Origin of the sequence: Xanthomonas sp. NCPPB 3583 (genome assembly GCF_041475715.2) — a bacterium.
In the GTDB taxonomy this organism is placed as follows: domain Bacteria; phylum Pseudomonadota; class Gammaproteobacteria; order Xanthomonadales; family Xanthomonadaceae; genus Xanthomonas; species Xanthomonas euvesicatoria.
The window spans coordinates 1,251,469-1,309,139 of sequence record NZ_CM191263.1; the positions used below are offsets into that span (position 1 = coordinate 1,251,469).

The 57,671-nt window shown below is 64.7% G+C and carries 44 protein-coding genes, 2 tRNA genes and 2 pseudogenes (1 of these 48 running past the window's edge); 38 read left to right on the forward strand and 10 right to left on the reverse strand.

What is annotated here, in order from left to right:
* On the reverse strand, positions 1–11 hold the 5' end (the start) of the coding sequence (locus ACCQ07_RS05700; RefSeq protein WP_071118309.1) for a site-specific integrase. The gene continues 1,510 nt to the left of window position 1, outside the view; only the first 11 of its 1,521 coding nucleotides appear in the window; the start codon lies at positions 9–11; its stop codon lies off the left edge, out of view.
* Between the two features lie 85 nt (positions 12–96).
* Positions 97–189: transfer RNA gene (locus ACCQ07_RS05705), tRNA-Ser, on the reverse strand.
* A 135-nt stretch (positions 190–324) separates the two neighbouring features.
* Between ACCQ07_RS05705 and dnaX the strand changes: the two genes are divergently transcribed.
* From dnaX to ACCQ07_RS05725, 4 genes are all read left to right on the forward strand, one after another.
* Positions 325–2,376, forward strand: a complete 2,052-nt coding sequence (gene dnaX, locus ACCQ07_RS05710) for a DNA polymerase III subunit gamma/tau (protein ID WP_372363881.1) — start codon at positions 325–327, stop codon at positions 2,374–2,376.
* A gap of 6 nt (positions 2,377–2,382) precedes the next feature.
* Entirely contained in the window at positions 2,383–2,703 is a 321-nt protein-coding gene (locus tag ACCQ07_RS05715; RefSeq protein ID WP_005913896.1) for a YbaB/EbfC family nucleoid-associated protein, read from the forward strand.
* A gap of 97 nt (positions 2,704–2,800) precedes the next feature.
* Positions 2,801–3,394: a recombination mediator RecR gene (recR, locus tag ACCQ07_RS05720; RefSeq protein ID WP_011346623.1), complete on the forward strand. Its 594-nt coding sequence runs from the start codon at positions 2,801–2,803 to the stop codon at positions 3,392–3,394.
* A 100-nt stretch (positions 3,395–3,494) separates the two neighbouring features.
* On the forward strand, positions 3,495–3,845 hold the full coding sequence (locus tag ACCQ07_RS05725; RefSeq protein ID WP_008571618.1) for a histidine triad nucleotide-binding protein: 351 nt from the start codon (positions 3,495–3,497) through the stop codon (positions 3,843–3,845).
* A gap of 117 nt (positions 3,846–3,962) precedes the next feature.
* On the opposite strand, the gene ACCQ07_RS05730 is transcribed toward ACCQ07_RS05725, so the two are convergent.
* From ACCQ07_RS05730 to ACCQ07_RS05745, 4 genes are read right to left on the reverse strand one after another with little or no spacing between them, the layout of a single operon-like run.
* Positions 3,963–4,496 carry a Slp family lipoprotein gene (locus tag ACCQ07_RS05730; protein ID WP_007968994.1) on the reverse strand — a complete coding sequence of 178 codons (534 nt, stop codon included), beginning with the start codon at positions 4,494–4,496 and terminating at the stop codon, positions 3,963–3,965.
* Positions 4,493–6,445, reverse strand: a complete 1,953-nt coding sequence (locus ACCQ07_RS05735) for a transglutaminase TgpA family protein (RefSeq protein WP_071118304.1) — start codon at positions 6,443–6,445, stop codon at positions 4,493–4,495. The genes ACCQ07_RS05730 and ACCQ07_RS05735 overlap by 4 nt, the downstream gene beginning before the upstream one ends.
* Entirely contained in the window at positions 6,438–7,394 is a 957-nt protein-coding gene (locus tag ACCQ07_RS05740) for a DUF58 domain-containing protein (protein ID WP_008571614.1), read from the reverse strand. Before ACCQ07_RS05740 ends, ACCQ07_RS05735 begins: the two co-directional genes overlap by 8 nt.
* A gap of 4 nt (positions 7,395–7,398) precedes the next feature.
* A complete protein-coding gene (locus ACCQ07_RS05745) occupies positions 7,399–8,352 on the reverse strand; it encodes an AAA family ATPase (protein WP_031421433.1) in 954 nt (317 codons plus the stop codon).
* A 37-nt stretch (positions 8,353–8,389) separates the two neighbouring features.
* Here ACCQ07_RS05745 and ACCQ07_RS05750 point away from each other — a divergent pair, with 37 nt between their 5' ends.
* Together ACCQ07_RS05750 and ACCQ07_RS05755 are read left to right on the forward strand one after the other, a co-directional pair.
* Positions 8,390–10,228, forward strand: coding sequence for a glycosyltransferase family 39 protein (locus ACCQ07_RS05750; protein WP_071118182.1), 1,839 nt, complete (start codon positions 8,390–8,392; stop codon positions 10,226–10,228).
* A gap of 112 nt (positions 10,229–10,340) precedes the next feature.
* On the forward strand, positions 10,341–11,696 hold the full coding sequence (locus ACCQ07_RS05755; protein ID WP_136733046.1) for a hypothetical protein: 1,356 nt from the start codon (positions 10,341–10,343) through the stop codon (positions 11,694–11,696).
* A gap of 113 nt (positions 11,697–11,809) precedes the next feature.
* On the opposite strand, the gene ACCQ07_RS05760 is transcribed toward ACCQ07_RS05755, so the two are convergent.
* Positions 11,810–12,385: a Maf family protein gene (locus ACCQ07_RS05760; protein WP_372165471.1), complete on the reverse strand. Its 576-nt coding sequence runs from the start codon at positions 12,383–12,385 to the stop codon at positions 11,810–11,812.
* A 111-nt stretch (positions 12,386–12,496) separates the two neighbouring features.
* Here ACCQ07_RS05760 and ACCQ07_RS05765 point away from each other — a divergent pair, with 111 nt between their 5' ends.
* The 15 genes and pseudogenes from ACCQ07_RS05765 (at position 12,497) to ACCQ07_RS05835 (ending at position 24,303) form a co-directional block, all read left to right on the forward strand.
* Positions 12,497–13,006 carry a YceD family protein gene (locus ACCQ07_RS05765; protein WP_029818825.1) on the forward strand — a complete coding sequence of 170 codons (510 nt, stop codon included), beginning with the start codon at positions 12,497–12,499 and terminating at the stop codon, positions 13,004–13,006.
* Positions 13,007–13,103: 97 nt separating this feature from the next.
* Positions 13,104–13,298 (forward strand): 50S ribosomal protein L32, encoded by a 195-nt coding sequence (gene rpmF / locus ACCQ07_RS05770; RefSeq protein ID WP_003483870.1) that lies wholly within the window; start codon positions 13,104–13,106, stop codon positions 13,296–13,298.
* 90 nt (positions 13,299–13,388) lie between these two features.
* Positions 13,389–14,366, forward strand: coding sequence for a beta-ketoacyl-ACP synthase III (locus ACCQ07_RS05775; protein WP_008571607.1), 978 nt, complete (start codon positions 13,389–13,391; stop codon positions 14,364–14,366).
* Between the two features lie 247 nt (positions 14,367–14,613).
* Complete coding sequence (locus tag ACCQ07_RS05780; RefSeq protein WP_008571606.1) at positions 14,614–15,054, forward strand: MEKHLA domain-containing protein; 441 nt, start codon at positions 14,614–14,616, stop codon at positions 15,052–15,054.
* 288 nt (positions 15,055–15,342) lie between these two features.
* Positions 15,343–16,287, forward strand: a complete 945-nt coding sequence (fabD, locus tag ACCQ07_RS05785) for an ACP S-malonyltransferase (protein ID WP_071118178.1) — start codon at positions 15,343–15,345, stop codon at positions 16,285–16,287.
* Between the two features lie 82 nt (positions 16,288–16,369).
* Positions 16,370–17,113, forward strand: a complete 744-nt coding sequence (gene fabG / locus ACCQ07_RS05790; RefSeq protein WP_372363882.1) for a 3-oxoacyl-ACP reductase FabG — start codon at positions 16,370–16,372, stop codon at positions 17,111–17,113.
* 204 nt (positions 17,114–17,317) lie between these two features.
* A complete protein-coding gene (acpP, locus tag ACCQ07_RS05795) occupies positions 17,318–17,557 on the forward strand; it encodes an acyl carrier protein (protein WP_002814322.1) in 240 nt (79 codons plus the stop codon).
* A gap of 141 nt (positions 17,558–17,698) precedes the next feature.
* A complete protein-coding gene (gene fabF / locus ACCQ07_RS05800; RefSeq protein ID WP_011346636.1) occupies positions 17,699–18,934 on the forward strand; it encodes a beta-ketoacyl-ACP synthase II in 1,236 nt (411 codons plus the stop codon).
* A 165-nt stretch (positions 18,935–19,099) separates the two neighbouring features.
* On the forward strand, positions 19,100–20,455 hold the full coding sequence (locus tag ACCQ07_RS05805) for an aminodeoxychorismate synthase component I (RefSeq protein WP_011346637.1): 1,356 nt from the start codon (positions 19,100–19,102) through the stop codon (positions 20,453–20,455).
* A gap of 60 nt (positions 20,456–20,515) precedes the next feature.
* Positions 20,516–21,589, forward strand: a complete 1,074-nt coding sequence (mltG, locus tag ACCQ07_RS05810) for an endolytic transglycosylase MltG (RefSeq protein ID WP_008571600.1) — start codon at positions 20,516–20,518, stop codon at positions 21,587–21,589.
* Positions 21,586–22,545 carry a DNA polymerase III subunit delta' gene (locus tag ACCQ07_RS05815; RefSeq protein WP_008571599.1) on the forward strand — a complete coding sequence of 320 codons (960 nt, stop codon included), beginning with the start codon at positions 21,586–21,588 and terminating at the stop codon, positions 22,543–22,545. The genes mltG and ACCQ07_RS05815 overlap by 4 nt, the downstream gene beginning before the upstream one ends.
* Positions 22,542–22,895: a PilZ domain-containing protein gene (locus tag ACCQ07_RS05820; protein ID WP_003483889.1), complete on the forward strand. Its 354-nt coding sequence runs from the start codon at positions 22,542–22,544 to the stop codon at positions 22,893–22,895. Before ACCQ07_RS05815 ends, ACCQ07_RS05820 begins: the two co-directional genes overlap by 4 nt.
* Before the next feature lie 164 nt (positions 22,896–23,059).
* Positions 23,060–23,134, forward strand: a tRNA-Val gene (locus ACCQ07_RS05825).
* A 77-nt stretch (positions 23,135–23,211) separates the two neighbouring features.
* A pseudogene (locus ACCQ07_RS05830) lies at positions 23,212–23,773 on the forward strand (hypothetical protein).
* 203 nt (positions 23,774–23,976) lie between these two features.
* The gene (locus tag ACCQ07_RS05835) at positions 23,977–24,303 is read left to right on the forward strand and encodes a hypothetical protein (protein WP_008571594.1); all 327 of its coding nucleotides are present in this window, start codon (positions 23,977–23,979) and stop codon (positions 24,301–24,303) included.
* A gap of 196 nt (positions 24,304–24,499) precedes the next feature.
* On the opposite strand, the gene prpR is transcribed toward ACCQ07_RS05835, so the two are convergent.
* The gene (gene prpR / locus ACCQ07_RS05840; protein WP_372363884.1) at positions 24,500–26,110 is read right to left on the reverse strand and encodes a propionate catabolism operon regulatory protein PrpR; all 1,611 of its coding nucleotides are present in this window, start codon (positions 26,108–26,110) and stop codon (positions 24,500–24,502) included.
* Between the two features lie 128 nt (positions 26,111–26,238).
* On the opposite strand from prpR, the gene prpB reads away from it, so the two are divergent.
* The 11 genes from prpB (at position 26,239) to pbpC (ending at position 49,510) form a co-directional block, all read left to right on the forward strand.
* On the forward strand, positions 26,239–27,135 hold the full coding sequence (prpB, locus tag ACCQ07_RS05845) for a methylisocitrate lyase (RefSeq protein ID WP_029818833.1): 897 nt from the start codon (positions 26,239–26,241) through the stop codon (positions 27,133–27,135).
* Positions 27,136–27,209: 74 nt separating this feature from the next.
* Positions 27,210–28,364 (forward strand): bifunctional 2-methylcitrate synthase/citrate synthase, encoded by a 1,155-nt coding sequence (gene prpC / locus ACCQ07_RS05850; RefSeq protein ID WP_014089551.1) that lies wholly within the window; start codon positions 27,210–27,212, stop codon positions 28,362–28,364.
* 160 nt (positions 28,365–28,524) lie between these two features.
* Positions 28,525–31,119: a Fe/S-dependent 2-methylisocitrate dehydratase AcnD gene (acnD, locus tag ACCQ07_RS05855; RefSeq protein WP_372165479.1), complete on the forward strand. Its 2,595-nt coding sequence runs from the start codon at positions 28,525–28,527 to the stop codon at positions 31,117–31,119.
* A gap of 9 nt (positions 31,120–31,128) precedes the next feature.
* Positions 31,129–31,686 (forward strand): hypothetical protein, encoded by a 558-nt coding sequence (locus ACCQ07_RS05860; RefSeq protein ID WP_008571588.1) that lies wholly within the window; start codon positions 31,129–31,131, stop codon positions 31,684–31,686.
* 112 nt (positions 31,687–31,798) lie between these two features.
* On the forward strand, positions 31,799–32,998 hold the full coding sequence (gene prpF, locus ACCQ07_RS05865) for a 2-methylaconitate cis-trans isomerase PrpF (RefSeq protein WP_372165482.1): 1,200 nt from the start codon (positions 31,799–31,801) through the stop codon (positions 32,996–32,998).
* Between the two features lie 514 nt (positions 32,999–33,512).
* Positions 33,513–35,729, forward strand: coding sequence for a TonB-dependent receptor (locus ACCQ07_RS05870; RefSeq protein WP_372363887.1), 2,217 nt, complete (start codon positions 33,513–33,515; stop codon positions 35,727–35,729).
* 77 nt (positions 35,730–35,806) lie between these two features.
* Positions 35,807–36,811 (forward strand): nucleoside hydrolase, encoded by a 1,005-nt coding sequence (locus ACCQ07_RS05875; RefSeq protein WP_338338753.1) that lies wholly within the window; start codon positions 35,807–35,809, stop codon positions 36,809–36,811.
* 547 nt (positions 36,812–37,358) lie between these two features.
* Complete coding sequence (locus ACCQ07_RS05880; RefSeq protein WP_372363888.1) at positions 37,359–42,260, forward strand: alpha-2-macroglobulin family protein; 4,902 nt, start codon at positions 37,359–37,361, stop codon at positions 42,258–42,260.
* 344 nt (positions 42,261–42,604) lie between these two features.
* Positions 42,605–45,607, forward strand: coding sequence for a TonB-dependent receptor (locus ACCQ07_RS05885; RefSeq protein WP_372165808.1), 3,003 nt, complete (start codon positions 42,605–42,607; stop codon positions 45,605–45,607).
* A 142-nt stretch (positions 45,608–45,749) separates the two neighbouring features.
* Positions 45,750–46,697 carry a glycerophosphodiester phosphodiesterase family protein gene (locus ACCQ07_RS05890; protein ID WP_372176382.1) on the forward strand — a complete coding sequence of 316 codons (948 nt, stop codon included), beginning with the start codon at positions 45,750–45,752 and terminating at the stop codon, positions 46,695–46,697.
* A gap of 392 nt (positions 46,698–47,089) precedes the next feature.
* Positions 47,090–49,510 carry a penicillin-binding protein 1C gene (gene pbpC / locus ACCQ07_RS05895; protein WP_372363889.1) on the forward strand — a complete coding sequence of 807 codons (2,421 nt, stop codon included), beginning with the start codon at positions 47,090–47,092 and terminating at the stop codon, positions 49,508–49,510.
* A gap of 348 nt (positions 49,511–49,858) precedes the next feature.
* Here the strand turns inward: pbpC and ACCQ07_RS05900 are convergent, their stop codons facing one another.
* On the reverse strand, positions 49,859–50,419 hold the full coding sequence (locus ACCQ07_RS05900) for a ferritin-like domain-containing protein (RefSeq protein ID WP_008571580.1): 561 nt from the start codon (positions 50,417–50,419) through the stop codon (positions 49,859–49,861).
* Positions 50,420–50,460: 41 nt separating this feature from the next.
* Positions 50,461–50,943, reverse strand: a complete 483-nt coding sequence (locus ACCQ07_RS05905; RefSeq protein ID WP_031421467.1) for a peroxiredoxin — start codon at positions 50,941–50,943, stop codon at positions 50,461–50,463.
* 162 nt (positions 50,944–51,105) lie between these two features.
* On the opposite strand from ACCQ07_RS05905, the gene ACCQ07_RS05910 reads away from it, so the two are divergent.
* The 6 genes and pseudogenes from ACCQ07_RS05910 (at position 51,106) to ACCQ07_RS05935 (ending at position 57,177) form a co-directional block, all read left to right on the forward strand.
* The gene (locus tag ACCQ07_RS05910) at positions 51,106–51,582 is read left to right on the forward strand and encodes an Hsp20/alpha crystallin family protein (protein ID WP_008571577.1); all 477 of its coding nucleotides are present in this window, start codon (positions 51,106–51,108) and stop codon (positions 51,580–51,582) included.
* Between the two features lie 412 nt (positions 51,583–51,994).
* Positions 51,995–52,900 carry a DnaJ C-terminal domain-containing protein gene (locus ACCQ07_RS05915; protein WP_127165237.1) on the forward strand — a complete coding sequence of 302 codons (906 nt, stop codon included), beginning with the start codon at positions 51,995–51,997 and terminating at the stop codon, positions 52,898–52,900.
* A 497-nt stretch (positions 52,901–53,397) separates the two neighbouring features.
* Positions 53,398–53,784 carry a twitching motility response regulator PilH gene (gene pilH / locus ACCQ07_RS05920; RefSeq protein WP_008578169.1) on the forward strand — a complete coding sequence of 129 codons (387 nt, stop codon included), beginning with the start codon at positions 53,398–53,400 and terminating at the stop codon, positions 53,782–53,784.
* A gap of 686 nt (positions 53,785–54,470) precedes the next feature.
* A complete protein-coding gene (gene hflK / locus ACCQ07_RS05925) occupies positions 54,471–55,598 on the forward strand; it encodes an FtsH protease activity modulator HflK (RefSeq protein WP_011346658.1) in 1,128 nt (375 codons plus the stop codon).
* A complete protein-coding gene (gene hflC, locus ACCQ07_RS05930) occupies positions 55,598–56,461 on the forward strand; it encodes a protease modulator HflC (protein WP_008578171.1) in 864 nt (287 codons plus the stop codon). Before hflK ends, hflC begins: the two co-directional genes overlap by 1 nt.
* 250 nt (positions 56,462–56,711) lie before the next feature.
* Positions 56,712–57,177 (forward strand): annotated as a pseudogene (locus ACCQ07_RS05935) (REP-associated tyrosine transposase).
* Positions 57,178–57,671 lie beyond the last annotated feature (494 nt).

Genomic DNA, 57,671 nt, shown 5'->3' on the forward strand with positions numbered 1-57,671 from the left:
GGGATGCGCATGGGCGTCGTGTGTTCCGACTTGCGCAGCTGCAGCCAGTTTTTACGCTAACAAAAAACCCCTGATTTCTCAGGGGTTTGCGTATTCTGGCGGAGAGAGGGGGATTCGAACCCCCGAAGCGCGGTTTAGACGCTTACACACTTTCCAGGCGTGCTCCTTCAACCACTCGGACACCTCTCCGTGCCTGCCCGACCGTGGTCGAACAGGGCCGCAAATTCTAGCGGTCGCCGGCCCGTACCACAAGCTGAATCTTCCAGCCGCAGTCGCTGAGACCGGGCATGGCACAATATCGGCTCAAACAGAGCCGGTTGCCCGATGTCTTATCTCGTTCTCGCCCGCAAGTGGCGCCCGAAGCGTTTTGCCGAACTCGTAGGCCAGGAACACGTGGTCCGCGCGCTCAGTAACGCGCTCGACAGTGGGCGCGTGCATCACGCGTTCCTGTTCACCGGCACCCGTGGCGTGGGCAAGACCACCATCGCGCGCATCTTCGCCAAATCGCTCAATTGCGAGACCGGCACCAGTGCCGATCCCTGCGGGACGTGCCCGGCCTGCCTGGACATCGACGCCGGGCGCTACATCGACCTGTTGGAGATCGATGCCGCATCCAACACCGGCGTGGACGATGTGCGCGAGGTGATCGAAAACGCGCAGTACATGCCCTCGCGCGGCAAGTTCAAGGTCTATCTGATCGACGAAGTGCACATGCTGTCCAAGGCGGCGTTCAACGCGCTGCTGAAGACGCTGGAAGAGCCACCGGAGCACGTGAAGTTCCTGCTGGCCACCACCGACCCGCAAAAATTGCCGGTGACGGTGTTGTCGCGCTGCCTGCAGTTCAATCTCAAGCGATTGGACGAAGACCAGATTCAGGGGCAGATGACGCGCATCCTGGCCGCTGAACAGATCGAGTCGGATCCGTCGGCGATCGTGCAGCTGTCCAAGGCGGCCGACGGCTCGCTGCGCGATGGTCTGTCGCTGCTGGACCAGGCCATCGCCTATGCCGGCGGCGCGCTGCGCGAGGATGTGGTGCGCACCATGCTGGGTACGGTCGATCGCACCCAGGTCGGCGCGATGCTGCAGTCGCTTGCCGATGGCGATGGCGCGCGCCTGTTGCAGGTGGTGGCCGCGCTGGCCGAATTTTCGCCCGATTGGAGCGGTGTGCTGGAGGCCCTGGCCGAGGCCCTGCACCGGGTGCAGGTGCAGCAGTTGGTGCCATCGGTGGCCTTTGTCGGCGACGGGATCGACCCGACGCCGTTTGCGGCGCAGCTGCGGCCGGAAGTGGTGCAGCTGTGGTACCAGATGGCGCTCAACGGGCGACGCGACCTGTATCTGGCGCCCAGCCCGCGCGCCGGTTTCGAAATGGCAGTGCTGCGCATGCTTGCCTTCCGCCCCGCAGCGGCGGTGCCGGCTGGCGGCTCGGACGACGGTCGCGGTGCCACGGCGGGCGGTGGTGCGCGTTCTGGCGCTGCCGGCGGTCAGGCTGCTGCGCCGGCAGCGGCAGCGCCCGCCGTAGTGGCCTCGCCTGCTGCGGTGACGGATACGATGCCGGCTGCGGAAGCGTCCTTGCCGGCATCAGCGACCCGGGCAACGCCGATTTCGGCTGCGCCTCCCGTTGTCGTGCTTGCCCCCCAAGAGTCTTCTCCGGCCAGCCGTGCGTCTGCAGCCAGTGCGCGTAATGACGACACGCCGCCGTGGGCAGTGGACGATGCGCCGGTGCGTGCGCAGGTCGCGCCGGCACCCGACGCGATGGCCGTGCTTGCGCCCGAAGCGGCGATGGCTCCGCCATCTGCCACCGTCGAGCTCGCGCACCCCGATGCGATTGCGTCCGACGCTGCGGTGGAGGCTCCGGCTTCGGTCGCAGTGTCGTCGCTTGTCGAGCCCTCGTCGCTTGAGGAGCCAGCGGTGGTCGCGCCATCGGCAACGGCAGGGGCTGCATCAGGCTCGGCGACCGACGCGACGGCCCTGCTCGATGACGGCCGCATCGCCGATGCCGAGCAATGGCTGGAGCTGGTCACGCGCAGCGGCTTGAATGGCCCGTCGCGGCAGCTGGCCGCCAACGCCGCATTCATCGGCCATCGCGATGGCGTGCTGCGGCTGGCGCTGGCGCCTGGCTTCGAATATCTGAACTCTGAGCGCTCCATCGCCAACCTCGCGCAGGCGCTGGCACCGGTGTTGGGAAACCCGCCGCGCATCGTCATCGAAACCGGCAGCGCCGATGTCGAAACCTTGCACGAGCGTGCCAACCGCCAGAAAGGCGAGCGCCAGAGCGCGGCCGAAACAGCCTTCATGAACGACCCGACGGTGCAGTTGCTGATCCAGCAGCAAGGCGCGCGGATCGTGCCCGATTCCATCCGCCCTTACGACGAGTAACGACCCATGCGTGGAAATATTGCCCAACTGATGCAGCAGGCGCAGAAGATGCAGGAAAACCTGCAGCGCGCCCAGGAAGAACTGGCCAAGCTGGAAGTCACCGGCACCGCCGGTGGTGGCATGGTCAGCGTGACGCTGACCGGCGCCAAGGAGTGCCGCAAGGTGCGCATCGACCCGAGCATCCTCTCCGACCAGGAGATGGCCGAGGATCTGATCGCCGCCGCCTTCAACGACGCCTCCAACAAGATCGACGCCGAATCCAAGGACCGCATGGGCTCTGCGACCGCCGGCATGCAGTTGCCGCCGGGCATGAAGTTGCCGTTCTAAGCGAGGGGATTCGGGAGTGGGGATTCGGGATTAGCCAAGCGCAAAGGCCTTTGCCGTTGCGAATCCCAAATCCCGAATTTCCAATCCCGGCCACCCAATGTCCACTTTGCTCGAACAACTGATCGAGGCCTTCCGGGTATTGCCCGGCGTGGGCCAGAAGTCGGCCCAGCGCATGGCCTATCACGTGCTCGAGCGCGAGCGCGAGGGTGGGCGGCGGCTGGCCGCTGCGTTGGGCAACGCGGTGGAAAAGGTGGGGCATTGCGTGCAATGCCGCGACTTCACCGAATCGGAAATCTGCACCATTTGCGCCAGCAGCAGCCGCGACCGGCAGCAGCTATGCGTGGTGGAGTCGCCGGCCGATCGCCTGGCGATCGAACATGCCACCGGCTACCGCGGGCTGTATTTCATTCTGCAGGGGCGCCTGTCGCCGCTGGATGGCATCGGCCCGCGCGAACTGGGGCTGGATCGGCTCGGCGAGCGTCTGGCTGCCGGCGAAGTGACCGAAATGATCATCGCCACCAATGCGACGGTCGAAGGCGAGGCCACGGCCCATTACCTGGCGCAACTGGCGCGCCAGCACGCAGTACGCCCAAGCCGGCTCGCCCAGGGCATGCCGCTGGGTGGCGAGCTGGAGTATGTGGACCGCGGCACCCTGTCGCACGCCTTCGGCACCCGCAGTGAGGTGCTTTGAGGGCCGGGATTGGGGAGTCGGGATTGGGGATTCGCAAAAGCCGGTCGGCGCGCGCGGTAAGCTTTGGCCAATCCCGAATCCCGAATCCCGAATCCCGTCTATGACCGACACCATCTTCGGCAAAATCATTCGTCGCGAAATTCCGGCCACCATCGTTTACGAGGACGATGAGGTGCTGGGCTTCGAAGACATCGCGCCGCAGGCGCCGGTGCATGTGCTCTTCATTCCCAAGCAGCACGCCTTTCCGACCCTGGACGATGTGCCGCCGGAGCAGGCGCTGCTGGTTGGCAAGCTGGCCATCGCAGCGGCGACCTATGCGCGCGCACAAGGGCTGGCGCAAGACGGCTACCGCATCGTGATGAATTGCCGCGAGCATGCCGGCCAGACGGTGTTCCATCTCCATCTGCATTTGCTGGCCGGTGCGCCGCTGGGCCGCTTCGGCACGCCTTGACGCGTCGTCGGATCGCGCGTTGCGCGCAAGCCGCGTCATGCAGCGATCGTCGTGCACAAACAAAAACGCCGCTCCCTGCGAGCGGCGTTTTTGCGAGTAACCCAGGTCAGCGGCGCATTACCACCAGCCGCGGCCCCAGCCCCAACCGCCGCCCCAGCGCGGGCCCCACGGGTCGCCCCACGGGCCATACGGGTAAGCCGGCACGACTTCCACGTCGCGCACGACCGGCCACAGGTAGACCACGTCGGCATTGACCTTGGGCAGCTTGTAGTCGTATTCGCCGATCTTGGTGGTTTCGTAGCCTTCGATCTTGCCGATGAAGGTCACTTCGCGGCCCGGCTCGAACACCGCCGGATCGTAGAAGCCCGAGCGGCAGGCCAAGAAGCGGCCATCGCTGGCATCCACGGCATTACGGTCGGGGCGACCGCTGGCATTGAGCGGGCGCGAGATCAGCTCGAAGCAGGTCTGGCCCTGGCCAGGCGTGGTCTTGATGATCTTGCCACCCCAGCGCACGGACGTGCCGACCTGGGCGCTGGCAGTTGAATCACTCGGACTGACCGCGGGGAACTGGCCCTGCAGCGGCTTGGGTGCGGTGGCGCAGGCTGCGAGCCCGAGCACAGCGATAAGAGGAACAAGAAAACGGGTACTCATGAGGAAGCTCCGGTTCGCGGGCGATGCTGCAGCAAGTCTTTCAAGAGAGTGGCGCTGTCCGAATCAGCGCCAGCGTATCGCGCGGCAGCGAAACGTTGGCTGAGTGCCAACAGTGCCGTATTCGGGTGTGAGCGGGCGACACGTTGCGCCCACACACCGGCCGGTTCGTGCGGTTCACGGGCAAGGCCGAGCTTGCGGTAGCGGCGGCTCAGCCGGTGCCAGGCGCGCAGCAACGGGTCGCGCTCACGTTCGCCACGTGCCAGCAGCCAGCCCATCCACGCCAGCGCGCTTACCGCGAACACGCCGAAGATGGCGGCCAGCTGCGAGGTGTCCAGGCGATCGATGCCGAAGGGTTGCAGCAGCCGTTGCTGACGGTCGGCATCGAAGGACAGCACCAGCTCGTTCCAGCCGCGCCGCAGCCAGTCGCTGACCTGGCCCAGCCTGGCCCATGTGCCGAGGTCGGCGAAGTCGTTGCCGCCGCCGGCTTGCAGGCGATCTTCGAGGGTGTCGTAGATGCGTTCCGGCGCCACTGCGGCGGTGGGGTCCACGCGAACCCAGCCACGCCCGGCCAGCCAGACTTCGGTCCAGGCGTGCGCGTCCATGCGGCGTACCACCCAGTAATTGCCCAACCGGTTGTAGGTGCCGCCGGCATACCCGGTCACCACGCGCGCCGGGATGCCGGCCGCGCGCATCAGCACCACGAACGAGGAGCTGAAGTGTTCGCAGAAACCGGCCTTTTGCTGAAACAGGAACTCGTCGACGCTGTTGCGGCCGAGCAGCGGCGTGTCCAGCGTGTAGGCGAATTCTCGGGTGATCCACTGCAGTGCGCGCTGCACCACCGCATCGTCGTTGTTGCCGGCCTCGCCACGCCATTGCCGTGCCAGCGTCAGCGTACGCGGATTGAAACCGGGCGGCAGGGCAAGTGCACGCTTGCGCAACTGGTCGGGCAGGTCGGTATCGAAGCGCGTTGGCGGTGCCGATTGCAGGTCCCAGCGCGTCAGTGCGCTTAACGGCCGTTGCGCCAACAGTTCGTAGTCCGGCGATAACTCGGCGTTGGGCACGCCCTGGGTAGGCAGATCCAGCGACACCAGCTGGCGGCGATCGGTGGGCTCGTAATCCAGGCGATAACGGTAGGTTTGCGGACCTGCGGTGACCGAAGCGGGCTGACCGCGGCCGGTCCAGCGCGCGCGCTGCCAGGTGCGGCCGTCGAAGTCCCACATCACCGGGCCGCGCCAGTAGCGCTGTTGCGGCGGCGGCGCCTTGCCGGCGAATTGCACGCGCAAGGCCGGGCTGTCGTCGGCCATCAGGTCGATCCATTCGCCCGGCGACATGTTGTCCGACAGGCCAGGCCGGGATAGCGCGCGCTCGGGCACGCCCCACAGCGGCGCACTCAGCCGCGGCAGCAACCAGAACGTGGCCAGCGCCAGCGGCACGCCGATGGCAACCAGCTTGCCCATACTGCGCAATTGCAGGCGCAGGGCCGGCGTGGCGGCGTGGTGTTCTTCGTCGGCCAGCCGCTGCATGCTCAGCAAGGCGCTGACCACCGCCAACAATGCCAGGCCCATCGTTGCCGGGCCCTGGTCGAGCAGAAAGGCGGCAAACGGTGCGAACAACGCAAAACCCAACAGGCTGCGGGCATCGCGCAAGGTGCGCAGTTCGGAGGCCTTGATCGCCAGCATCGATGCCAGCACCGCGCAGCCGGTGTCGCGGCCAAAGCGCATGCCGATCTGCCAATACACCGCCGCCAGCATTGCGATCACCAACAACAGCCGCACCGGCGCCATCAAGGTGCCGCGCCAGCTCAGCACGCCGACCAGCACCGCCGCCACCGCGACAGTGGCCGCAAGCAGGCCGGGCAACTGCAACAGCAGCGGGGTCAAGGCCAGCCAACTGGTGGCCAGTACCCAGGCGCGGCTGGCCTGGCTGATCGGGGGCGAGGGCTCAGTCATGCGGAAGCAGGGCCAGGGCGCGTTGGCACAGGTGGTGGTGCGAAGGTCCTTGCGCGGGACCTAACGGTGGCTGGCCAGGCAACAGCAGGCGATACCGGCGCCCGTCGCGCTCGGCCAGGTTGACCCAGCGGGCAAGGCGCGCAATGCGGCGCTCGTACGGCAGCGCGCTGAGCGCCCGCCAGTCCAGTGTGACGTCGATTCCCAGCGGTTGTTCGTATTCGCGCACCAAGAGGGTGTCGCGCCGTGCCGAGTGTTTCCAGGAAATGGTGCGCGGAGCGTCGCCAGCGCGATACGGGCGCAGCTGGTGCAGCTCTTCGCCTTGCGCATGCAGACGCGTCTTGTTGGGCGAGCCCGTCCCCTCGGGCAGCGCCGGACCCTGTTCTTCGGGCCGGGGGTAGGCCAGCAACGGCGTTTCCGGCCATACCCACGACCAGGCGCGCACCAGGCCCAGCGGCTGGGTGCTGGACAGGCGGATGCGCTCGATATCCTGCCAGCCGCGGCGCTCGGTCGGCACCAGCAGGTCGATCTCGGCCATGTCGTGCTCGATCAACGCACAGAAGCCGCTGCTGTCCAGATGATCCAGCCGCAGCCCGCGTCGTAAGCGGGTATCGCGACGCGCCAGCGACACCCGCATGCGCAGCGGTTCGCCGGCGACCACCGGTTCTGCCGAGACCGCTTCGATACGCAGTGCCGATAGCTGCAGGTGCGCCATGATGCTGCTGGCGATCCCGGCCGTGGCCAGCAACAGCGCGAGCAGCAGCGCCGGATTGTTGTTGTAGTTCAGTGCGCCGAGCAGCATCGCCAGCAGTAACGCCGTGACGAACAGCCCGAAGCGGGTCGGCAACACATAGATGCGCCGCCGATCCAGCACGATCGGCAAGCCCTCCGCGCCCCGCGGCCGCGCCAGCAGGCTGAGTCGGCGGACGATGCCGCGCAGGTGCGCGCGCACCAGGTCAGTCCACCGGCACGCTGTGCAGCAGCGCCTTGGCCAGTGCCGGCCCGGACGACGATTCGGCTTCCGGCACCAGCCGGTGCCCAGCCACGGCCACAAACAGCGCCTGCACGTCTTCGGGCAGCACGTGCTCGCGCCCAAGCAGCAGTGCGTAGGCCTTGGCCGCGCGCAGCAAGGCGATCCCGGCGCGTGGCGACAGGCCCACGCGCACCCCGGCATGCTGGCGGCTACGCAGCAACAGGGCCTGCACATAGCCGATCAGCGCATCGCTGGCATGGATCTGGTTGACCACACCGCGCAGCGCGACCACGTCGGCGTCGCTCAGTTGCGGGGCGGCCTGGGCAATCAGTTCGCGCCGATCCGTACCCGACAGCAGCGCACGCTCGGCATCGGCGCTGGGGTAGCCCAGGCTCAGCCGCAGCAGAAAACGGTCCAGCTGCGAATCGGGCAGCGGAAAGGTGCCGGACAGATCGACCGGGTTCTGCGTGGCAATCACGAAAAACGGCTCCGGCAATGCATGCGTCACGCCATCCAGGGTCACCTGCTGCTCGGCCATTGCTTCCAGCAGCGCGCTCTGCGTACGCGGCGGGGCCCGGTTGATTTCGTCGGCCAGCAGCACGTTGGTGAACACCGGTCCGGGATGGAACTGGAACTGCCGCGAGGCGGCGTCGTAAACGGACACGCCCAGCACATCGGCCGGCAGCAGGTCGGAGGTGAACTGCACACGCTGGAAGCCTAGCCCCAGGCTGGAGGCCATCGCATGGGCGAGCGTGGTCTTGCCCAGGCCGGGCAGGTCCTCGATCAATAAATGTCCTCCGGACAACAAGGCCACGAATGCCAGCCGCACTTCCTGCGCCTTGCCCAGCAGCAGCGAATTGACCTGGTCCTGTGCGCGCCGCAGCGATTGGCGCAGCGCATCGGTTAGCATTTCCGTGGAACGCAGCGGTGTCGACATCACAATTCCGTAGGTGAAAAGAAGAGTGCACAGGGCAATGCAGGGGGACCAACGCGCACATCGCACCTTCGTGATCCTGTGGACACTGGCGACAGCCGTCAAGCTATTGATCGCCGCACGCTTGCCGCTCTTCGTTGACGAGGCCTTCTACTGGCAGGAAGGCCAGCATCTGGCGGCGGCGTATTCGGATCTGCCGGGCATGACCGCCTGGCTGGCGCGACTGGGCGTGGAGCTGGGCGGACATCATCTGCTGGCGCTGCGGCTACCGTTTCTGGCCATTTCCGCGCTGATTCCCTGGTTGATCGCGCATATCGCCACACGCTGGTTCGGCTCCACGATGGGGTGGCAAGCTGGCAGCCTGACCTTGCTGATGCCGCTGTCTGCAACGCTGGGCATTCTGGCCGTGCCGGATGTGCCGATGGCATTGGCGGCGGTGCTGTGCATGGATGCCGGGGCGCGCTTATTGCGCGAGGTCGATGCCACCAGCGCGCTGGAGCTCGCCATCGGCCTGGTCATCGGCGCGCTCAGCCACTACCGCTTTGTCGGGGTGATCGGGGTGGGCTGCATCGCATTGCTGTGCATCCCGCAGGGGCGTGCGGTGTTGCGCGACCCACGCATCTGGATGGCACTGACCGTCGGCGCGGTGAGCTGGCTGCCGCTGCTGTTCTGGAATACCGACCACGACGATGCCGGGTTGCGTTTTCAATTGGTCGACCGGCACCCGTGGCGGTTCCAGATCGGCGGGCTGTGGTTTGTGCTGATCCAGACGGTGGCGGTGACGCCGCTACTGGCCTGGGCGATGGTCAAGGTCGGTCTGGCCGGCACCCGCAGCGGCGGCGGCTCGCGCGCGCAGTGGCGCTATTTCGGTTTGCTCGGCGGCATTTCGACCGTGGCGATCTTCGTGCTGGGCTTCTTCAGCGATGCCGAGCGGATCAGCTTCCACTGGCCATTGCCCGGCTACCTGGCGTTGCTGGTGGCGGTGCCGGTGATCCTGATGCGCTGGCCGCATCCGCTGCGCCGCGCGGCGTGGCTCATCGCACTGCTGGGCATGCTTGGCGCATACGGCTACTACCTGGCGGTGTCGGTGCCGTCGATCCGCGCGCATGCCGCTGGCGAAAAGTACTACCCGCGCAACTTCGCCGGCTGGAACGATCTGGCCCATGCGGTCAAATCCCGATTGGCGCAGATGCCGCCAGGCACACGCGTGTTGGCAGAAAATTTCAAGGTTGGCGCCGAGCTCGGCTTCCAATTGCACGACGCCAAGATCGAGGTGCTGCCTGCCACGTTGAACGACAAGCACGGGCGCAGCGCGCAGCTGCAGCAGTGGGGCCTGCTCAGCGATGGCACGCGCACCGGACCACGGCTGCTGGTGCTCTCACCCAGCGATCAGCGCTATCGCGAGCTGTTGAAGCGCTACCACGCCATCTGCGACATGGTCGGCCCGCTGCCGCCGCCCACCGTGGTGTCCACCGATCACGGCTATCAGCGCTTTCTGCTGTTCGCACTGCCTGCGCAACGCCAGCCGGGCCCGTGCGTGGCCCCGGCGATGGCCTGGATCGATGCGCCGCTGCCGAAGGTCTCGGTGTCCGGCAAGTTTGAGGTGCGCGGCTGGGCCTTCAAGGATGGCGTCGGGCTGGCGAATGTCGAGCTGCTGCTCGACGGTCGCCCGGTCGCGCAGGCTAGGTACGGCACGCCGCTCGATGTGCGCCCATACTGGAAAATCTCCAACGATCCACAGCACCCCAACGTCGGCTTCACCGCCACGCTCGACACCCACGCCTTGCCGCCCGGCACGCATTGGTTGGGGCTACGCCTGCACGGCCGCGACGGCAGCGTGGAAGATTGGTGGGAGCAACACCTTGTTGTAGGTCGGTGACATTCTGCCCAATGCGTTCCAGTCCTAGCGCGGAGTTAGTAGCTTTTTCAGCAGTTGTTACCGCTACGATCTCTGTCCTCGCTGCCTAGGGATTTTCCAAGGAAAAATACAGGTGAATGATTATAATTCGATAAATCAGGTCGCGAATGTGTCGCCGCATTCTGAAGGTTTACGTTCTGGTTTTAGCATGCGCCAGTTAACTTGGTGGGTATTCTTTTGTGCATTTGGAATATTGACATGGCTGACTTTTAGGTGGCGAATTCCAATTTTGCTTTGGGATCACCTTGATATAGTGCCTATCTATCAGGCATGGCAAGACGGACATCTCGGAAATTCGGATTTTTGGAAAGTGCATGATGGTAGTCATTTGCATACTGCAGCCTACGCAATTTTATTGTTGACTACCTGGTTATCGGAAGGGCAAACCTGGCTAGATTGTTTGGTGAGTTCGCTTATTCTGGCTGTATGTAGCTTCTTTATTGTTCGAATGGCGCTGCGCGATTTTGGTGCGCGTCTGAGTGTTGGTTGGATGTATGGATTTGTTTTACTTGCGCTATACCCTGGGCATCTCATTAATCTGCAGTGGGGCTGGCAGGTTGCCGTATTTGTCAGTCTTCTGGGGGTCGTTGCGCCTGTCTATCTTTTGACTAATGGAGTCATAAGCTGGCCTGCGAATTTTGGCGCTGTGGCATGTGCGACGGTAGGCGTGTTGGGTTTCTCTACTGCCCTTGCAGTTTTTCCTGTTGCAATATGGTTGTTAATTAGGCATGTGGGTTTTCCGGTAGGCCGGCGTCTGACAATGTGCCTGCCCTGGTTGATCTCAGTGATGTGGCTTGTCATGCTGTTGCATGATGGGCATGCGGGTGAGTTTGCAGCGAATCCGGGAGTTTTTGTTATATCTCGTTACGTTTTGAATTATTTGGGAAGTGGTGTGATGCACTTCTCTAACGAGTTGGCGCCTTTTTTCGCCGTTCTCGCAATAATGTTGACGCTTTGGGCGGTGGTGCGTGTGCGATTGCGAGCGAACCTAGTTCCCTGGCTGAGTCTTATGGTGGTTGCAACGGGCTTCGCAATCATGACGGCATGGGGGCGTGCTGCACTTTTCGGTCCTGAGCACGGCTTCATGCCGCGCTATGCTAGTTTTTCTATTTTATTCTGGATTGGTTGGCTTGGGGTGATGCTTGCTGCTTTCCGCGATGAATCGCAGTGGAGATGGGTGAGGCCGCTATTGTTGTTTTGCCTTTGTGCTGCTGCGTTTAATGGGCTTCATCTTGCAAAGAAATCCATGAAAGTGGCAGAGCGCTCGCGGCAAATTGCTGTTCAGGTGAGGCGTGAATATCCTAAAATAGACCAGAAAGTGTTGCTAGAGGCTTATGACTGGCGCGCCAAATTTGCAGAGGATCGTCTGCGCACTTGGTATTCGTATGGATACGCGCCTTTTGAAGAGGCGACGCCTAGCAACCGGTGAGTTCAGGTTTGCAAGTGCTATTGTCGATCGCTTGTTCAACGAGGCCAAGCAGCGTCCAGCACTTGGTTTAGGGCGTGTTGGTTGGTTAGGGAACCGACAAGTCGCTGCGCATCTCAGGGAATTTGAAGCCCTGCCTGCCGTAACAAGCGCGCCAGCGCGATCAGCGGCAGGCCCACCAGGGCGGTGGGGTCCTGCGAGCGGATCGCGTCGAACAGGCTGATGCCGAGGCCTTCGCATTTGAAGCTGCCGGCGCAATCAAGGGCCGGTTCGGCGTCCAGGTAGCGTTCGATCTCGGCGGACGTCAGCGCGCGGAGCTGCACCTCGGTCAGGTCCAGCGCGTGCAGCTGGCGCTCCGGGCCGACCAGGCTGACGGCGGTATGGAAGCGCACGGTGTGGCCAGACATGGCAGTCAGCTGCATTCGGGCCCGCTCGCGCGTGCCGGGTTTGCCCAGCGGCTGGCCGTCCAGGTCGGCGACCTGATCCGAGCCGATCGCCCAGGCGGCGGGGAAGCGGGCTGCCACCGCGGCGGCTTTTTCCACGGCCAGGCGGCTGGCCAGTGCGCTCGGGGATTCGCCCGGCTGCGCCTGCTCGTCGACCTCCGGCCGGACGGTGTCGAAGTCGAGCTGCAGGCGGGTAAGCAGCTCGCGCCGATAGACAGAGGTGGACGCAAGGATCAGGCGTGGCATCATGGGGCGCTACCGGGGTGGTCACGGGAGTCTGCCGTCCTGCGGCCCATGCGGCAATCGCATGAATGGGGTCATTTGACAGGGCTGCCGCGGGTCTTTAACATTCTGCGGCTTATGTCCGCGAACGTGCCCGAAATGCTGGATGCTTGGCGGATGGTCGCAGCGCGCAGGCGCTTCGATGGCCGCATCCCGCTATCTGCGATGACCCGCCTGCAGGGAAGCCTTGTCGATACCGATGGCGAATGTGTCTATTCGCTTCAATTCGATCAAGACCCCCTGCTCAAGGTCGCCTATGTCGAACTCAGTATCGATGTGGAGCTTCCGCTGGCCTGCCAGCGCAGCCTGCAACGCTTCCTGTATCCGGTGCAAATCAGACAGCGTCTTGGTTTGATCCGTGACGAGGCCGACGAAGCTGCATTGCCGGCCGAGTACGAAGCGTTGCTGGTACCGGAAGATGGCATGCTGCGGGCCGTCGACATGGTCGAGGACGAACTGGTGCTGTCGGTGCCAGTGGTGCCGGTGGCGCCGGGTAGCGAAGCGATCGACGCCGAATGGGTTCCGACCCAGGAAGAGCAGGACAAGGCCAGTCCGTTCGCGGCGCTGGCAGCGTTGAAGAAACAGTAACCGCCGCTGTTAAGGGCGGTAAGACAGGTCGACGCGGGCGTAGAGCGTGCTGTTCGACTCAACAGACAAGTTATCGAACTAAAGTTGGAGCAATCCCATGGCTGTGCAGAAATCCCGTGTCACCCCGTCCCGTCGCGGCCAGCGTCGTTCGCACGATGCCCTGACCGCCAAGCAGCTGTCGACCGACCCGACCAGCGGCGAGATCCATCTGCGCCACCACATCACCGCCGACGGTTACTACCGTGGCAAGAAGGTGATCGCGACCAAGTCGTCGGCCGTCCAAGAAGATTGATCCGTGGCGCCCGCCGCGTTCGACGCGGCCGGGTGACTCTCGCTTCTTCAGGAGCCGCCGGTCACCGCGGCTCTTGCAACAGGGAACAGTATGAGCAAGCGGATCTATTCCAGAATCGCGGGCACGGGTAGCTATTTGCCCGAAAAGGTGTTGACCAACGACGACATGTCGAAGATCGTCGACACCAGCGATGAATGGATCTTCTCGCGCACTGGCATCCGTGAACGTCACATCGTTGCCGACGACCAGACCACCAGCGATCTGGCGTATTTCGCCTCGCTGAAGGCGATGGAAGCGGCCGGTGTGACCGCCGACGAGATCGATCTGATCGTCATCGGCACCACCACCCCGGACCTGATCTTTCCGTCGACCGCCTGCTTGTTGCAGGCCCGGCTGGGTAACGTCGGTTGCGGTGCGATGGACGTCAACGCTGCCTGCTCGGGTTTTGTCTACGCGCTCAGCGTGGCCGACAAGTTCGTGCGCAGTGGCGACGCCAAGACCGTGCTGGTGGTGGGCGCAGAAACCCTGACCCGCATCGTCGACTGGACCGATCGCACCACCTGCGTGCTGTTCGGCGATGGTGCCGGCGCGGTGATCCTCAAGGCCGACGAAGAAACCGGCATCCTCAGCACCCATTTGCACGCCGATGGCAGCAAGAAAGAACTGCTGTGGGACCCGGTTGGGGTCTCGGTGGGCTTCGGCGAAGGCAAGAATGGCGGCGGCGCGTTGCTGATGAAGGGCAACGACGTCTTCAAGTATGCGGTCAAGGCGCTGGACTCGGTGGTCGATGAGACCCTGGCGGCCAATGGCTTCGACAAGCACGACCTGGATTGGCTGATTCCGCATCAGGCCAACCTGCGCATCATCGAAGCCACCGCCAAGCGGCTGGAGCTGCCGATGGATCAGGTGGTCGTCACCGTGGATCGCCATGGCAATACGTCGTCTGCGTCGGTGCCGCTGGCGCTGGACGAGGCGGTGCGCTCCGGTCGCGTGCAGCGCGGCCAGTTGCTGTTGCTGGAAGCCTTCGGCGGCGGGTTTACCTGGGGCTCGGCGCTGCTGCGCTACTGACGTTTCTGCGTCCTGCGCCGAGCAGGTGCGCACGTCCACTCACGCGGATGCGTGCATGGCGGGACACTCGTCTTTCCTTGCGATGGTGGCAATCTTGCCGCCTGGGGCCTGTGTAGGTTTCCGGAGCGCTTGAATTCCGTGAAGGGTAGCGCCCGGTTTTAGGTCACGTGAGTGGCTTGATTCGCTGGATGCGACCTGTCTGCGGGCCGGGGCGTCGGACAGGCCGGCCGGCAAGTAAAGTCTGCGCATGCACCCCGCCCACGACCCCGTTTTCGTCGCCTTGCTCACTGGCAGTTACCAGCGGTTTGCAGGCCGCCCGCTGGTCGCAGATCGACAGATCGAGCCCGATTGGCTGTATCGCGATGCGCCGTTCGCCCTGCTTGCGCACGATATCGCGGCAGATCCGCGGTTTGTCTATGCGAATCAGGCGGCGCAGCGCGTATTCGGCTACAACTGGGGCGAGTTCGTCGGCATGCCATCGCGGCTATCGGCAGAATTGCCGGAACGCGCGGAACGTCAGCGTTTGCTCGATGCGGTCACCCGCGATGGCGTCGTCAGGAACTACGCGGGTGTGCGGATCGCGAAGGATGGTTCCCGCTTCCGGATCGCCGACGGTGTGGTCTGGCAACTCGTCGATGAGGACGGGATGCTGCGTGGACAAGCGGCAACATTCCCATTGCCAGGGTAGACGAGGCGCAGGTGGCAGCACCGGGTGCGCCTGGCCCTTCACTTCCTCGCCCGCCGGCCTTGCGGGCGCTGGCCGCGCCGCCTTTGCCGGCAACGCTTTCACCATTGAACCCGAATAGCGGCGCGTCAGCGCGGCGGTTGCCGTTGCGCGCGCCCGGCCCGACCAGGCCCGGTGTGCGGTTTCGCGACGTCGCGACACGTTCGCGGAGCCTTCTGCATACGCGGCAGTACAGACGCCGGGGCGATTTCGCACGTATGATCCCGGCTCGATTTTTGTAGGCAGCAACGCGTGACCGAATCCACTCTCGCCTTCGTGTTTCCCGGCCAGGGCTCGCAGTCCTTAGGCATGCTGGCCGAACTGTCCGAACTGCACCCGCAGATTCGTGAAACGTTCGCCGAAGCCTCCGAGGGCGCCGGCGTCGACTTGTGGGCATTGTCCCAGGGCGGCCCGGAAGAAATGCTCAATCGCACCGAATACACCCAGCCCGCCTTGTTGGCTGCGGGCGTGGCGGTGTGGCGTCTGTGGACTGCCCAGCGCGGGCAGCGCCCGGTGCTGCTGGCGGGACACAGCCTGGGCGAATACACCGCGCTGGTCGCGGCTGGCGCCCTGTCGTTGCACGATGGTGCGCATCTGGTGCGGTTGCGCGGCCAGTTCATGCAGGCTGCGGCACCGGCGGGCGTTGGCGCGATGGCTGCGGTGCTGGGCGCCGAAGACGCCGTGGTGCAGGAGGTCTGTGACCAGGCGTCCGGTAGCGACGTGGTGGTGCCGGCCAACTTCAATTCGCCCGGTCAGATCGTGATCGGCGGCCACGCTGCGGCGGTGGATCGCGCGTTGGCGCTGCTGGCCGAGCGCGGCGTGCGCAAGGCGGTCAAGCTGGCAGTGAGCGTGCCCTCGCATACCCCGCTGATGCGCGATGCCGCCAATCAGCTTGGCGAGGCGATGGCCGGGCTGACCTGGCACGCCCCGCAGATTCCGGTGGTGCAGAACGTGGACGCGCGCGTGCATGAGGGCAACACGGCCATCCGCCAGGCCTTGGTGGAGCAGCTCTACCTGCCGGTGCAATGGACCGGCTGCGTGCAGGCGCTGGCAAGCCGGGGCATCACCCGCATTGCCGAATGCGGCCCGGGCAAGGTGCTGAGCGGGCTGATCAAGCGTATCGACAAGAGCCTGGACGCGCGGCCGCTGGCAACGCCTGCCGACTATGCCGGCGCGCTCGACGCGTGGGTGCACTGATCCAACGCCGCTGCCGGCCGTGCCGGCATCCCTCGACGTTCGCGGCCACGGTTGCGGCGTCCCCCATCGAGGAACAGCAATCATGAGCAAGCCCCTGCAGGGCGAAATCGCCCTCGTCACCGGCGCCAGTCGCGGCATCGGTGCGGCCATTGCCGATACCCTGGCCGCCCAGGGCGCCACGGTCATCGGCACCGCCACCTCGGCTTCCGGCGCCGCGGCGATCGGCGAGCGTCTGGCCGCCCACGGCGGACACGGCCGTGAGTTGAACGTCACCGACGCGACTGCAGTCGATGGCCTGATCGATGCCATCGGCAAGGAATTCGGCGCCATCTCGATCCTGGTCAACAACGCCGGCATCACCCGCGACAATCTGTTGATGCGGATGAAGGACGACGACTGGCAGGCGATCATCGACACCAACCTGACCAGCGTGTTCCACACCTCCAAGGCGGTCATGCGCGGCATGATGAAGGCGCGCAAGGGCCGCATCATCAATATCGCCTCGGTGGTGGGCGTGACCGGTAATCCTGGCCAGACCAACTATGCCGCCGCCAAGGCCGGCATCATCGCGTTCTCCAAATCGCTGGCCAAGGAAATCGGCTCGCGCGGGGTGACCGTGAATGTGGTGGCGCCCGGTTTCATCGATACCGACATGACCAAGGCGCTGCCGGACGAGGCCAGGACCGCCTTGCTGCAGCAGATTGCGCTGGGCCATCTGGGCGAGCCGGAAGACATCGCCAATGCGGTGGCGTTTCTGGCCGGCCCGACGGCCCGCTACATCACCGGTGAGACCCTGCACGTCAACGGTGGCATGTACATGCCGTAAGCGTGCGGCGCCGGGAGGCGCTAAGTGGCTGATCGGCCGGGAGTTGTGATGCAATGCAAGGCCCGGTCGCTTCCACTACACTATCCAACGCGGCCATCGCAGCGGCGATGGCGTTTTGTGAGTCCCTCACAGGAGCACCGCACATCCGTGTGCGGGGATCCTAAAACTCGAACCACCACTACTCCAGCTGGAGCGATATCCCCAATGAGCACCATCGAAGAACGCGTCAAGAAAATCGTCGTCGAACAACTCGGCGTCAAGGAAGAGGAAGTCACCACCAGCGCATCGTTCGTCGATGATCTGGGTGCCGACTCGCTGGACACCGTCGAGCTGGTGATGGCGCTGGAAGAAGAGTTCGAGTGCGAGATCCCGGACGAAGAGGCCGAGAAGATCACCTCGGTGCAGCAGGCGATCGACTACGTCAAGGCTCACGTCAAGAGCTGATGCGTTGTTCCTGATCGTGGCGGCGTGCATCAAGCCGCTGCCGCATCAGACATTCCATGGGGCCGCTGATGCGGCCCTGTGTTTTTCAAGTGTCACCCGCAAACCCCAAGCACCGTCCGTTCCGTGGTGAGGAGATCTGCAATGAGTCGTCGTGTTGTCGTTACCGGCATGGGCATGGTGTCGCCGCTGGGCAATGATCTGGCCACCAGCTGGGATGGAATCGTCCACGGCCGCTCAGGCATTGGCCCGATCACGCAGATCGATGCCTCGCAGTTCACCACCAAGATCGCCGGTGAAATCAAGAATTTCGACCCCACGCTTTTTGTGTCCGCCAAGGACGTCAAGAAGATGGATTCGTTCATCCACTACGGTGTCGGCGCCTCGTTCATGGCGCTGGACGATTCCGGCCTGGAAATCGACGAAAGCAATGCCGAACGCGTGGGCGCCATTCTCGGCTCCGGCATCGGCGGGCTGCTCGGCATCGAAGAGCAGACCATCAAATTCCATGAGGGCGGCGCGCGCAAGATTTCGCCGTTCTATGTGCCCAGCACCATCATCAACATGCTGCCCGGCCAGGTGAGCCTGATCAAAGGCCTGAAAGGCCCGACGTTCTCGGCAGTATCGGCCTGTGCCACGTCCAACCACTCGATCGGTACCGCGATGCGCATGATCCAGCACGGCGATGCCGATGTGATGCTGGCTGGCGGTGCCGAGCGCGGTTCGTCGCCCAGTTCGGTGGGCGGCTTTTGCGCCATGAAGGCGATGTCCACCCGTAACGACGACCCGACCGGCGCTTCGCGGCCGTGGGACAAGCAGCGCGATGGCTTCGTGCTGGGCGACGGTGCCGGCGTGCTGGTGCTGGAAGAGTACGAACACGCCAAGGCGCGTGGCGCACGCATCTATGCCGAGCTGGTGGGCTTTGGCGCCAGTTCCGATGCGTTCCACATGACCGCTCCAAGCGAAGACGGCGAGGGCGCGGCGCGCAGCATGGCGGCAGCGATGCGCGATGCCAAGCTCAACCCCGAGCAGATCGGCTACCTCAACGCGCACGGCACCTCCACGCCGCTGGGCGACCTGGCCGAAACGATGGCGATGAAGCGCGCCCTGGGCGATCACGCCTACAAGACCATGGTGAGCTCGACCAAGTCGATGACCGGGCATCTGCTCGGCGCGGCCGGCGGTGTGGAAGCGATTTTCTCGGTGATGGCGCTGCACACCGGCATCATCCCGCCGACCATCAACCTGGAAGAGCCAAGCGAAGGCTGCGACCTGGATTACGTGCCGAACGTGGCGCGCGAGGTACAGGTGGATGCGGTGATGTCCAACGGCTTCGGCTTTGGCGGCACCAACGGCACGCTGGTGTTCAAGCGCGTTTGACCCTGCATATCGGTCGCGTGGCCGTCATCGGCGCGCGACCTGCCTGGCTGCCGCATGCACTGCCGGCTTGCGGGTTGATGTTCACTCCTGCGATCACCCTTTGATTCACTCCTCGCGCGCTGCGTACGGCAGCGGCGCGTCTGTATCCCACGCCATGCCGGACCGATGACGCTTACCCGATCACTGCACGCGGACATCGACCTGCTGGCGCTGCATCGGCTGTCACCGCAACGTTATCCGGCCCTGCTGGAATCCAGCGCTTCCGGCACCGAGCACGGTCGCTGGGATGTGCTGTTGCTGGCAGAGGGGCCATGCCTGCGGCTGGATCCGGACGGATGCACGCGCGATGGCGCTGGGCAAGTGCTGGAGGGCGGCTTTCTGGCGGCGCTGGATGCCGCCTGGCAGGCCGAGCGGGTGCCGCACGCGCCTGCAAGCCCCTGGCCGTTTCGCGGCGGTTGGGCGGTGCTGCTGGATTACGAACTGGCCGCGCAGGTCGAACCGATTCTGCAACTGCCGACGCGCGCCGATGGCTTGCCCACTGCGCTGGCCTTGCGCGCGCCGGCAGCGGTGCTGCGCGATCGCCTGCACGGGCACTGCGTGGCGCTGGCAGAGCCGGGCCGCGAGGAGTTGTTGCAGCAGATCGGCGAGGACATTGCTGCCTGCGCCGCACTGCCGCCGCTGCCTGCCTGGGCCGGGCCGCTTGCCGTGGACGAAGATGCTCCCGAGCGTTTCACCGCGGCGGTGGAGCGCGTGCTCGATTACCTGCGCGCCGGCGATGTGTTCCAGGCCAATATCTCGCGCGCGTGGCACGCGGCATTCGCTGCGGTGGTCGATCCGGCCGCGTTGCATGCGCGCCTGCGTGCGGCCAATCCGGCGCCGTTCGCCGGCCTGTTCGTGGCGGCCGGGCGTGCAGTGGCCAGTTCCTCGCCCGAGCGGCTGGTGTCGGTACAGGGCGATGTGGTGCAGACGCGCCCGATCGCCGGCACCCGCGCGCGGTTTGCCGGCGACGACGATGCCGCACGTATCCGTGAGCTGGTCGGGCATCCGAAAGAGCGCGCCGAGCACGTGATGCTGATCGATCTGGAACGCAACGACCTGGGCCGCCTCTGCGCGCCGGGCACCGTGGAGGTGGACGAGTTGATGTGCGTGGAGAGCTATGCCCATGTGCATCACATCGTCAGCAACGTGCGCGGGCGCCTGCGTGCCGGAGTGACGCCCGGTGAGGTGATTGCCGCGGTGTTCCCCGGCGGCACCATTACCGGTTGCCCGAAGGTGCGCTGCATGCAGGTCATCGCCGAGCTCGAACAGACCGCGCGTGGGGCCTATACCGGCGCATTCGGCTGGCTCAATCGCGACGGCGACATGGATCTGAATATCCTGATCCGCACGGCCGAGGTGGCCGGTCACCAGGTGCGGTTCCGCACTGGGGCCGGGATCGTGGTGGATTCGGATCCGCAGCGCGAGCTGGACGAAACCCGCGCCAAGGCGCGGGGCGTGTTGCGTGCGATCGAGCAGACATGAGCGCTTCAACGGGACATCACCGGTGCGCGGTATCCTGCGCGGCGCAGGGGCAATGACGAGGTGGGTGTGGCGGTGACTGGCAAACGCGGATGTCTGGCCGTGCTGGGCACGGCATTGCTGCTTGCAGCGCTGCTGGCGATTGCCGCCGTGGTGGCGTGGCGGCATTACCTGCACTTCGCCGATACCCCCGTGCCTGCGAGCGCGCCCAGCGTGGTGATTGCGCCCGGCGATTCGCTCAAGGCCACATTGCGCAAGCTGCGCGCTGCCGGCCTGGTGCAGGGCGCCGAGCTGGAGTGGCAGCTGCTGGCGCGCCAGGTCGATGCGGCCGGCAAGCTCAAGGTGGGCGAATACGCGCTGTCGCCAGCGCTGTCGCCGCGGGAACTGCTGACGCGCATGCGCCAGGGACGGGTGATCCAGTACCGCTTCACGATCGTGGAAGGCTGGAATTTCCGTCAGCTGCGCGCCGCACTGGCGACCGCCACGCCGCTGCAACATTCCATCAATGCGCTGGACGATGCGGCACTGATGGCCCGCCTGGGATTTGCCAAGCAGCATCCGGAAGGGCGCTTCCTGCCGGAGACCTATGTCTACCAGCGTGGCGACAGCGACATCGATGTACTCAAGCGCGCACACGCCGCCATGGACAAAGCATTGGCACAGGCCTGGGAGCAGCGCGCCCCGAACCTGCCGCTCGTCTCGCCGGAGCAGGCATTGATCCTGGCCTCGATCATCGAAAAGGAAACGGCGCTGGCCTCCGAGCGCCCGCTCATTGCCGGGGTGTTCCTGCGCCGCTTGCAGCTGGGCATGAAGCTGCAGACCGACCCCACCGTGATCTACGGCATCGGCAGCAGCTACGACGGCAATATCCGTCGCCGCGACCTGACCACCGATACGCCGTACAACACCTATACCCGCACCGGCCTGACGCCGACGCCGATCGCCATGCCGGGGCGCGAGGCGCTGCTGGCGGCGGTGCGGCCGGCGCCCGGCGAGGCGCTGTATTTCGTGGCGGTGGGCGATGGCACCGGCGCGCACGCGTTTTCGGCCACGTTGGCCGAACATAACGCAGCGGTGGCGCGCTATCTGCAGCGCCGCCGCCTGCCGAGTACGCCGCAGACGGAGACCACGCCATGACCGCCGCATTTTCGCCCTGGCAGCAGCGCGCCTTCGACCAGACCGTGGCTGCGCTGGATGCGGGGCGGCTTGGACATGGGTTGCTGATCTGCGGCCCGGAAGGATTGGGCAAGCGTGCCGTCGCCCTGGCCCTGGCCGAGCACGTCCTGGCCGCCTCGCCCGACCCGACGCTGGCGCAGCGCACGCGCCAGCTGATTGCCGCCGGTACCCATCCGGACCTGCAACTGGTCTCGTTCATTCCCAATCGCACCGGCGACAAACTGCGTACCGAGATCATCATCGAGCAGGTGCGCGAGATTTCGCAGAAGCTCGCGCTGACCCCGCAGTACGGCATCGCCCAGGTGGTGATCGTCGACCCGGCCGATGCGATCAATCGCTCGGCCTGCAATGCCTTGCTCAAGACCCTGGAAGAACCGTCGCCGGGGCGCTACCTGTGGTTGATCAGCGCGCAACCGGCGCGTCTGCCGGCGACCATCCGCAGCCGTTGCCAGCGCCTGGAATTCAAGCTGCCGCCTGCGCACGAGGCACTGGCCTGGCTGCTGTCGCAAGGCGTGAGCGAGCGCGCCGCGCAGGAAGCGCTGGACGCCGCGCGCGGCCACCCCGGCCTGGCCGCGCAGTGGTTGCGCGAAGACGGCCTGGCCGTGCGGCGTGCGGTCGCGCAGGATCTGGAGCAGATCGCCAGTGGCCGCGCCGGCGCAGTCGATGTCGCGCAGCGCTGGACCAGCGATGGCCAGGCCGACCAGCGCCTGCGCCATGCCGCCGATCTGGCATTGGCACAGGCATCGGCCGGCTTGACCGATCCATCGCGGTTGCACAAGCTGGCGACCTGGTTCGACGCTGCCAACCGCACCCGCGATCTGCTGCGCACCACCGTCCGCGCCGACCTGGCAGTGACGGAATTATTGCTGTCCTGGCGCGAGGGAGAGCGCCAGCCACGTTCTAGGGGAACTCGATGAGTGCAATGAATGCACGCCAAGGCATTTTGTCGCTGGCGTTGAAAGACAAGCCAGCGCTTTACAGCGCCTACATGCCGTTCGTGAAAGGCGGCGGCATCTTCGTGCCCACGCCCAAGCGCTACATGCTGGGCGACGAAGTCTTCCTGCTGCTGACCCTGCCGGACTCCAGCGAGCGCTTGCCGGTCGCCGGCAAGGTCATCTGGACCACGCCTGCCGGCGCGCAGGGCAACCGCGCCGCCGGCATCGGCGTGCAGTTCCCCGACGGCCCGGAAGGCGAGGCGGTACGCAACAAGATCGAGACGCTGCTGGCCGGATTGACCACCTCGGACAAGCCGACGCATACGATGTAAGCGCCAGGGGCACGGCAAGACGCCAGTGAGGCTCGCGGTGAAGCTGCTAGGTCATCGCGGCAGACCTGTGCGATGAAGGTGCGATCTGGCTGGCGTGAAAGAGGGCAGGTAAACAGTTGTTGACGACCGCCGCCGCTGCCCTATAATGTGCGGCTCGCGTCACCGGGCGGTTAGCTCAGCGGTAGAGCATTGCCTTCACACGGCAAGGGTCACAGGTTCGAACCCTGTACCGCCCACCATGAATTCAGAGTCAAACAAAAACCGGCGAAAGCCGGTTTTTTCGTAGTTGCAGGGCATCAGCCACAGGCTTGGTGATATGACTACGCGGCAGTCACCTTTCGATGCAGCGATACAGGCAGTCACCGCCGCCAACTCGGCGGTATGGCATGCGATCGCTGGCTTCCGCTACATGCGGGAGGCGGGGGATGCAGGGGTCCCCTTTGAGCTCATTCTCGACGGCGACGACATTGCCACCGAGCCATTCCCAGTCCTGGCGTGAACTGGACCTTTAAGGTCTACCCGGAGCAGTGGCGCGAGCGTGCGCAGGAAGTGGTTCGATATACCGCGCGTCAAGCAATCGTCGACATCTCTGATGCCATGTGAAGGTATGCGCATCAGGCCCCAAGCGGAGCTATCAAAGTGAGCCCGCCGTTGTCTTGCTGCGCGCCTTGCGCAACGCATATGCCCATCGTAGGGACGACTGGAATTTCGGGAATGCAAAGTTGCCGCTTCGGTGGCGGCAGCTGGATCTTGTTGCTGGAATGCAGGGTCTGACAGTCAGCGAGATGATTTTTCTCAATGAACAACTGTTACTCATCAACGACGCGATCCATCTGCTCGATCCCGACAGCGCTTTGACGACACAGATTCATCGTTGAACTGGGCGCTGCACAGTTTGCTTGGCCTATCGACTGCCAGAGCAACTGGCTCCGGTGCTGGTATCACCATGCTTAATTGAGAACGGCGTTCGGCACTATTGGCGACAGACGCTGCATTTAAGCACTTTTCGCTAAGGCCGGTGCCTTGCGAGCTCGACAGGGACTTGCCATCCTTCAAGGCCCCGGATCGAGATGGAGTGGCGATGAAGACGCTGCTTGGAAGTGCGCTGGTTGCGACATTGCTGTTGGCCGGGTGCGCGCGCGACGTTGGCGAGCAGTACGTGGGCAAGTGGGTCAACGTGAAGTCGGAAAAGAATGTGCTGAGCATCGAGCACAATGGCGAGAGTTTCATCATTCGCGACACCCAGCCGGAGCTGTTCGGCAATGGCGTCAAGACCCGCAACCATCCGGCGCTGCTGACCAAGGGCGTGCTGCAGGTGTCCAACGGGGTCGGCACGGTCAACTACGCGATCGATGAGGCGACCGGCAAGTTGAGCACGGGCGATACCGAGTACACGCGGGTCAAGTGACGGCGAGACGCTTTTCAAAGGCATGCGATGAAGGCGCGCGGCGTTTGCGGTCGGCGAGTTGATCGTTTCACCAGATCGCTGCCTCGTGTCGTTCTGAGTGCGCCCATATCGCGATCAGCGTGGCTCGGGCATTCATGCGCCGAGCGTGCATGCCATTCATGTGTGGCCTGGTCAGCCGCGCGAGTTCGCGCTTGCCTTATGCACGCGATGCCACCGCCTGCGCCTGCATCCAGCGCCACAGCGTGGTGCGCGAGACGCCGAGCGCTTGCGCGGCAAGGGCGCGGTTGCCGTTGGCGCGGTCGAGCGCTGCGCGGACTGCGGTGGCAGTGAGCTGCAGGCGAGAGGTTGCCAAATCGGCAAGCTCACGCGGTGCTTCGTGGTTGCCGAAATGCGTATCGAATAATTCCGGCGCCCAGCGTTCGAGTTGCTCCAGGCTGAGGCTGTCGTGCGGTTGGGATTTCCAGTGAATGCACAGGCGTTCGACCAGATTGCGCAGTTCGCGCACGTTGCCGGGCCAGGTGTGCTGTTGCAGGCGTTGCAATGCCGCTGGCGATAACGGCGATGCGATGCTGCCGAGTTGCTGGAAATAATGCGCAAGCAACAACGCAATGTCGTTGCGGCGATTGCGCAACGGAGGCAGTGCGATGCGCAGCGCGGCAAGACGATAGAACAGGTCGCGGCGGAAGCGGCCTTGTTCGACCAACTGCTGCAGGTCCTGCAGGCTGGCGGCGACCACGCGCACGTCGATCGCAACGGGCACCGTTGCGCCGACACGCACTACTTCACGTTCTTCCAGGACGCGCAGTAGCCGGGTCTGCAACGGCACGGGCAATTCGCCGATTTCGTCGAGGAACAGCGTGCCGTCCTGCGCGGCTTCGATCAGGCCGGTGTGGCCGCCGCGACGTGCACCGGTGAAGGCGCCGTCGCTGTAGCCGAACAGTTCCGCCTCCAGCAACGATTCGCTGATGGCGCCACAGTTGATCGCCACGAAACGGCCGCGGCGACGACTGCCGGCATGCAGTTGTCTTGCGACCAGTTCCTTGCCGGTGCCGGTGTCCCCGCTGATCAACACGGTGCCGGTATGCGGTGCGTAGAGCTGCACCAGCTCGCGCACGCGCCGCATTGCGCCGTCTTCGCCCAGCAGGGCGTCGGCGCGTCGTGCGCGGCGCGGGGCGGCACGGCCGGCGACGCGATCGATGCCTGGAGCGGTGCCCAGCGTGATGGCCTGTTCCAGCGCATGACGCACCGAATCGGCCGAATACAGCAGCACGCCAGGCAGCCCGGCCTGCTCGGCGAAGTCGATCGCCATGCCGGTGCCGACAATGACCTGGATGCCGCTGGCGCGCAGATCGGCGATGCAGTCGCGTGCGTCTTCGGCGGTGACGAAACGGCGGTGTTCGATCTCCAGATCGAAGCTGTGCTGAAACGCGCGGAACGACGGCACATCGGTGGCGTGGGTGACCACGCCGATGCGTGGCGCAATGCGGCGCGCACGCGCCAGCGCTTCCATCAGATCGAACCCGGTGGCCTGGATGGGCGCCAAGGGCAGCGCGAGCCGGCTGCGCAGGTACGCCGCATTGGATCCGCCGGCCACCAGCGCGTCGCAGCGCTCGCGCTGGCCGATGACCTCGACCGCTTCGGCAAAGCCGAGGTTGATCTGCTCGATGCGCGCGCGCTGGTCGAACTCGGGGATGACATCGGCCAGCAGGCCGGTCAGGCGCGAGACGCTGACGGTCCAGATGATGGGCAAGGAGGCGTCTGCGGTTTCCGGAGGGGCAGGGGGGCGCATGACGGTGTCGCGTTTCAATGATGTTTCATAGTGGATCAGTCGTTGCATTTTTGCAACAATTGGCGTGTGGGATTGTCATCAAATCAACGACTTGTACTTGGCATGGTGCTTGCGCCTGTACGGTGGATCCCATCCAAGGAACCGCCATGACGTCCTCGTCCACTCCCTCTGCTGGCACGCGGTTTCGCGCTGCACTGGCTGCCGAATCGCCGCTGCAGGTGATCGGCGCGATCAATGCCAACCATGCGCTGCTGGCCCAGCGCGCCGGCTATCGGGCCCTCTACCTGTCCGGCGGCGGCGTGGCGGCCGGGTCGCTGGGGTTGCCGGACCTGGGCATCAACACGCTGGAAGACGTATTGATCGACGTGCGCCGCATCACCGACGTGTGCGAGCTGCCGCTGCTGGTGGACGTGGACACCGGCTTCGGGCCGAGCGCGTTCAATATCGAGCGCACCATCAAGTCGCTGATCAAGGCCGGCGCGGGCGGTTGCCATATCGAAGACCAGGTGGGCGCCAAACGCTGCGGTCACCGGCCGGGCAAGGAGATCGTGAGCCAGGGCGAGATGGTGGATCGGGTCAAGGCCGCGGCCGATGCCAAGACCGATGCGGCGTTCTTCCTGATTGCGCGCACCGATGCAATCCAGATGGAAGGCGTGGATGCGGCGATCGAACGTGCCATCGCCTGCGTGGAAGCGGGTGCGGACGGCATCTTCGCCGAAGCTGCCTACGACCTGGACACCTATAAGCGCTTCGTCGATGCGGTAGGCGTGCCGGTGCTGGCCAACATTACCGAGTTCGGCAAGACCCCGTTGTTTACGCGCGACCAGCTGGCGCAGGCTGGCGTGGCGATCCAGCTGTTTCCGCTGTCGGCATTTCGCGCAGCCAACAAGGCGGCCGAGGCGGTCTATACCGCGATTCGGCGCGACGGTCATCAGCAGGGCGTGCTGGACAGCATGCAGACGCGCGAAGAGCTGTACGAACGCATCGGCTATCACGATTACGAGCAGCGCCTGGATGCGTTGTTTGCGCGCAAAGGCGCATGATTGCGCGCTGCTGATCATCTCATTGCCACCTCGCACGCTACACCGCGACACCACACAGTTTGGGAGCTCATCGCATGAACGACACTGCTACTGCTGGTTTCAAGCCGAAAAAGTCCGTTGCCCTGTCCGGCACTGCCGCCGGTAACACGGCCCTGTGCACGGTGGGGCGCAGTGGTAACGATCTGCATTACCGCGGTTACGACATTCTCGATCTGGCCACCACCAGCGAGTTCGAAGAAATCGCGTACCTGCTGGTGCACGGCAAGCTGCCCAACAGCGGCGAGCTGCGCGGTTACAAGGCCAAGCTGCGCTCGCTGCGCGGTGTGCCGGCAGCGGTGAAAACTGCGCTGGAACAGTTGCCGCCGTCGGCGCATCCGATGGATGTGATGCGCACCGGCGTGTCGGTGCTGGGCTGCCTGCAGCCGGAAAAAGACGACCATAACCACCCGGGTGCGCGCGACATCGCCGACAAACTGATGGCCTCGCTCGGTTCGATGCTGCTGTACTGGTATCACTACAGCCACAACGGCAAGCGCATCGAGGTGGAGACCGACGACGATTCCATCGGCGGCCATTTCCTGCACCTGCTGCACGGCTTTGCCCCCAAGGATTCGTGGGTGCGCGCGATGCATACCAGCCTGATCCTGTATGCCGAGCACGAATTCAATGCATCCACCTTTGCGAGCCGCGTGATTGCCGGGACCGGCAGCGATATGTACAGCGCCATCGCCGGTGGCATCGGTGCGCTGCGTGGCCCCAAGCATGGCGGCGCCAACGAAGTGGCGTTCGAAGTGCAGAAGCGCTACGACACCCCGGACGAAGCAGAAGCCGATATCAAGGCGCGGGTGGAACGCAAGGAAGTGGTGATTGGCTTTGGACATCCGGTGTACACGGTGTCGGACCCGCGCAACAAGGTGATCAAGGAGGTGGCGCGCGAGCTGTCCGATGAGCAGGGCAGCCGCAAGATGTACGACATCGCCGAGCGTTTGGAGAGCGTGATGTGGGACATCAAGAAGATGTTCCCGAACCTGGATTGGTTCAGTGCGGTGAGCTACCACATGATGGGCGTGCCGACGGCGATGTTCACCCCCTTGTTCGTGCTGGCGCGCACAGCCGGCTGGAGCGCGCACATCATCGAGCAGCGCATGGACGGCAAGATCATTCGCCCCTCGGCCAATTACACCGGGCCGGAAGATCAGGTGTTCGTGCCGCTGGATCAGCGCAGCTGAGGACGCTTTGCGCAGCCGCTGATTTCTGGGTTTCGGTCGCCTTCCATGAAGGCGATCGGACCTCGCAAGCCAGGTCAGCAGCAAGACCTGCAAACCTCTGCAACGCCAAGTCCGATTCCCGATTCCCGATTTCCCCCCGCCCGCTTCGATATCGCCAGCCATGAATAGCCAGTACCGCAAGCCCTTGCCGGGCACCTCGTTGGATTACTTCGATGCACGCGCCGCCGTCGATGCGCTGCAGCCCGGTGCGTATGCAACCTTGCCATACACCGCACGCGTGCATGCCGAGAACCTGGTGCGGCGGGCAGAGCCACAACTGCTGGAGGCGTACCTGCGGCAATTGATCGAGCGCAAGCGCGATCTGGATTTCCCGTGGTTTCCGGCACGGGTGGTGTGTCACGACATCCTGGGCCAGACCGCACTGGTGGATCTTGCGGGCTTGCGCGATGCCATTGCCGAGCAGGGCGGCGACCCGGCGCAGGTCAATCCGGTGGTGCCGGTGCAGTTGATCGTGGATCACTCGCTGGCAGTGGAATACGCCGGCTTCGACAAGCAGGCGTTCGCCAAGAATCGCAGCGTGGAAGATCGGCGTAATGCCGATCGCTTCCACTTCATCGAATGGACCAAGCGTGCGTTCGAGAACATGGAAGTCATTCCGCCGGGGAACGGGATCATGCACCAGATCAATCTGGAGAAAATGTCGCCGGTGATCTACACGCTGGACGGGGTGGCGTTTCCGGATACGTGCGTGGGCACCGACAGCCATACGCCGCACGTGGATGCGCTGGGCGTGATCGCGGTTGGCGTTGGCGGGTTGGAAGCGGAAAACGTGATGCTGGGGCGCGCCTCGTGGATGCGCCTGCCGGACATCGTCGGCGTGGAACTGACCGGCCGGCCGGCGCCGGGCATCACCGCCACCGACATCGTGCTGGCATTGACCGAATTCCTGCGCGCGCAGCGCGTGGTCGGCGCGTATCTCGAGTTTTATGGCGATGGTGCACGCGCACTGACCATCGGCGACCGCGCGACCATTTCCAACATGACGCCGGAATTCGGTGCGACGGCGGCGATGTTCTACATCGACCAGCAAACCATCGATTACCTGCGCTTGACCGGTCGCGACGATGCGCAGGTCGCGTTGGTGGAGACCTATGCGCGGCATACCGGCCTATGGGCAGACGATCTGGCCACCGCGCAGTACGAGCGCGTGCTGCAGTTCGATCTGGCCAGCGTGGTACGCAACATGGCTGGGCCATCCAATCCGCACAAACGCGTGGCCACTACCGAGCTGGCGGATCGTGGGATTGCCGGTGCGTGGGAGCAGGTGCCGGGGCATATGCCCGATGGCGCAGTGATCATCGCAGCGATCACCTCGTGCACCAATACCTCCAACCCGCGCAATGTCATCGCTGCCGGCTTGCTGGCGCGCAACGCCAATGCACGCGGATTGACCCGCAAGCCGTGGGTGAAGAGCTCGCTGGCGCCGGGGTCCAAGGCCGTGCAGCTGTACCTGGAAGAGGCCGGCTTACTGGGCGAGCTGGAGCAGTTGGGCTTCGGCATCGTGGCGTTTGCCTGCACCACCTGCAATGGCATGAGCGGGGCGCTGGATCCTGCGATCCAGCAGGAAATCATCGATCGCGATCTGTATGCCACGGCGGTGCTTTCGGGCAACCGCAATTTCGACGGGCGCATCCATCCGTATGCCAAGCAGGCGTTCCTCGCCTCGCCGCCGCTGGTGATTGCCTACGCCATTGCCGGCACGGTGCGCTTCGATATCGAGAAGGATGTGTTGGGCATCGACGCCGCCGGCGTGCCGGTCACGCTCAAGGACCTGTGGCCGAGCGATGCCGAGATCGACGCGGTGGTGGCGCGCAGCGTCAAGCCGGAACACTTCCGCAGCGTGTACGACCCGATGTTCAAGCGCAGCGTGGGGCAGGGGATCAGCGTGAACCCGCTTTACGACTGGCGCCCGACCAGTACGTATATTCGGCGTCCGCCGTATTGGGAAGGCGCGTTGGCCGGTGCGCGCACGCTACGCGGCATGCGCCCGTTGGCCGTGCTGGGCGACAACATCACCACCGACCACTTGTCGCCGTCGAACGCGATCATGGCCGGCAGCGCGGCTGGGCAATACCTGGCGCAGATGGGCGTGCCGGAGGAGGACTTCAATTCCTACGCCACCCATCGCGGCGACCATCTCACCGCGCAGCGCGCCACGTTCGCCAACCCCAAATTGATCAACGAAATGGCGGTGGTCGATGGGCAGGTCAAGGCCGGCTCGCTGGCGCGGCTGGAGCCGGAAGGCCAGGTGCTGCGCATGTGGGAGGCGATCGAAACCTACATGACGCGCAAGCAGCCGCTGATCGTCATCGCTGGCGCCGATTACGGGCAGGGGTCTTCGCGCGACTGGGCGGCCAAGGGCGTGCGGCTGGCCGGTGTGGAAGTGATCGTCGCCGAAGGCTTCGAGCGGATTCACCGCACCAACCTGATCGGCATGGGCGTGCTGCCGCTGGAGTTCAAACCGGGCACCGATCGCAAGACCCTGGGCATCGATGGCAGCGAAACCTTCGACGTGGTGGGTGAGCGCACGCCCGGCGCCACGCTGACGTTGTCGATCCACCGGCGCAATGGCGAGCAACTGCAGGTGCCGGTGACTTGCCGCCTGGATACTGCAGAGGAAGTGTCGATTTACGAAGCCGGTGGCGTCTTGCAGCGGTTTGCGCAGGATTTTCTTGAGGCAAACAAGGCCGCATAGGGCAGCACCATGGCCGATTCTTCGCGATTGATCTTCATGCTCAAGCCGCCACCGCAGGTGCTTGAAGCGATGGCCGGTGTCGTGGCTGCACACCGCCTGGATGCACTGCTTGGTGAGGCGTACTTCGATCCAGGCAACTGGCATCAATCGGTTTCGGATCGGTTTGAAGGGTCGGCTGCGCGTGCCGCAATGCTGCGCGCGGGCGATCGTCTCGATGCTCAGGCAGTGACGTTCTGCTTGAACCGGATCACCAGTGGCGGAACCGACCCGGTGCATTGGGCATTCCGGGCAGAGGGCACGCCATTTGCCTTCGTTGCATTGCAGGCTGCCATCGCAGCAGCGCTGTGTGCGGAAGGCCTGCATGGCGGGGGCGGACACACGCCACACATAACGATCAGCTATGCCGCGCCCGGTAAGCTCAACCAGCCAATCGTGCCCATCACCTGGCACGCCACCGAGGTGCTATTGGTCGAAGGCGGTGGGCGACCGTATCGCTATGTACCCATCGGATCTTGGCCATTGCGACCTGAGGGGCTCATGCCGGAGCAGACGCAACTGCCACTATGACATGAGCAGCAAGGCGTGCCTGCGACTGTCATGGCGACCTTCGCCAGGCCGTACAGATGCATTACGCAAAATTATTCACATCACGTCCGCACGTCGTTTCCAAGGAACATGCATGGCATTCGCTCCCCAACTCCGCATCCCCGCCACCTACATGCGCGGCGGTACCAGCAAAGGCGTGTTTTTCCGTCTGCAGGATCTGCCCGCGGCCGCGCAGCAACCGGGCGCTGCACGCGATGCGCTGTTGTTGCGGGTGATCGGCAGTCCGGATCCGTATGCCAAGCAGATCGATGGCATGGGCGGTGCCACTTCCAGCACCAGCAAGAGCGTGATCGTGTCGGCCAGCACGCGCGATGGGCATGATGTGGACTACCTGTTCGGGCAGGTGTCCATCGATAGCGCGTTCGTGGATTGGAGCGGCAACTGCGGCAATCTGTCGGCGGCGGTGGGGCCATTCGCCATCGCCGGCGGCTTGATCGATCCCACACGCGTGCCACGCGATGGCGTGGCCACGGTGCGCATCTGGCAGGCCAATATCGGCAAGACGATTGTGGCGCATGTGCCGATGGCCGATGGGCTGGTGCAGGAAACCGGCGACTTTGAACTGGACGGCGTGACCTTTCCTGCAGCCGAAGTGCAGCTGGAATTTCTCGACCCGGCCGACAATGCCGAAGGCGAGGGCGGGGCGATGTTTCCCACCGGCAACGTCATCGATCAACTGGAAATTCCCGGGCTGGGCACGCTCGATGCCACGCTGATCAATGCGGGCATTCCCACCATCTTCGTCAACGCGCGCGACCTGGGCTACACCGGGACCGAGCTGCAGGACGCCATCAATGGCGACCCGCGCGCCTTGACTATGTTCGAGACATTGCGCGCGCACGGTGCGGTGCGGATGGGTTTGATTGCGAAGGTGGAAGACGCCGCGACACGGCAACACACGCCCAAGGTCGCCTTCGTGGCACCGCCGGCCGACTACACCGCGTCCAGCGGCAAGCCGGTGCACGCGGCCGAAATCGATCTGCTGGTGCGTGCGATGTCGATGGGCAAATTGCATCACGCGATGATGGGCACTGCAGCAGTGGCGATCGGCACCGCTGCAGCCGTGCCGGGCACGCTGGTCAATCTGGCTGCCGGCGGTGCGGCGCGCTCGGCGGTGCGCTTCGGGCATCCATCCGGCACCTTGCGCGTCGGCGCGCAGGCGCAGCTGGTCGAGGGCCAGTGGCAGGTGACCAAGGCGCTGATGAGCCGCAGTGCGCGGGTGTTGATGGAGGGGTGGGTCAGGGTGCCGGCGCCGGTTGCCGAGGTTGGATAGGCCTGCGCAGGGTGTTGGCGCGCGTGGATGCACGCGACACATGCCTGGCGTGCGAGGCACTTCACTGGTGCTGGTGTGCGATAGCGGCATTGCGTCGGTCGGGCACCCCTGGTGGCGATGCGGAGCCGGCGTCGCGCTGCCCGCATTAGCCGGATCTGCTCCGCATCAGCTCTTCCAGGCATGCGCGTAGAACCCGGAACATCTGCGTTTCAGTCCGGCGTGTGTCCACGCTGGATGGTCATTCCCGATGCCATTGATCGATGTTGTTCGCCCCCAAGTGATTGGCGCTGGCCACCACAGCGCAGTAAATGGCAGCGTGACCAGCGTCGCTAACGAGCCTCCGTTTTCGCCATCGTGTAAAACGCACTGCCGTGTTGCATTAATTCGAACGCTATTTCGAATTCTGGAAACTTTTTCGCACGCGCCCTGCCATAATTGTGTAAATCGTGTTAATTCTGTTGCACCGCGGCACGCAGGCCGGGCCGCCCCGCCACCAGAATCCGGAGTTCTTCCCATGTCCGCCAGCCGGTCGCTCAAGATCAGCGCGCTTGCCGTTGCCGTCGTTTCCCTTCTTCCGCTCCATGCCGCTGCCCAGCAGGCGCCCGGCGACGACGGCGTCGTGCGTCTGGATGCGGTCAAGGTCACGGTCGAGCGGCGTTCGGAAGACTCCAAGGATGTGCCGGTTTCCGCATCGGTATTGCGCCCGGAGTTCCTGGATGCCATCTCCACCAGCGGTTCGGACATCCGCGTGCTGGCCGGCAAGGCGCCCAGCCTGAACATCGAATCGTCCAACGGCCGTGTGTTCCCGCGCGTGTACATCCGCGGCTACGGCAATACGGACTTCAACACCTACGCCTCGCAGCCGGTGTCGTTGATCTATGACGACGTGGTGCAGGAAAACGCCTTCCTGAAGGGCTTCCCGATCTTCGATCTGGAAGGCCTGGAAGTGCTGCGCGGCCCGCAGGGCACGCTGTTCGGCCGCAACACGCCGGCAGGCGTGGTCAAGTTCAATTCGGTCAAGCCGACCATCGGCGCCAATGACGGCTACGCCAGCCTGTCGTACGGCACCTACGGCACCATGACCCTGGAAAGCGGCCTGAGCATCGCGATGGGCGACCATTGGGCAGCGCGTCTGTCGACCCTGGGCCAGCGCCGCGACGATTGGGTGGAAAACCGCGACGGCCGCGACCTGGAAGGCTATACCGATTCGGCCGTGCGCCTGCAGCTGCTGTACCAGGCCAGCGACGACTTCAGCGCATTGTTCAATGCGCATGCGCGCCATCTGGACGGCACCGCGCGCCTGTTCCGCGCCAACATCATCCAGCCCGGTACCAATCAGCTGGTGGATGGCTTCGATGCGGAAAAATCCTTCATCGACGGTGCCAACCGCCAGGAACTGCAGACCTACGGCGGCAGCGCCAACCTGACCTGGGACCTGGGCGACATCGCGCTGCACTCGATCACCGCCTACGAAGGGATCGGCAAGTACTACAGCCGCGGCGATATCGACGGTGGCTTCGGCGCGGTGTTCGCGCCGCCGTCGGGCCCGGGCGTGATTCCGTTCCCGGTGGAAACCGCCGGCGGCATCAAGAGCCTGGACCAGTACAGCCAGGAAGTGCGCGCCGAATCGCAGTACGACGGCCCGCTCAACTGGCAGGCAGGACTGTACTACTTCCACGACGATGTGGAAGGCGAAAACTACACCTACAACACCCTCAGCGGCGGTGATCTGGCCAGCTATCAGCTGACCCGCCAGCGCAATACCTCCTGGGCGGCGTTCGGCTCGTTGAACTACGCGGCCACCGATCGGTTGAGCCTGCGCGCCGGCATCCGCTACACCTACGACAAGAAAACCTTCGACGTGCTGGCGCTGGACCGCGTCACGCTGGTCGAACCGTCCAGCGGCGAGACCGACAACTCCAAGGTCACCGGCGATCTGGCGGCTACGTTCTCCATCAACGACGCCGTCAATGTGTACGCACGTGCCGCACGCGGTTTCCGCGGCGCCAGCTTCGGCGTGCCGTCGGGCACCGCGCCGCTGACCGTGGCCGAGCCGGAGACGGTGGACTCGTTCGAGGTCGGCATCAAGTCGGACCTGTTCGACAACCGCGCGCGCCTGAGCTTTGACATCTACGATTTCCGCGTGAAGAACCAGCAGCTCACGGCGGTGGGTGGCGCGTCCAACGACATCCGCCTGCTCAATGCCGACAAGACCAAGGCCCGCGGCGCGGAGTTCGATTTCGAAGCCTTGCTCACCCAGAACCTGCGCGTCACCGCCGGCGGCGCCTACAACTGGACCCGCATCGACGACCCGAACCTGTCGGTGGGCATCTGCCGTACCTGCACGGTCACCGACCCGATCAACGCGGCCGGCCGTGCGGTGATCGACGGCAACGACCTGCCGCAGGCAGCCAAGTGGATGGCCAACGCCACCCTGCGTTACGGCATTCCGATGGGCAACGACGGCGAGCTGTTCTTCTACACGGACTGGTCGTACCGCAGTGAAGTGAACTTCTTCCTGTACGACTCCAAGGAATTCACCGGCCAGCCGCTGGTCGAAGGTGGCGCCAAGATCGGCTACAACTGGGGCGCGGGTGCGTACGAGTTGTCGGTGTTCTGCCGCAACTGCACCAATCAGATCCGCGTGACCGGTGCGATCGACTTCAACAACCTCACCGGCTTCATCAACGACCCGCGCATCGTGGGTGCGCAGTTCCGCGCCAACTTCTGATCGGCGTTTTGGTGGAGCACTATCGAACCGCCGGCGATCATGCCGGCGGTTTTTTTTATGGCAGCAGGAGTGGGCAGATGCAGCGGACCTGGCAACGCGCGTGGGTAGCGATGGCGATGTGGTGCGTGGCGACAACCGCGGGGGCGCAGCAGTCCGCCGCGGCCGTGCAATCCACGCTGGCATCGGTGCAGGCCGAGAAAGTGGTGGTGTCTACCGACGTTGGCGACGATATCGACGATGCCTTCGCGTTGGGGCTATTGCTGCGTAGCCCGCAGTTGCAGGTGCTGGGCATCGCATCGACATGGGGCGACACCGCGTTGCGTGCGCAGTTGCTGCAGCGGTTGTTGCAGCAGGCCGGGCGCAGCGAGATTCCGCTGGCAGCGGGCGCGCGTACCACCAGCACCATCGCCTTCAGCCAGGCGCGCTGGGCGGCCAAGGGGCAGTTGCCGGCGGCACTGCCGGATGCGGCCGCGATGATCCTGCAGCAGGCGCGCCAGCATCCGGGCGAGGTCACCTTGCTGGTGCTGGGGCCGATGACCGATGCGGCGCTGGCGCAGCAACGTGACCCGGTCGGCTTTGCCAAGCTCAAGCGTGTGGTGGCGATGGGCGGATCGGTGCGGGTGGGTTATGGCAAGTCTGCGTATCGTCCGGCCAGTGCGCCGGCGCCGGAGTACAACATCCTTGCCGATGTGCCTGCAGCGCAGCGCGTGTTCTCATCTGGTGTGCCAATCGTGCTGTTGCCACTGGATGCCACGCAGATCAGCCTGGAAGAACCCGAGCGCATCGCACTGTTTGCGCATGGCGACGGGCTGACCGATGCGCTCACGCAGCTGTACTACCAGTGGCGCAACACCGACCAGCCCTGGGCCAGTGCCACGCCCACGTTGTTCGATGTGGTGCCGGTGGCCTGGTTGCTACGTCCGGCGCTGTGCCCGACCACGCCCTTGCATCTGGACGTGGATGCGCAAGGCTATACCCGCGAAGGGGCTGGTGCGCCCAATGTGCAGGCCTGTTTGCACGTGGACAAGCCGGCGCTGATCGAGATGTACATGCGTGCGTTGTTGGAGTTGCACGGAGAATGAGGAACACAAAGAGTCATGCCTGATCCCGCGGCGAGTGCTTCTTTGCAGCTCTTTGTGATCTAGCCAAAAGCCGGGTTGGTCGACAGCGCGGTGCCCTCACCGATCACGGGACACGCCGTGAACCTGTCCGTGGGGGATCGATGGCGTCATCCATGCCGCCATCGGTCCCGCAAGCGGTGAGGGCACCGCGCTAAACAGTTGGCTGCTGACCAACTGAACGCGGGTCACTCGGCTCGCGTGCTGCCGCGGATCGATTGTTGGCATTCGATGGACGAGATGACAGAACGAGCGAGGCCCTGCAGGCAAGTCGCAGTCCAGCTGCCTGCGCCAGGCGGCATGACGTGGTTCGGCGGTCGCTCCAAGCGCGAGTACCAGACCACTGCGCTCACCGCCAGTCTGCCATCGCATCGCTCGCCAGCAGCGCACGCTTGCCGCCCATCGGCAAGCAGCCACGTCGTCGCATCGGCGCCATCAGCCAGATGCGCAGCGTCGTTATACTTGCGTTCTCACATTGCGAGTAGCACGAATGGACAGCCAGGGATCACGGATGATGCGGTCGGGCACGCGGCGGGTTGTGCTGTGGGCGGTGTTGCTGGCCGTGGCGATCGGCGCGGTGGCGTGCAAGCGCAACGAAAGCGGTCAGCTACCCGCCGCCAGTGGCGAGGCGATCAAGGCCGAAAAGCAGGCCATCACCGGTTTCGCGCTGGCGCGTGCCTATCCCGACCAGACCAGCGACGGCCTGTCGCTGGCACTGGAATTCTCGCGGCCACTGGTCGGCACGCAGGATTTCGATGCGCTGGTGCGCTTCGAAGAAAAGGTGGGCACGGGCGACAGTAGCTGGACGCTGTCCGAGGACGGCAAGACGCTGCGCTACCCGTACGTCGAAGCGGCCAAGGACTACACCGTCCTGGTCGACGCCAACCTGCTGGCCGCCGACGGCAGCCGCCTGGGCAAGCCACTCAAGCAAAAGGTCTACACCGGCGAACTCAAGCCTGTGGCCGGGTTCGCTTCGCAGGGCAGCGTGCTGCCGGCGCGCGAGAGCCGTGGCCTGCCGGTGGTGTCGGTGAACGTGCCGGAAGTGGACGTCGAGTTCCTGCGCGTGCGCGAGAAGTCGCTGCCGGCGTTCTTCCAGCAGTTCCAGCGTGGCGGGCGCCGTGGCAGCTGGGATCTGGAGAGCGAATACAGCGGCAACCAGCCGTTGTCCAAGCTGGCCGACCCGGTCTACGTCAATCGCTTCATCCTTGGCGGCAAGCAGAACGAGCGTGTGCTGACCTACCTGCCGACGCAGGACATCAAGGAACTGCAGGAACCGGGTTTGTATTTCGCGGTGATGAAGCGCGCCGGCAGTTTCGAGAACGAATTCGACACCGCGTTCTTTACCGTCAGCGACATCGGCCTGCATACGCGCGCCTACAAGGACAAGTTGTTCGTGCACACCGCCTCGTTGCAGAGCGGCGAGCCGGTCAAGAACGTGGAGCTGCGCATCCTCGATGCCAAGGGCGAGTTGTTCCTGAAAGGGGCGACCGACGGTAACGGCAATGCGCTGCTCAACTACACGCTCGACGCCGGCCATGTGCTGACCGCACGCAGCAAGACCGACATTACGCTGCTGCCGTTCAACCAGCCCGCACTGGATCTGAGCGAGTTCGCCGTGGCCGGGCGCCAGGGCGCGTGGTTCGATGTGTTCGCCTGGGCCGGTCGCGATCTGTATCGCCCCGGCGAGACCATGCGCGTCTCGGCGATCCTGCGCGACAACGACGGCAAACCGACCAAGCCGCAACCGGTGTTCCTGCGCCTGAAGCAGCCGGACGGCAAGACCTTCCGCGAGACCAAACTGCTGCCGGGCGAGCAGGGCTACTTCGAATTCGCCCAGCAGATTCCGGCCGATGCACCGACCGGCCGTTGGCAGGTGGAATTTCGCACAGATCCGGCCAGCAAGGACGCCGTGCAGGGCATGACCGTGCGCGTGGAAGAGTTCCTGCCCGAGCGCATGAAGCTGGACCTGGACAGCACGCAAAAGACCTTGAGCGCCGGCCAGCCGTTCAAGCTGGTGGCCAATGCCGCGTATCTGTACGGCGCACCGGCCGCTGGCAACCGTTTCACCGCCAAGCTGGCAGTCAGTGTGGAGCAGCATCCGCTCGAAGCGTTGCCCGGCTGGTTCTTCGGCGACCCCACGCTGGAGCTGCCGCGCGAAGCCAGGGACGTGATCGACACCGAATTCGGCGGCGACGGCATCCTGCGCGAAGACATCGCATTGCCGGACGAGGCCAAGCCGGTCAGCACGATTGCCGCGGTCGTCTCCGGTAGCGTGTACGAAACCGGCGGGCGCACGGTCACCCGCACCCTCAAGCGCGTGCTGTGGCCGGCCAAGGCCCTGGTCGGCGTGCGGCCGTTGTTCGACGACGCCGACGGCGCCGATGCCAATGGGACGGCGCGCTTCGAAGTGACCCGCGTGGATGCCGATGGCAAACCGCAGCCGGCCAAGGGCCTGAAGGTCACGCTGGTGCGCGAGCTGCGCGATTACCACTGGAACTACACCGACAACCACTGGGATTACGACTTCACCCGTCGCTTCGAAAACAAGGACACGCGCACGCTGGATGTGGGCAGCGTCAATGCCAAGATCGATTTCCCGGTGGAATGGGGCGAGTACCGCCTGGACGTATTCGACCCGGCGAGCGGGCTGACCACGCGTTACCCGTTCCGCGCCGGCTGGAGCTGGAACGATGAAAACCGTGGCCTGGATGCGCGCCCGGACAAGGTCAAGCTGGCGCTGGACAAGACCGGCTACCGCGCCGGCGACACGCTCAAGGTCACGCTGACCCCTCCGCATGCCGGCAAGGGCGTGCTGCTGGTGGAAAGCGACAAGCTGTTGTACGTGCAGGACATCGACGTCAAGCCCGGCAGCAGCTTCGAGGTTCCGGTGACCGAGGCGTGGGAGCGCCACGATGTGTATGTCACCGCACTGGTCTTCCGCGGCGGCAGTGCGCCCAGCAAGATCACCCCGGCACGCGCGGTGGGCGTGGCCTATGTGCCGATGGACCGCAAGGCGCGGCGGGTGGCGGTGGGCTTGTCCGCGCCCAAGCAGATGCGCCCCGAGCAGCCGTTGCCGGTGACGGTGAGCGTGCCCGAACTGGCGGGCAAGGCCGCGCACGTGACCATTTCGGCAGTGGACGTGGGCATCCTCAACATCACCCGTTTCCCGGTGCCCGATGCCAACGCGCAGTTCTTCGCGCAGCGTCGTCTGGGGACCGATGCGTACGACATCTATGGGCGGGTGATCGAAAGTTTCGAAGGCGCCAGCGGCAAACTGAAGTTCGGCGGCGACATGGCGCTGGAAGCCTTGCCGCAGGCCAAGCGCCCGACCGCGCGCGTGCAGACGGTTGACCTGTTTTCCGGCTCGGTAAAACTCGACGCAAAGGGCAATGCGCGCGTGCAACTGCCGGTGCCGGATTTCAACGGCACCTTGCGCGTGTCGGCGTTGGTGTACTCGGATACCCGTTACGGCAACCGCGATATGGAAACCATCGTGCGTGCGCCGATCCTGGCCGAAGCCAGCATGCCGCGGGTGATGGCACCGGGCGACCGCAGCACGGTGACGCTGGACGTGCAGAATTTCACCGGCAAGCCGGGCGAATTCAACGTGCGTGTGGAGGGCATTGGCCCGCTCGCCATCGGCGAGGCGTCGCGCAGCGTCAAGCTCGGCGTGGACGCCAAGCAGACGCTGAGCTTCCCGCTGAGCGCCACCGAAGGCTATAGCGTGGCCAAGGTGCGCGTGCGCGTGGATGGCAATGGCTTCAAGGCCGACCGCAGCTACGAGCTGCCGGTGCGCGCCGGCTGGCCACAGGTGTTGCGGGCACAGACCCGCGTACTCGACCCGCTGGCGCCGATCACCCTGGACAGCGGCTTTGCCGATGGCCTGATGGCCGGCTCGGTGACCGCGCGCATGGTGGTCAGCGCGTTGCCGCCGATTCCGTTCGCCAGCGCATTGCAGGGCGCGTTGGAGTATCCGTACGGCTGCGCCGAGCAGACCACCAGCAAGGGCTATGCGGCGCTGCTGCTCGACGATGCCACCGCCAGAACGCTCGGCACCAAGGGGCTGGAGGCGGCCAAGCGCCGCGAGCGCATGGAAGGCGCGTTCGGGCGTCTGGCGTCGATGCAGATCGCCAGCGGGCATTTTTCGATGTGGGGCGACGATGGCCACGTCAATCCGGGCCTGACCCCATACATTGCCGAATTCCTGCTCGACGCCAAGGACGCCGGTTTCGCGGTGCCCGACACGGTGCTGCAGAAGGCGCTCAATCGCCTGAGCGAAGATCTGTTGTCCGGTGGCAACGAGTTCTATGGGCAGGACCGTCGCGACAACTTGAAGTTCGCCAATCAGGCCTGGTCCGGCTACGTACTGGCACGCGTCAACCGCGCGCCGCTGGGCACGCTGCGCGCGCTGTACGACAACCAGCGCGACAAGGCGCTGACGGGCCTGTCGCTGGTGCATCTGGGCATCGCCTTGTCGCTCCAGGGCGATACCAAGCGTGGCGATGCGGCGATCAAGGCCGGGTTTGCCAAGGACAGCAGCGAGCGTCCGCCGTACTTCGGCGATTACGGCAGCGCGATCCGCGACGACGCCTTGATGATGGCGTTGCTGCACGAACGCGGTTTGTCCAAGCCCGAGTACGACACCCGCGCGGGGGCCCTGGGCCGCGCGTTGGATGCACGTCGCGCGACCGGTTGGTTGTGGCTGAGCACGCAGGAGCAAGTGGCGCTTGCGCGGTTGGGCAAGGCGTTGATGGCCGGGCAGGGCAAGCAGGTGTCCGGCAGCTTGACGGTGGGCGACCAGGTACAGCAGATCGCACCGGCACGCGTGTTCGGGCGCAGTTTCGACAGTGCCGCCCTGGCGCGCGGCGTGCAGTTCGCGCCACAAGGCGAGGCGCCGATGTACGCCAGCCTGGAAGTGGCCGGCATTCCGCGCAGCACACCGGAACCGGACACGCGCAATCTCAGCGTGGAGCGCAGCTGGTACACCACCGACGGCAAGCCGTGGACCCCGCGTCCACTCAAGGAAGGCGAAGCGTTGATCGTGCGCGTCAGCATCACTGCCAACAGCAGCATGCCCGACGCCTTGCTCACCGACCTGTTGCCGGCCGGTTTGGAAATCGAGAATTTCAATCTGGGCGATGCCAAGCAATGGGCCGACGTGGTGGTGGACGGCATCGGCATCAGCGAGCGGTCCAGCGCCGCCGACGTCAAGCACGAAGAGTTCCGCGACGACCGCTATGTGGCCGCGCTGGCGCTGTCTTCGGGCAGCAAGGCGCAGGTGTACTACCTGGTGCGTGCCGTCACCCCGGGGACCTACACGGTGCCGCCCTCGCTGGTGGAAGACATGTACCGGCCGGAGTTGCGTGGTGTGGGGCGCAGCACGCCAGCCACGATGACGGTGGTGCAGCCGTAAGGTGACGCGTTCGCCCTTCTCCGTCGGGAGAAGGGGCCCTGCCAGGGGCGGATGAGGGGACGAGCGAAGCCTGGTGTCGTTGGCATGGCATGAGTGGCTTCGCCCGTACCCTCACCCCAGCCCCTCTCCCGCAAGTAGAGGGGCTTTTGCAGCGCGCTTGCGATGTTTCCCGGTAGCCGCTGAGTGCTTGCTTCGCATGCAGCGATATCGCTGCGCCTTGTCTTTTCGGTGCGATGGTAGCGACACGCAAAGTTCATTTTTACGCTCTACGGTCATTTTTACGCTCTACGGTGGCGTGCTTTCTCATCAGCGCAGCATGATTGATGCGCGACTTACGGGATTCCATGCAGCGCTTCGATCCGTACCGTATGCACCTGTCCGTTCTCGCTGTGGCCATCGCAGCATGCTCGCCTGGCGTGCAGGCTCAAAGTGTCGCTACCTCATCCGACTCCGCGCGCCTGGCGTCATCGATGCGCCCAGCCGGTGCTTCATCCAACGAAAGCCAGCGACCTGTCGAGACAGCGTCAGCCTTTGAAAAACTCTCTGGCCTCGCGACCGCAGCCTCGCCGAGCGACGCACCCAACAGCGACGCACCTAGCAGAGATGCAACTGCCGCAGACATCGCCAAAACCGCCGTACAAACCCTCGATGCCATGCAGGTCACCGGCGTGCGCCGCGCCAACGCGGCTGCGGTGGAAAGCAAGCGTGCGGCCACCAATATCACCGATGTGATCAGCGCCACCGACGTGCGTGCCTTGCCCGACAGCACCATCGTTGAGGCATTGCGGCGCGTGCCGGGCTTGTCCGTCTTGCCTGCCACCGACAACGAGCATCCGCGCGATGAAGCGGCCACGCCGGTATTGCGTGGCCTGGGGCCGTCATACAACAACGTCACCATCGACGGGCTCACCATCGCCTCGCCCGGTACACCGAACGGCACGCTCGGTTCGATCACCCGCGGTGTGCGCCTGGATCTGTTGCCGGCCTCGATGGTCAGCGAATTGCAGGTGGTCAAGACCTTCACGCCCGACCTGGACCCCAACGCCACCGGCGGTGCGATCAACCTGAAAACCCGCAGCGCGTTCGAAAACGGCGGCAAGCCGTTCTTCAGCGCCGAGGCGGCGCTAGGCCACGCCAACGATGTGGGCAAGCCGCGCGATCAGGACGATCCGGGCTATCGCGTCAACGCCACCGGCAGCCGCACCTTCGGTAGCGAGCAGCAGTACGGTCTCACCGTGTCTGCCAACTATCAAACGCTGAGCAGCTACACCGAAACCCATATGACCACCGACACGGTGCACTACGGGTTCTACGACAACAGCGGTGTGTTGCAGACCGGCGACAATCTCGGCAATGGCTGGGCGGTGCCGCAGCAGGATAAATACTGGTACGTGCAAGATCAGCGCGACCGTTATGGCCTCACCGGCAAGTTCGAGATGCGGCCCAGCGCGGCGCTCGAAGCCTACGCCATGGCCGGCTACTACTATTTCAAGGACGACATGGAGCGCAACGAGGTCATCATCGACCCGCGCAACCGTGGCCAGGTCTTCAATCAAACCGCAACTTCCGGCAGTTATCCCGGTGGCGACATCGAGGTGGGCTATTCGAACCAGATCGTCACCACACGTACCAAGGTGGCGCAGCTGGGAACGATCTGGCGGCCCACCGATCGCCAACAGCTTTCCGCGCGTGGCGCGTGGTCGGATGCGACCTACGACGAGCCGATTCGCATGATCAAGTACGCCACCGGCATCACGCGTCCGGCACCGGTGCCGGTGGGCCAGACCGGCAGTGGCGTGACCATCAATGCCACGCCCAATTATGCGTTCAATTACGACACTTCCGGCCTGGATCAACGCTTCGGCGTGTCGCCGCAGGCGTATGACGACCTGGACAATTACAGCCTGTCGTACTGGCGCCCGGACTATAAACGCACCGCGTCCGACCGCATCCTCACCGGTCGGCTCGATTACGGTTTCAACCAAGGCGAAAGCGATCAAGGCATCGGTTTTGCGGCAGGCGTGTCGTATACCACCGACAAGCCGTCCTATGAGATCTATCGCGTCGAGTATCAGCCCAATACGACGGCGCCGGCGTTCGGCCTGGCCGACGTGGTAGGCACCGGCAGGGCGCCGATGCGCTATGCCGGTTTGAACCTGCTGAGCATCGACCCGAACAAGGCCAATCGCGTGCTGGCGGCCACGCCGTTGAGCGCATTCAACAGCACCGACCAGCAGGCCTTCAGCAACCAGGATAATTTCACGCATACCGAAAAAATCTTCGGCAGCTATGGCTTGGTCAGCTATCGCAGCGATCGCTTGAACGCGCAGGCCGGTGTGCATTTCGACAGCACCAAGCTCGACACGGTGGGCCGCCAGCGGCAGCTGGATGCGGCAACCAATCACTACGTGTACGTCGATAACCCGACCAGTGCGGATTACGACTATCTGCTGCCTTCGGCGGTGATGACCTATCACCTGACCGATGCGCTGGATCTGCGTGCCGGTGCAAGCCGCACGTTGGGCCGCCCGCCGTACGACGCCTATGCGGCGCGCACCTCCATCGGCTTTGTCAATACGACAGACGCCGGCAACCCGAATGCGCAGGGCGTCACCGTCACCATCGGCAACCCCGACATCAAGCCGCGCGTATCCAACAACCTGGACCTGTCGCTGGAATGGCGCCTTCCCGGCGATTTCGATGCGTTCGCATCCGCTGCCGTCTTCGACAAACATATCCAGGACGAGATCTTCACGCTCTCGCGCACCGATAGCTTCACCTTCGACGGCACCACGTATGCGAATGCGTTGATCAGCACACCGGCCAATGCCGCCAAGGCGCGCATCCGTGGTGTGGAGTTCAACGGCATCGTCAACACGTTAGGGCCGGTCGCGCCGTGGTTGAGCGGCGTCGGTTTCAGCGCAAACCTCGCATTGCTCGATGGCAGCCTGGACGTGCCTTACAGCGTCGGTAGCGGCAGCAGCCTGACCCAGCGCGAGCGCACGCTCGACAATCTGGTCGGTCAGCCCGATTACACCGCCAACGCAACGCTGTTCTACAACACCGGCGGGCTGGAACTGCGCGCGGCCTACAACCGGCAAGGCAAGGCGCTGCGCTCGGTCGTCAGCAATATCGACTGGCAGGACCTGTATTGGTCGCCGCGTTCGCAACTGGATTTCACCGCCACCTATGCGGTGAGCAAGCAGTTGAGCCTGATCGGCCAGGTCAGCAACATCACCCACAGCCGCATCACCAGCGTGACCGGCCCCGGGCAGAATCTGCTCAAGGACAGTTACTCGGTGCCCACCACCTATTGGGTGGGTCTGCGGTTCACGCCCACGTTGTGAGGTCAGCCGGGCAAGAGGTGGCGGAGCCTGCCATCCTGAAATCGATGCCTGCCGTCCACCCGCTTAATTTCAGCCGCGTGTGCGACGCGGCAACGCCGGTCCGCCGCGCTACCGTTTGCAAACATCTGCTTGGAGTTGTTCGATGACATCACGCCCCATTGCCGTCCTCGCCGCCGTGCTGTGCACAGTCGTGACCACTGCAGCAAGTGCCGCACCGACAGGCGTGGCCGCGATCCAGGCGCGCCTGACCAACCCGCAGGGCGGCCTCGTCGTGGTGGCGCACCGCGGATGTCATGCCGCCGCGCCACAGCATGGCTTCACCGAGACCGCGCCGGAAAATTCGCTGGCGGCGTTGGAGCGCTGCATCGCCATCGGCGCCGATGTGATGGAAACCGATGTGCGGCGTGCCGCCGACGGCAGCCTGGTGATGCTGCATGACGCCACCGTGGACCGCACTACCGATGGCACCGGCAAGCTCTCCGAGTTGACCCTGGCCGATCTGCAGAAGCTACGCCTGCGCAGCGACGAAGGCGGTGCACAGGCACCGCTGACCGACCAGCGCGTGGTCACGCTCGAGCAGATGCTGGCCAAGGCCAAGGGGAACATCCTGCTCAACCTGGATGTCAAGGACGCGATCTACGTGCAGGTGATCGACGCGGTCGCACGCGCCGGCATGCAGCATCAGGTGATCGTCAAGGCCGAAGCCGGTATTTCTACCGCGCCACTGGCTGCGATGCCGCCCTTCAACACCGTGTACTTCTTCCCGATCCTGATCAACGCGCATGGCAATGCCGATCTTGCGGCCATTGCAACGGCACAGACGCGCAATGCGCGTCCGATGGCATTCGAGTTGCCCAAGATGACCGCCGCGCAATTACCGGCCCTGGCAGCGGTGAGCAAGGCGCACAACGTGCGGCTGATGGTCAATTCGTTGTGGGAAGGTTTCATTGCCGGCTATGGCGGCGATGCGGACGCCGAGCGCGACCCTGGCAGGGTCTGGGGCCGGATGTACCGCGACGGTGTGTCGATCATCCAGACCGATGCACCGGAAGCCTTGTTGCGCTACCGCGCCACGTTGGAAAAGCGCTGAGCGGAAGTGACTATGCCGCCGTCCCAGGCGGCGGCAACCAGGTCTGGCACGGCGCGCCGTGCACCAGACAACTCGACGGACGAGACATAACGTCTACCGAAGTGCGCACGTGAGCATCGCCACCAACTGCCGCCAATGCGTGCTGCTGCCGAAGGGCGCCGGCCGCGCCTTCGGTGTGAGCGGCTGATCATCGCAGTCACCCCTGCATGCGGTGGCCACAGGTAGGATCAGACGGTTGCGCGCAGGGAGGTCCGCATGCCGCTCACGGGCTGTGCCTGGCCTTGCGCTCGTCGCTTGTCCGGCTGGCTGTGCGGCTGATCGCGCTGCCGATACGCCAGGCCCGAGCCGCGTAGGAGTGGCCGAAACGCGTTTTGCCCTGCATGCTTTGCGCAATGGATGAACAGCCGCAGGCACCAACAGGGATGGATCGCACGCAGCCGCGCCCGCAAGCGCCGAACCATCAGGCCCGCAACGGACGTCGCTGGCTGCGGTGGCTGCGCTTGAGTGCGGCGGCCTTGCTGGGCGTCATGCTGTTGCTCGATCTGGCTTTCCCATTGCCGTTGCCCAAGTCCCGCGACACCTCCACCTTGGTGGTTGCGCGCGACGGCACGCCGTTGCGTGCATTCGCCGACCGTCATGGCGTATGGCGCTATCCCGCCACGCCGCAGAGCGTCTCGCCGCTGTATTTGCAGGCGCTGCTGAACTACGAAGACCGCTGGTTCTGGCGTCACCCGGGCGTCAATCCCTGGGGTCTGCTGCGTGCCGGTGGGCAGTGGATCGGGCAGGGCCACATCGTGTCCGGTGGCTCCACGCTGACCATGCAGGTGGCGCGCATCCTGGACCCGCATACGCGCACACCGTGGGGCAAGGCCAAGCAATTGTTGCGCGCGTTGCAGCTGGAAGCGCACCTGAGCAAGCACGAGATTCTGATGCTGTATCTGGAGCGTGCGCCCTATGGCGGCACCATCGAAGGGGTGGAGGCGGCCAGTTGGGCGTATCTGGGCAAGCCGGCCAGGGCCTTGTCGCACGCCGAGGCCGCGTTGCTGGCGGTATTGCCGCAGTCGCCCAGCCGGTTGCGCCCGGACCGTCATCCCGAAGCCGCGCAGCGCGCACGCGACAAGGTGCTCGATCGCATGGTCGAGCTGGGCGTGTGGTCGCGCGCGCAGGTGGACGATGCGCGCATCGAACCGGTGGTCACCCGCTCGCTCAAACCAACGTTGCATGCCGCCTTGCTGGCGCAGCGCCTGCACAGTGCGCAGCCGCGTGCGGCGCGTATCGTCACCACGCTGGATGTGGAATTACAGCGCACGCTGGAAGAGCGCGTGTCCACGTATTTTTCGCAGCTGCCGGAGCGCACTTCCGCGGCATTGCTGGTGGTGGACAACGCCACGATGGAGGCGCGCGCCTATGTGGGCTCGGCCAGTTTTGGCGACCGCAAGCGCCTGGGTCATGTCGACATGGTGCAGGCATGGCGCTCGCCCGGCTCCACGCTCAAGCCCTTCCTGTATGGCATGGCGCTGGACGATGGCCTGATCCATTCCGAAAGCCTGCTGGTGGATGCGCCGCAGAGCTTTGGCGACTATCGGCCCGGCAACTTCGATGCGGCGTTCAACGGCCCGGTGAGCGCGGCCACGGCGTTGCGGCTGTCGTTGAACGTACCGGCGGTGGATCTGCTTGATCGCATCGGCCCGGCGCGCTTTGCTGCGCGACTGTCCAATGCCGGGATTGCGCTGCATTTTCCCTCCGGCAGCACGCCGTCGCTGGCCTTGATACTGGGCGGCACCGGCGCACAGTTGCAGGAGTTGGTGGGCGCGTTCGCCGCGCTCAATCGCGGCGGCATTGCCGGACGTGTGCGCTATACGCCGGATGACGCGCGCATCGATCGGCGCCTGATGTCGCCGGGTGCAGCGTGGATCGTGCGCGAAATCTTGCAAAGTAATCCGCGGCCCGGCTACGGCAGCGGTACTTTCGACACTACTGCACGCCCCGGCGTGGCGTGGAAGACCGGCACCAGTTACGGCTACCGCGATGCATGGGCCATTGGCGGAACGCGGCGTTACACCGTCGGCGTCTGGGTAGGACGGCCGGACGGCACCCCGTTGCCGGGCCAATACGGTGCGGTCACCGCATTGCCGTTGATGTTCGAAGTCATCGATGCTTTGCCCCGCAGTGCTGGCGACAGTGCGCCATTGCCGATGCCGCCCTCGGTGCAGGCAATCGACATCTGCTGGCCGCTGGGCGGCGCTGCCGATCAGACGCCACCGCCTCTGTGCGCACGTCGTGCCGATGCATATGCACTCGACGGTGCGGTGCCACTCACCTTTGCCGAGCGCGATGCGCGCCTTTGGCAAAGCGGGCAGGTGCGCTTCGAGGCCGATGCGCGCAGCGGTCAGCGGTTGTCGCAGGAATGCAGCCAACCGCATGCGCGTGTGCCGCGCGCGGTGGCGCGTTGGCCAGCGTTGGTCTCGCCCTGGCTCAGTACATCCGAACGCGCCGCCGCACAACTGCCGCCGTTGGCTGACGATTGCATGCCGGACGGGCGCATGACCGGTGGCGGGGTGCTACGCATCGACGGCTTGAGCGACCGCGCCACGCTTGCGCGGGCCAACGACGCCGCGCACCCGGTGCGGTTGCAGTTACGTGCGCTGGGCAGCGAGGCGCGAATCGATTGGCTGCTGGATGGCCGCTGGATTGCGCAAACCACCGGAAGACAAGGGTTTCAGCGCGATTTCGAAGAAGTGGGGTTGCACACGCTCACCGCAATGGCCAGCGATGGCGCATGGACGCAGTTGCGCTTTCGCGTGTTGCGCTGACCGGGTTGCCAACCAAGTGCGACCGCCCCGTGCGTGGCGGCAGACCGGCTGTGCGCGACAAACGTGTAGGAGCGCACCTGGGCGCGAAGAGGTCTTACCGGGAATGCGTCATCGCGCCCAGGTGCGCTCCTACAGAGGCGTTGACGAAGGCGGCGGCGTGTCGGATCTGGCCGCCTTATGCGATCGTTGCTCATTCGAGGCGCGACCGTTTACGCGCAATCTGGCGGCACAAAAAAAGACAGACAGGGCGCTCGAGGCGCTGCCCTGTCTGTCTCATCATTGAATCGATTTCAATTTCAACTCGCTGCGATCTCCATCGCAACGCATCGCTACATCGCAGAACTCAACTCACTCGCCAATCCAGCCTTCCAGCATGTCGGCAAATTCATCGGCATGCTCTTCTTCCTGGGCCAGGATGCTTTCGAGAATGCGCTTGGTGGTGGTGTCCTTGTCGCCGATGAAGTCGATCATCTCCCGGTAGCTATCGATGGCGATGCGTTCGGCGATGAGATTTTCCTTGACCATGTCGCGCAGGTCGGTGCCTTCCTTGTATTCGGCATGCGAGCGCTTGGTCAGGGTGTCCGGATTGAGATCCGGTTCGCCGCCCAGCTGCACGATGCGCTCGGCCAGCTTGTGCGCGTGCTCTTGCTCCTGTTGCGCATGCTCCAGGAACTCGCCCTTCACTGCGTCGGCAAGCATGCCCTTGGCCATGAAATAGTGGCGGTAGTAGCGCAAGGTGCACACATATTCGGTGGCAAGCGCGGTATTGAGCAATTCGATCACCTTCTCGCGATCGGCGTGGTAGCTCTCGGTGATGGCGCCGTCTTCGATGCTCTGGCGCGCGCGGGCGCGCAAGGTGGCAGTGTCGGTGATACCGGCGGGAGTTTTGGTGGCTGGCTGATCAGACATGGCTGGCCGTTTTCCTTCTGAGTGATGGGAGAAAGGGGGTCTCAATCCGGCAGATGCTGCAGCACGTAATCGGCTGCAGAGACTTTGAATTCGCCGGGTTCTTCAACAAACAACGCCTTGACCACGGCGTCGTCTGCATACAGCGCGTAGCGGCGTGAGCGCAGGCCCATGCCCGAGCCGCTGGCGTCGATTTCAAGGCCCAGGGCGCGCGCCAGTTCGGCGTTGCCGTCGGGTAACAGGTGCAGGCCGTCGGGAATCAGCTGGCTGCGTCCCCAGGCCTGCATCACGAACGGGTCGTTGACCGCGGTGCACAACACCTCGATACCGCGCTTGCGGAATTGCTCGAAGTGTTCCACGTAGCCCGGCAGGTGCTTGGCCGAACAGGTGGGGGTAAAGGCCCCCGGTACCGCAAACAGCAGCACCTTGCGGCCTGCGAACAGGCTGTGGGTGTCGATGGCCTCGATGCCATCGCGCAGGTGCTTGAGCACGACTTCGGGAATGCGGTCACCAACGTGGATGGTCATGCGGCTAGCTCCTTTGGCTGAACGGATTCTAGAAAGGGGTAGGGGAAAAGCGCGTCAACGCGCTTGAAATCCGTGCGGCCACGCCTATCTGACGCACATGGCCGGCGCAACCGCGCACCGCGCAGTCGCCGGCCCCGTCATCAACCTGTTTGGAGGCTTTCAATGAACATCGTTCGTTATCCCCAATTTCCCACCCACGCGCTGCAGAACGAGATCAAGCATGTGTTCGATCGCTTCTTCGAGCAGAACGGCGACACCGACGAATCGGCCGTGGTGACCGCGCAGTGGGTGCCGCGCGTTGACATCAAGGAAGAGCCCAATCACTTCGTGCTGTACGCCGATTTGCCGGGCATCGACCCGAGCCAGATCGAGGTGCAGATGGACAAGGGCATCCTGTCGATCAAGGGCGAGCGCAAGAGCGAATCCAGCACCGAAACCGAGCGCTTTTCGCGCATTGAGCGCCGTCACGGCAGCTTCCATCGCCGCTTCGCGCTGCCAGACAGCGCCGATGCCGATGGCATCACGGCTGCGGGCCATAACGGCGTGCTGGAAATCCGCATTCCCAAGCGCCCGGCCGCCACGCCGCGCCGTATCCAGGTGGGCAACGGTCAGAGCACCAGCGGCAGCACGGTGCAGTAAGCGTAAGGAACGTCGCGGCGGCGCGCTGTGCAGGCGCGCGGTGTCCGCTGGGCCGGCCTGTACTGTGCGTGCAGGCTGGCCAGGCGCCCGGCAGTTTCGCATGGCACCTCATGCCAGCCGGAACTGGCCGTCGCGCGACGCTGGACCTGGAGCGAGGCCGCAGCTTCGCTCTCCGGCGACAGTCGCGCCGTAGAATAGGCGCGGTTGCCCGCCCGGCTGCGAATAGATTGGCCAACAGCTCCATGGCGTGACCGCTTGTGGACGCGGCTGGTATGCGAACCCGGCACGTACGTCCGTACGGTGCAGGGTTGCGTGCCTGCCGCGCCGCACTCGCGCTGTCCGCCGCAGCGCTGGCCGTTCGGACTGGCTCGTGGCCTCGGCTGCGGGCCGTTTTTTTTCCAGAGGTGATTAGATGGAATTCAAGGATTACTACGCAACGCTCGGCGTGGAGCCCAGTGCAGGCGATGCGGAAATCAAGACCGCCTACCGCCGGCTCGCGCGCAAATATCACCCCGACGTCAGCAAGGAAGCCGGCGCCGAAGACAAGTTCAAGGCGATCAACGAAGCCTACGAAGCGCTGCGCGACCCGGCCAAGCGCAAGGCCTACGACCAGTTGAAGGCGCAGGGATTCCGGCCGGGCGACGAGTTCCAGGCCCCGCCCAATTACGGTGGCGGGCAGGGCTTCGATTTCGAAGAGGTGTTCGGCAACGGCGGCGCCGGTGGCGGCTTCAGCGATTTCTTCGAAAGCCTGTTCGCCGGCCAGCGCGGTGGCCGTCCGCGCGGCCCGGGCGCCGGGCCCGGTGCAGGTGCAGGTGCCGGCCCGCAGGCGCGCGGCGACACCCGCGCCAAGCTTGCGGTGCCGCTGGAAGCGGTGCATTCGGGCGACAGCGTGCGCATCACCATCAATGGCAAGCAACTGGACGTGCGCGTGCCCAAGGGCGTGCAGCCCGGCCAGGTGATCCGCCTGAGCGGGCAGGGCAACGGCGGCGGCAACCTGTTGCTGGAGATCGAATACGCGGCGCATCCGCATTTCGAAGTGGACGGGCGCAACATCCTGTACACCTTGCAGGTCATGCCCTGGCAGGCGGCGCTGGGCACCACCATCAGCGTGCCCACCTTGGGCGGCTCGGTCGAATTGAAGGTGCCGGCCGACTCCGATGCCGGGCGCAAGCTGCGCCTGCGCGGCCGCGGCCTGCCGGGCACCACCCCGGGCGACCAGATCGTGGAACTGGAAATCCTCGCCCCAGCCCCGACCGACGACGCGCAGAAGAAGGCATACCGCAATCTGGCCAAGGCATTCGGCGAGACCGTGAGCTGAGCCGGTCGGCGCGGGCTGGATCAGCTGTGCGCGTACGAGGGATGAGGCAGGCTAGGGTCGTCCTGCGATGCAGCCGTTGATGTCGACGACCAACAGCGTCGAGTCTTGGCCGCACCCTCAGCCGGCCCCGGAGAGGGGAGCCCGCCCCTCTCCCTTGGGCGAGCGGGGCAGGGGATTCGGTTGCTCCGCAACGTGATCATCAACTCGATCTGCCCCCGGCGCATCGGGATCCCGCCCCATCCAGCGCCACGCGCCCCTTTCCCTGCCCCGAAAGGGGAGTAGGGGGGCAGCGAATCGACGCGTTGGCTCGGTAAGCCCTGTATTGAATCCAGCCTGGGCTATTGGACGTAATGGCTCCAGCGACTCGCAAAAACAGCGCCTCGCTCCATCACCTCTGGCCTCGCTCGCAAACCTCGAACCAGCACACAACTCACCTGGCCCAGCTATCGAAAGCGCGGCCGGCGCACTACACTCGCCGCGCACACTAGGGGAAACACATGGCACGTATTTTGATCGTCGACGACTCGCCGTCGCAGCTGCTGGGGATTCAGCGCATCGTCGAGAAGCTGGGCCACGAAACCATCACCGCCACCGATGGGGCCGCCGGCGTGGAAGCGGCCAAGGAATCGCTGCCGGATCTGGTGCTGATGGACGTGGTGATGCCCAACCTCAACGGGTTCCAGGCCACGCGCACGCTCAAGCGCGAGCCCACCACCCAGCATATTCCGGTCATCCTGGTCACCACCAAGGATCAGGACACCGACCGCATGTGGGGCATGCGCCAGGGGGCCCGCGCCTACATCACCAAGCCGTTCTCCGAAGACGAACTGCTGGAAGTGATGGAGCGTGTGTTCAACCAGAAAGACGAGCCGCCGAAAGCGTAAGTGCACCGGCCAGCCGTGATCGCAGTCGGATTTCGGCAATGCAGAGGTGGGAGTAGCGGGAGACGGGCCAACCCTCTGCTGCGCGCTGGGGAGCCGGTGAGGGTCGGCAGCCCGGCGATGCGCAACTCGACCTCGTCGTGCACCATCGCTTGGCAACTGGACCCCTCAGCCTGCGCCGAGCTCCATCTTGTGCCAACGGGCCAGGGGAGATCAGTTGGGGTGAGGCGGTGCAGCCGTCATTGCCTGGGACAAGGTGTGGTTGAAAGAATGGGTGCCAAGGACGCAATCGCCGCTTGGCCCGCACGCGTGCGACGTCCCTCCCATCACCATCCGTGCCCGGATCCCTGCCAGCAGGCATGCGCCCGGTAAATGGTCTTCAGCCGCCCAAGACCAATCAGGTACCCGGCTGCATCCAATGGACGCGCACGCAGCGCTCGGCAGGCGCACCCGGTGCCCGGCGCCGCCACGTGCAACCTTGTCTCCAGGTCTTCAGCGCAAAGGCCCCTGCCGGTCGGCCGCTGCGTGTGTCCCCAGTCAGCCCGATCCGCCCCGCCGGCTAAACCAACAATGCATCGCACCGGGCCTTTCAAAACGGTGGGTCTGCCCCATCTAGTAGAATCGGCGAATCAAACAACATGGCGGCACTGCGGGACTGGCCCGCACAGCCCCTCGATCATGGAGCGTGCATGGCCTGGAACACACCCGGCAACAAGGGCGGAGACGGCCCGGATCCCAACCGTCGCAGGTCCTGGGGCCCGCGCGGTGGTGGCAACGGTGGCGGTTGGGGCAATCTGCCCGCTCCGTTGAAGGAGCTGTTCGATGGCGGCGTGGGGCGCTGGATCCTGGTCGCGGTTGTGCTGATGGTGCTGTTCTCCAGCTTCCAGCTCATCGGCGAGCAGCAGCGTGGCGTGGTGCTGCGCTTCGGCCAGTTCTCGCGCATCCTGCAGCCCGGCCCGAACTTCAAGCTGCCCTGGCCGATCGAGTCGGTGCGCAAGGTCAATGCCACCGAGATCAAGACCTTCAGCAACCAGGTGCCGGTGCTGACGCGCGACGAGAACATCGTCAACGTCTCGCTCAACGTGCAGTACCAGATCAGCGACCCGCGCAAATACCTGTTCGGTTCGCGCAACGCCGATCTGGTGCTGGAGCAGGCCGCGCAAAGTGCCGTGCGCGAGCAGGTGGGGCGTTCGGACCTCAATACCGTGCTCAACAATCGCGGCCCGCTGGCGATCGCGTCCAAGGACCGTCTGCAGGCGGCGCTGGATGCCTACAACACCGGCCTGGCCGTCACCGGCGTGACCCTGCCCGACGCCCGCCCGCCGGAAGAAGTGAAGCCGGCCTTCGACGAGGTCAACGGTGCCCAGCAGGTGCGCGAGCGCCTGATCAACGAAGCCCAGGCGTATGCCGCCAAGGTGGTGCCGGAAGCGCGCGGCCAGGGTGCGCGCACCCGTACCGGCGCCGAGGGCTACAAGCAGGCCACCATTTCCAAGGCCGAGGGCGACGCCGATCGCTTCACGCTGTTGCAGGCGCAGTATGCCGGCGCGCCGGAAGTCACCCGCAAGCGTCTGTGGCTGGAAACCGTGCAGAAGGTGCTGTCGGAGAACCGCAAGGTCATCGGTAGCGATGGCCGCCAGGTCATCTACGTGCCGCTACCGGCCGACGCCAGCAAGCCGGCCACGACCGGTGGCAATGCCGGCATGCCGTCGATGGTGCCCCAGGACGTGCTGTTGAATCCGCCGCAAAGCGCCAGTAGCGAGGCCATCCGCAACCCGGAGCGCGGCCCGCGCCCGACCGGCCGTGAGGGAACCGAATAATGAAGAATTCGCTAGTCATCGGCCTGATCATCGCCGTCTTGCTGACCCTGATGGGCTCGGTATTCGTTGTGCGCGAAGACCAGACCGCCATGGTGCTCAACCTGGGCCGTGTCGTGCGTGCCGACCTCAAGCCCGGCCTGCACTTCAAAATTCCGGTGGTGGAATCGGTGCGCGTGTTCGACCGCCGCTTTCAGGTACTGGACACCGCGCCGGCGCGTTACTTCACTGCCGAGCAGAAAGACGTGAGCGTGGACTTCTTCGCCATCGGCTACATCTCCGATGTGCGGGCGTTCTATCGTGCGACCGGTGGCGAGGAATCGGTGGCCAACTCGCGCCTGGCCCCGATCATCACCGATTCGCTGCGCAACCAGATCAACTCGCGCACCCTGCAACAGCTGGTTTCCGGCGACCGCAGCGAACTGATCGCCAACCAGCTCAAGGGCATCAATGGCGCCATCAAGGGCTTAGGCATGCAGATCACCGACCTGCGCATCAAGCAGATCGACCTGCCGACCGACAGCCAGGTGATCACCGACGTCTACGAGCGCATGCGCGCCCAGCGCAAGCAGGAAGCCAGCAAGCTGCGCGCCGAAGGCGAAGAGCAGGCCCTGACCATCCGCGCGCAAGCCGATCGCGAGTCCACCGTGATCGTGGCCGACGCCGAGCGCGACGCGCAGAAGCTGCGTGGTGAAGGCGATGCCGAAGCGGCCCGCATCTACGGCCAGGCCGGTTCCAAGGACCCGTCGTTCTATGCGTTCTACCGCAGCCTGGAGGCTTACCGCAGCTCCATGGCAGACGGCAACGGCGTAGTGGTGCTGGACAAGAACGACCCGTTCCTGCAGTACCTCAAGAGCGACCGTTGATCGCTCTGTCTTGAAACATCGCTCTGCCTTGAACCAAGAACGCCCGCATCATGCGGGCGTTCTTGTATGTGCCTGTCACCGCAGGGTAGACAGACGCGCGCGCCCCATCGTAGGAGCGCACCTGGGCGCGACGGGCCTCACCGGTCGACCCCGCTGACGGCCTCTGACAGCCAGTCGCCACATGGATTCCTAGCGCAGAACACGGCAACCGCCGATATCCCGCGTGGTCCAAGGCCATCAGCATTGGGGTATGGCCAATATCGACTCTCCCCGGGCATCGCGCGCTGCGCCGCGGTAGGCAGTCTTCGCCCAACAGCGCTTACCTGCTGACTACCGCGACATGGCAGCGTCGCGCCGTGTTCGCAGATTTTCTGATTGCGGCAACCGCCTGTCGAGCATTCACCACAGCGACGCCTTGCGATGCCAGGCTACTGGCCTGGGTGTTGATGCCGGATCATGTCCATTGGTTGTTGCAACTTGGGAGCGACACCGCATTGAGCGACTCGGTTTCACGCATGAAAGCCTGCTCAGCCCGCGCAGCGAATGCGCAGCGTCAGTCTCGTGCACCGGTCTGGAGCCGCAGCTATCACGACCACGCATTGCGCACGGATGATGATCTGATCGCTGCGGCGCGCTACATCATTGCCAATCCGCGACGGGCCGGACTGGTGACGCGGGCCGGGGACTATCCGTTCTGGGACGCAGTCTGGCTGTGAGACACATCTGCCGTAGGAGCGCACCTGGGCGCGATGGCTTCACCGGTAATGCCTGTCGCGCCCGGGTGCGCTCCTACGGGGGGGGGTTATCGGGGTGGTGGTTAGGGCTGCCCGTCGTGGATCGGGCGATGGCCGCTTTGGGCGGTCTGCAGGTTTGCCAAGGCTCGCTACGTTGCCGTCCCTACGACCCAATTGGGATGTCGCTACGGTGATCCGGCAGGCTAGGGCCCCTAGGGACCCTGGTGGCCGGCAGCGCTCGGAGCACCACGCAACCGACTGCCAGCCGCAATCTGACCCGCCCCCGATCCGCCGTCCGCCAGGGGTAGTGCAGGCCAGCGGAAACCCGGATAATGCACAAAAGCCGGCCGGGCACGCTCCAACCAGAGCACTCGGTTCGGCTTTTTCCGTGTCAGGGCTATCGCGCCACTGCAACGCTCCCCGATGGAGCCGCGCGCAGGGTGTCGCGGCCAGCCCTGCAGCGGTCCCATCCCGCG

What these genes read in the sequence shown, in the direction of transcription:
- ACCQ07_RS05815 (WP_008571599.1), top strand. Translation starts at nt 21,586, where the DNA reads ATGACCGCCGCATTTTCGCCCTGGCAGCAGCGCGCCTTCGACCAGACC.
- ACCQ07_RS05715 (WP_005913896.1), top strand. Translation starts at nt 2,383, where the DNA reads ATGCGTGGAAATATTGCCCAACTGATGCAGCAGGCGCAGAAGATGCAG.
- ACCQ07_RS05745 (WP_031421433.1), bottom strand. Translation starts at nt 8,352, where the DNA reads ATGTCGACACCGCTGCGTTCCACGGAAATGCTAACCGATGCGCTGCGC.
- rpmF (WP_003483870.1), top strand. Translation starts at nt 13,104, where the DNA reads ATGGCTGTGCAGAAATCCCGTGTCACCCCGTCCCGTCGCGGCCAGCGT.
- ACCQ07_RS05885 (WP_372165808.1), top strand. Translation starts at nt 42,605, where the DNA reads ATGCAGCGCTTCGATCCGTACCGTATGCACCTGTCCGTTCTCGCTGTG.
- pilH (WP_008578169.1), top strand. Translation starts at nt 53,398, where the DNA reads ATGGCACGTATTTTGATCGTCGACGACTCGCCGTCGCAGCTGCTGGGG.
- hflC (WP_008578171.1), top strand. Translation starts at nt 55,598, where the DNA reads ATGAAGAATTCGCTAGTCATCGGCCTGATCATCGCCGTCTTGCTGACC.
- ACCQ07_RS05805 (WP_011346637.1), top strand. Translation starts at nt 19,100, where the DNA reads ATGACGCTTACCCGATCACTGCACGCGGACATCGACCTGCTGGCGCTG.
- recR (WP_011346623.1), top strand. Translation starts at nt 2,801, where the DNA reads ATGTCCACTTTGCTCGAACAACTGATCGAGGCCTTCCGGGTATTGCCC.
- ACCQ07_RS05775 (WP_008571607.1), top strand. Translation starts at nt 13,389, where the DNA reads ATGAGCAAGCGGATCTATTCCAGAATCGCGGGCACGGGTAGCTATTTG.
- prpB (WP_029818833.1), top strand. Translation starts at nt 26,239, where the DNA reads ATGACGTCCTCGTCCACTCCCTCTGCTGGCACGCGGTTTCGCGCTGCA.
- fabG (WP_372363882.1), top strand. Translation starts at nt 16,370, where the DNA reads ATGAGCAAGCCCCTGCAGGGCGAAATCGCCCTCGTCACCGGCGCCAGT.
- ACCQ07_RS05905 (WP_031421467.1), bottom strand. Translation starts at nt 50,943, where the DNA reads ATGACCATCCACGTTGGTGACCGCATTCCCGAAGTCGTGCTCAAGCAC.
- ACCQ07_RS05875 (WP_338338753.1), top strand. Translation starts at nt 35,807, where the DNA reads ATGCAGCGGACCTGGCAACGCGCGTGGGTAGCGATGGCGATGTGGTGC.
- ACCQ07_RS05760 (WP_372165471.1), bottom strand. Translation starts at nt 12,385, where the DNA reads ATGATGCCACGCCTGATCCTTGCGTCCACCTCTGTCTATCGGCGCGAG.
- prpF (WP_372165482.1), top strand. Translation starts at nt 31,799, where the DNA reads ATGGCATTCGCTCCCCAACTCCGCATCCCCGCCACCTACATGCGCGGC.
- ACCQ07_RS05890 (WP_372176382.1), top strand. Translation starts at nt 45,750, where the DNA reads ATGACATCACGCCCCATTGCCGTCCTCGCCGCCGTGCTGTGCACAGTC.
- ACCQ07_RS05780 (WP_008571606.1), top strand. Translation starts at nt 14,614, where the DNA reads ATGCACCCCGCCCACGACCCCGTTTTCGTCGCCTTGCTCACTGGCAGT.
- ACCQ07_RS05735 (WP_071118304.1), bottom strand. Translation starts at nt 6,445, where the DNA reads ATGACTGAGCCCTCGCCCCCGATCAGCCAGGCCAGCCGCGCCTGGGTA.
- ACCQ07_RS05900 (WP_008571580.1), bottom strand. Translation starts at nt 50,419, where the DNA reads ATGTCTGATCAGCCAGCCACCAAAACTCCCGCCGGTATCACCGACACT.
- ACCQ07_RS05820 (WP_003483889.1), top strand. Translation starts at nt 22,542, where the DNA reads ATGAGTGCAATGAATGCACGCCAAGGCATTTTGTCGCTGGCGTTGAAA.
- ACCQ07_RS05750 (WP_071118182.1), top strand. Translation starts at nt 8,390, where the DNA reads ATGCAGGGGGACCAACGCGCACATCGCACCTTCGTGATCCTGTGGACA.
- ACCQ07_RS05725 (WP_008571618.1), top strand. Translation starts at nt 3,495, where the DNA reads ATGACCGACACCATCTTCGGCAAAATCATTCGTCGCGAAATTCCGGCC.
- acpP (WP_002814322.1), top strand. Translation starts at nt 17,318, where the DNA reads ATGAGCACCATCGAAGAACGCGTCAAGAAAATCGTCGTCGAACAACTC.
- ACCQ07_RS05870 (WP_372363887.1), top strand. Translation starts at nt 33,513, where the DNA reads ATGTCCGCCAGCCGGTCGCTCAAGATCAGCGCGCTTGCCGTTGCCGTC.
- ACCQ07_RS05915 (WP_127165237.1), top strand. Translation starts at nt 51,995, where the DNA reads ATGGAATTCAAGGATTACTACGCAACGCTCGGCGTGGAGCCCAGTGCA.
- acnD (WP_372165479.1), top strand. Translation starts at nt 28,525, where the DNA reads ATGAATAGCCAGTACCGCAAGCCCTTGCCGGGCACCTCGTTGGATTAC.
- ACCQ07_RS05910 (WP_008571577.1), top strand. Translation starts at nt 51,106, where the DNA reads ATGAACATCGTTCGTTATCCCCAATTTCCCACCCACGCGCTGCAGAAC.
- dnaX (WP_372363881.1), top strand. Translation starts at nt 325, where the DNA reads ATGTCTTATCTCGTTCTCGCCCGCAAGTGGCGCCCGAAGCGTTTTGCC.
- hflK (WP_011346658.1), top strand. Translation starts at nt 54,471, where the DNA reads ATGGCCTGGAACACACCCGGCAACAAGGGCGGAGACGGCCCGGATCCC.
- ACCQ07_RS05835 (WP_008571594.1), top strand. Translation starts at nt 23,977, where the DNA reads ATGAAGACGCTGCTTGGAAGTGCGCTGGTTGCGACATTGCTGTTGGCC.
- ACCQ07_RS05765 (WP_029818825.1), top strand. Translation starts at nt 12,497, where the DNA reads ATGTCCGCGAACGTGCCCGAAATGCTGGATGCTTGGCGGATGGTCGCA.
- ACCQ07_RS05860 (WP_008571588.1), top strand. Translation starts at nt 31,129, where the DNA reads ATGGCCGATTCTTCGCGATTGATCTTCATGCTCAAGCCGCCACCGCAG.
- prpC (WP_014089551.1), top strand. Translation starts at nt 27,210, where the DNA reads ATGAACGACACTGCTACTGCTGGTTTCAAGCCGAAAAAGTCCGTTGCC.
- ACCQ07_RS05730 (WP_007968994.1), bottom strand. Translation starts at nt 4,496, where the DNA reads ATGAGTACCCGTTTTCTTGTTCCTCTTATCGCTGTGCTCGGGCTCGCA.
- pbpC (WP_372363889.1), top strand. Translation starts at nt 47,090, where the DNA reads ATGGATGAACAGCCGCAGGCACCAACAGGGATGGATCGCACGCAGCCG.
- ACCQ07_RS05880 (WP_372363888.1), top strand. Translation starts at nt 37,359, where the DNA reads ATGATGCGGTCGGGCACGCGGCGGGTTGTGCTGTGGGCGGTGTTGCTG.
- fabF (WP_011346636.1), top strand. Translation starts at nt 17,699, where the DNA reads ATGAGTCGTCGTGTTGTCGTTACCGGCATGGGCATGGTGTCGCCGCTG.